This is a genomic window from Streptomyces sp. Sge12 (genome assembly GCF_002080455.1).
Taxonomy (GTDB): domain Bacteria; phylum Actinomycetota; class Actinomycetes; order Streptomycetales; family Streptomycetaceae; genus Streptomyces.
The window spans coordinates 2,284,045-2,341,715 of record NZ_CP020555.1 but is presented as its reverse complement, the minus strand read 5'-3'; the positions used below and the strand labels follow the sequence as shown (position 1 = coordinate 2,341,715).

Sequence of the window (57,671 nt, the reverse complement as noted above, 5' to 3'; positions counted from 1 at the left end):
ACTCGGGCCCCGGTTGGGCCCCTGACCAGGCCGTGGGAGCTTGTGCCGGATCGGGCAGCGGCCCGGCTGCGGGTACAGACCGTGACGCGGTCGCCGCTCCGGCGAGCGGCACTGGCTGGGGCATGGGCCGGGCCATGGGGGCCGGCACCGGCTCGGTCGGCAGCCCGTCCGCGGGTAGTGGCCGTGCCGGGGCGGCCGGACCGACGCGGGGCATGGTCCCGGGTACGGGTCCGAACCCGGCAGCGGGCATCGGCCCGGCTGGGTACACCCGCATCGGTGCGGACCCGGGCCCGGCCATCGGCGCCGACCGCGGCGTCGGCTGGGACTCGGGCCCCGTCGGGGGCCCCGGGTGGGATTCGGGCCCGGGTACGGGCCGCGGTTGGGTCGCTGACCAGGCCGTGGGGGCCGGCGCCGGCTCGGGCGGCAGCCCGGCCGTGGGTACCGGCCGTGACGCGGCCGCCGGTCCGGCTTCGGGTGCCGGTGCGACCAGTGGCACGGAGTGGGGCGCAGGCCCGGGCGCTGCCGACTGCCCGGCTCCGGCGGCGAGCACCGGCACAGGGGCCGGTCCGGCCGCCGGCGCGGCTTGGGGCGCAGGCCTCGGCGCTGCCATCGGTCCGGGACCGGGCACCGGCACGGACCGGGGGGCGGGCCCGGGCGCCGACATCGGCGCGGGCGGCGCGGGCGGGGGTGTCGGCATCGGGATCGGGGAGCAGGTGGCGCGGTTGGCTGCTGGGGCCGGGCGGGGGTTGCTCGTCGTGCTCGATGCCCCCGAGGAGATGCCGCCGGAGCTCGCCCACCGGCTCGGGCCCTGGACCGCCGCCACCGCCGAGTGGCTGCGCGGCACCGGCGCCCGGCTCGTCGTCGCCGCCCGGCCCGAGTACTGGGAACGGGCCGGGGCCCTCTACCCGCCCGGGGCACTGCACACTCCGGCCCGCCCCGCCCGGCGGCTGCCGCCCGCCCTCCCGCTCGCGGACCTCACCGCCGCCGAGGCCGAGACCGCCCGGGCCCGCCTCGGGATCCCCGCCGACGCCGTTCGGGAGGCCGACGCCCGGCATCCGCTCACCCTGCACCTGCTCGCCGGGATCCGCGCCGCCGAGGTCACCGCCGGCCGCCCCGGGCGCGACGAGGTCTTCGCCGCGCACCTGGACCTGCTGTGCCTGCGCGCCGCCGTCCGCATCGCCGCGGCCTGCGCCGACGCCGGGGGCGCCCGGGTGCACGGCCCCGGGGTCCGCCGGCTCGCGGCGCGCGTGGCCGGGCGGGTGCACGAGGCCGCGCGGCGCGCCCTGGGGCCCGGGCAGGGGCAGCTGGACCGGGCCGCCTTCGAGGAACTCTTCCCGTGGCGCACCGGCTGGGCCTCCGCCGTGCTCACCGAGGGCCTGCTGGTGCCAGCCGGGCCCGGCTACCGCTTCGCCCACGAGGAGCTGTCCGACTGGATCCAGGCCGGCCACCTCGACGTCCCCACCGCCCTCGGCCTCCTCGTCCACGGCCCCGCCGTGCCCGGCCTGCCCGTGCCCCGGCACCGGATCGGGCCCGTCCTGGAGGCCCTGCGCCGGCTCGCCCCCGACCCGCTGCGCAGGGAGCTCATCGCGCTCGTCGACCGCCTCAACCGCTTCGCCGAGGAAGAGGAACAGGAAGAGGAACAGGAAGAGGAACCCGAGCGGGCCACCCCCGACCGCGTCTGGTGGGCCGCCCGGCTGCTGCGTGAGACCCTGCTCCGGGCCCCCGACGCCCGCCCCCACCTCCCCGTCCTGCACGCCCTCGCCGAGCACGTGGCCCGCGCCGGCCCGGGGGAGTTCGGCGGCTGGTTCTGGAACCGGCTGCGGCTGCCCGAGTCCGACCGCCTCGACCTGCTGCGCCGGCTGCTGCCCGCCGACCCCGCCGAGGCGGTCCCCGGCGACCGCTACCTCGACGCCGCGGCCCGCCGCCTCGCCCGGGACCCGCAGCGCGCACAGCCACTGCTCTGCGCCTGGTTCACCGACGGCCGCCGGCTGCGCGGCCGCCCCGGGGCCACCGTCGCCACCGCCGCCCAGGCCCTGCTGCACACCCACCGCGGCCTCGCCCCGGACGACCTCACCGAGGCGCTCGTCACCGCCGCGCACCCGCGCGCCGACGAGCTGCTGGCCGTACTCGCCGAGGAGGAACCCTCCGCCCTGTGCCGGGCCGTCGACCGCTGGGCGCACGACGAGCGCCCCGAACGCCGGGTCGCGGCCGCCGCCTACGGGCTCGCCACCGCCCCGCACGTCCGCACCCCCGCCGACCGCGAGCTGCTGCGCCGCGCCGCCGGGGCCCTGCTCGCCCGCCCCGCCGACGCCACCCTGCACGGCAGCGCCCTCGCGATCCTGCTGCGCGACCCGCACGTGCGCGGCCGCTACCTGCCCGACGCCCTCGCCTGTTTCCGCGATCCCGAGCTCGGCCCCCGGCTGCCCGCGGAGGCGCTGGTCGCGGCCCTGCCCGTGCTGCCCGACCCGGACGAGGTGTTCGCCGCCCTGCGGGCCCGGGCCGACGGGGAGGTGGTGCGCGCCCTGGCCGCGCTGACCACGCCGGGGCTGGCCCGGCGCGCCGGTGACCTCGTACGGGAGCACCTCGCGCGCAACCCCGGGGACGCGCCGCACGCCGCCTTCTTCGTGGACCGGCGGCTCGACCAGGGACCGGCCGCCGCCTCGGTGGTGCGGCCCCTGGTCCTGGACCTGCTGCTCGGCGCCCCGGCCGTGGTCCGTGCCGAGCTGGCCCTCGTACTGGCCGCGCCCGGCGGGGAGGCCTCGCACCCGCTGCGCGGGGACCTGGCCGACACCCTGCTGCGCGAGGAGGCCGATCCGCAGGTGCTCGACGTGTTCCTCGGGGCCGTCGCGGCCGGGGCCTCCGCCCGCCCGGAGGACCGTACGCGGGAGCTGCTGCGGCGCACCGGACGGCAGCTGCTGCGGGCTCCGGGCGGGCCGGCTGTCTTCGAGCGGCGGACGGTCGAGCTGGCCCGGGCCGAACCTGCCTTCGGGGCGCTGGTGGCCCGCTGGCTGGTGACGGCGGAGGCGGAGGCGGCGGCCCTGCTGGGGCCGAGCGCCCGGCGGACGGTGGAGACCCTCAGCAGGGCGGCCGCGGATGTGACGTGACGACAGACACGGTGGCCGATCCAGTCAGATGCCGATGCGGGGCACCGGGCACGGGCATGGCAGTCTTAGACCTGCAATCGGCAATCAGTTCAAGGACCAACCGGGTTCGGGCGAGGAGCGGTCACAGTGCAGCGCTGGCGTGGCTTGGAGGACATCCCCCAGGACTGGGGACGCAGCGTCGTCACCATCGGCTCCTACGACGGCGTGCACCGGGGACATCAGCTGATCATCGGACGGGCGGTGGCCACCGCGCGTGAGCTCGGCGTTCCCTCCGTGGTGGTCACCTTCGACCCGCACCCGAGCGAGGTGGTGCGCCCCGGCAGCCACCCGCCGATCCTGGCCCCGTACGACCGCCGTGCCGAGCTGATGGCCGGGCTGGGTGTGGACGCGCTGCTGATCCTGCCGTTCACGGCGGAGTTCTCCCAGCTGTCCCCGGCCGACTTCATCGTGAAGGTCCTCGTCGACAAGCTGCACGCGCGGGCCGTCATCGAGGGCCCGAACTTCCGCTTCGGCCACCGGGCCGCCGGGAACGTCGACTTCCTGCGCGAGCTGGGCTCCACCTACGACTACGAGGTCGACGTCGTGGACCTGGTCGAGCGGGGCGAGGCGGGCGGCGGGGTGCCGTTCTCCTCGACGCTGGCGCGCAGGCTGGTCGCCGAGGGCGACATGGACGGCGCGGCCGAGATCCTGGGGCGTCCGCACCGGGTCGAGGGCGTGGTGGTGCGCGGTGCGCAGCGCGGGCGGGAACTCGGCTACCCGACGGCGAACGTCGAGACGCAGCCGCACACCGCGATCCCGGCCGACGGGGTCTACGCGGGCTGGCTGACGGCGGACGGCGAGCGGATGCCCGCGGCGATCTCGGTGGGGACGAACGTGCAGTTCGACGCCACCGAGCGGACCGTGGAGGCGTACGCGATCGACCGCGTGGGGCTGGACCTGTACGGGATGCACGTGGCCGTCGACTTCCTCGCCTACGTGCGGGGGATGGCGAAGTTCGAGTCGCTCGACGGGCTGCTGGAAGCGATCGCGGACGATGTGAAGCGGGCGCGGGTGCTGACGGACACGTACGACGCGAGGCGCTGACGAACGACGCGGAAGGGCCCGTACCACCTTCGGGGTGGTACGGGCCCTTTCTGCTTCCGCCGGTCGCCGTCAGCCGAGGCGCGGGTCCCGCGGCGGCTGCTGGGGGTGCGGCGGCTGCTGCTGCGGGGCCGGGGGCTGCTGCCAGGGCTGGCCGGGCTGCGGGTACGGCTGGCCGTAGGGCTGAGGGGGCTGCTGGTACGGGGGCTGCCCCTGGGGCTGGCCGTACGGCTGGGGCTGCTGCGGCGGCTGCGGCTGCTGAGGGGGCTGTTGGTACGCCTGCTGCGGAGCCTGGGGCTGCTGCGGCGCACCCCAGTGACCCTGCGGGGCCTGCTGCTGCGCCCGCAGGAAGTCCTCGGCGACCAGCGCCGAGAGGTTGAAGTACGCCTCGCGCGTCTTGGGCCGCATCATGTCGAGGTCGACCTCGGCGCCGGCCGCGAGGTGTTCGTCGAAGGGCACCACGACCACACCGCGGCAGCGGGTCTCGAAGTGCTGCACGATGTCCTCGATCTTGATCATCTTGCTGGTCTCGCGGACCCCGGAGATGACGGTGAGGGAGCGCGAGACGAGGTCTGCGTACCCGTGCGCGGAGAGCCAGTCGAGGGTGGTGCTGGCGCTGCTGGCACCGTCCACGGACGGGGTCGAGATGATGATCAGCTGATCGGCGAGGTCCAGGACGCCGCGCATGGCGGAGTAGAGGAGGCCGGTGCCCGAGTCGGTGAGGATGATCGGGTACTGGCGGCCCAGCGTCTCGATGACGCGGCGGTAGTCCTCGTCGTTGAAGGTCGTGGAGACGGCCGGGTCCACGTCGTTGGCGATGATCTCCAGACCGGAGGGCGCCTGCGAGGTGAACCGGCGGATGTCCATGTACGAGTGCAGGTACGGGATCGCCTGCACCAGGTCCCGGATCGTGGCGCCGGTCTCGCGGCGGACGCGGCGGCCGAGGGTACCGGCGTCGGGGTTCGCGTCGATGGCCAGGATCTTGTCCTGGCGCTCGGTGGCGAGGGTGGCGCCGAGGGCGGTGGTGGTCGTGGTCTTGCCGACGCCGCCCTTGAGGCTGATGACGGCGATGCGGTAGCAGGACATGACCGGGGTGCGGATCAGCTCCAGCTTGCGCTGGCGCTCCGCCTCGGCCGCCTTGCCGCCGAAGCGGAACCGGCCGCCGACGCCGTTGTTGTTGTTCTTCGGCTTCTGCTTGTTGCGCAGCAGGCGGTCGGAGGACAGCTCGACGGCGGCGGTGTAGCCGAGGGGCGCCCCGCCGCCGGTCTGGCCGGCCGAGTAGCGCGGGTCGTGCGGCTGGGACTGGTGCTGCGGATGCGGTTGCGGCTGGTGTTGCGAGGGCTGCTGACCGGGCCCGGCGGACCACTGCCCGGCGGTGCGGGGGTCGTAGTGCTGCGGCTGAGGCTGCTGCGGCTGCTGGGGCTGCGGAGGTACGGGAGCCGGAGGCGGGAACGAGTACTCGTCCGGGGTCCCGAACGCGGGCGGCGGCGACGGCAGTTCGCCCGCGGGTCCCCCGAACGGGTTCTCCGCGAAGGGCGCCGGCGGCGCGTCGGCAGGGCCGACCGGGGCAGGGGCCGGAGCCGCCGCCTGCTCGGCGGGCGGCAGTACGGGCGTGCCCTCGGCGGGAGTGTCCTGCGGTCCGGCCCAGGGCGCGGGCGGCACCTCGGTCACCGGGTCGGCGACCGGCAGCAGCGCCGGGTACGGCGTGACCGCGTCGACGGGCGGCAGTGCCGGGAAGGGCGTCACGGGCGGGGCGTCGACCGGCGCCGGGGTGCTGTCCTCGACCGGAGCCGCGGGCGCTCCGACGGGCGCCTCGTCGAACGGGACCGGGACCGGGGCCTCGAGCACAGGGGGCGCATCCTCGACCGGAGCCGGGGCTTCGATCGGAGCGGGAGCGGGAGCGGGAGCCGGGGCCGGAGGCGTGAAGGCCGGCAGAGCGGACTCCACCGGAGCCGGGGCCGCAGGCGGCACCTCGGCCTGCGCGGGAACCGGCGTCGCGTACGGCAGTTCCGGAGCCGGGGCCTCGACCGGAGCCGAAGGCGCGGTCTCGAACGGGGCGGGAGCCGGAGGCGTGAAGGGAGGCAGGGCGGACTCCACCGGAGCCGCCGGTGCGACCGGAGCCGGGGCCGCAGGCGGCACCTCGGCCTGCGCGGGGACCGGCGTCGCGTACGGAAGTTCCGGAGCCGGGGCCTCGACGGGAGCCGGAGCCGGTACCGGCGCCGGGTGCTCGGGTGCCGCGTCGGAAGGAGCCGCGGGGGCGGGCGGGAACGGGGCCGGCAGGCCCGCGCCGTCGGACGGCGTCCGCGGTGCGGGCGGAGCGATCCGCATCGTCGAGGGCGATTCCAGCTCCGACGGGCGGTGGGGTTCGAAGCCGCTGCCCTCGGGGAGCCCCGGTACCTGCGCGGCCGGGGTCCCGCCCTGCATGTACCAGGCCGGCGGGGTGTAGTCGATGGTGAACTCGCCCGTGACTTCGGACTCCGCGTCGGACTGGTCGTCCGTCGGGACGTCCCACGTCCCGCCGCGCCTCTCGTTCCGATCGCCGTTCACTGGTCCTCCTGGTCTGTCGAACACTGGTCCGGCGCCCACCTCGCCGCGCCCGGACCCAGCCTAATCGCGCCCCGACATCGCTGTCCGCCCCCCTCGGGGGACGCCCGCTCAGTCGATGCGCCGGGCCCCGCCGAGCAGACCCGTCTCCGCTTCCGTCCCCTGCGTCATCACGAACTGCCGGTCCCGCGGCGTGCACCACAGGGTCACCCCGTCGCCCAGCGTCGGCAGCGAATCCACCGCCTGCCGGGGCAGCCGCATCAGGCGGCCGATCTGCTCCGCCTCGTCCGGGGACACCCGCTGCACGCCCACCAGGGAGGACTGCTGCAACAGCCGCGGTGCCGTCGGGCTCAGGTACGGCAGCAGGGTCAGTACCGACTGCCACGGCCCGGCCACCACGCGCCCGCGCGGCGGCCGCATCCCGCAGTCGCGGATCACCAGCACCGGGCTGCCCGCCGACGCGCCCTGCGGCGGTATCCGGCCCACCTCGTGCAGGGTCACGCACTGCTGTCCGCCGCCGGCGGCCTGGGCCAGCCCGGACCACACCTGGCCGCGTCCGGTCTCCACCGCCACGCGCGCACCCGTGGCCGCCGCGCGCAGCGCCAGTACCTGCGCCGTCCACAGGCCGCCGATCAGCGTCACCTCGTACGGCGTCGGCCGGTTGATGCCGAGCACCGCCGACCGGCCCTCGGCGTCCACGCCGATGACGACCCCGTCGTCCCCGACGGGCAGCGCCAGCAGGTCCAGGTCCGCGGCGGGCACCACGTGCCGTTCCCGACGCGGGCCGACCAGCCCGAAACCGCCCCTCATCGAGCCCCTCCCAGCGGCAGCGAAGCCAGCAGCCCCGGCACCTGTTCACGGTCGAGCCGCACCAGTCCGGTCTTCACGCCGCGCGCCGTCCTCTCCAACTCCCGGCGCGCCGCGACGAGTTCCTCATCGCTGCGTCCTGTCACCCGTACGTGTCCGGTCAGGGTGACGCCCTGTCGCTCCGCCGGGGCCATCGTCAGGCTGAAGTTCGTCGCCAGCGCGGGCAGCGAGGTCAGCAGTGCCACGAACTGCGGCAGCGCGGCCGCGCCGGCGCCGCCCAGCTGCGGCCAGCGGCCTATCCAGTACGTCGTGTGCCGCCGGTCGTCGCAGCGCCAGGTCCGCGAGGTCTCCTCGGTGCGCCGCCCGGTGCTGGTCGACCGCCCGGCCTGGGTGATCGCCATCGGGTTGGCGCACGAGGACGTGGCGAGGGCCGCCGTCAGCTCCTGCTCGGTCAGCACGGTGGCCGTGAACCCGGCGCCGGCCAGCCGGCTCGCCAACTGGTCCGCGGCGCGCACCAGGCACCGCTGGGCTCCGGGCAGCCCGCCGCCGCGCGCGGTGACGGCCTCCGGGCACAGCTCCGGGTCGAGCTTGAGCGCGATCCACGTCAGGCGGACCGCCGGGGTGCCCGTCCGGGCCTGCAACGGCGCGTAGTTGCGCGTCGCCATCGACTGGGCGGGCAGGTGCGGGGCGGGCGCGGGCTGGGTGTGCTGCACGAGCTGTGCGGACTCCAGCCGGATGCCGTCCACTTCGAGGATGTCCCGTACGACGGCGAGCGGCAGCGGCCGCGCCGCCCGGTCGGGCCGCAGCGCGGTGGCGTCCGTGTCCACCTGGACGACCGCGGTCAGGAAGGTCCCGTCGCCGATCATCCCGACGGGCCGCCGGTCGCGGTCGCTGAAGGTGAGGGTGCGCAGCGCCGGGTCGGCCTCGACCAGCGGGGCGAGGCCCGGTTCGGTGCCCGCGGGCACGGCGAAGGCCGCGGCCCGGCGGCGGCGCGTACGCAGCGCGAGCGCGCCGCCGATCCATTCGGGCAGGGAGCGCTGGTGGCGGCGTACGACCGCGAGCACCACCAGGACGAGCGCCAGTACACCGGTGGGCACCAGCAGCAGCGGTTCGACCACCCAGGCCACCAGCAGCGCGGCTGCCGCGACTTGAAGCAGTACGAGCTGTTGCAGTCGGAACGGACCGAAGCGGCCGGGGCTCGACTTCGGATGCGGCGTCACCCCGCCGCGCGCCGGTGCGGGCGCGCCGGTCTGCTGCTCCGTCGCGGTGGCCATCACTCGCGCACTTCCCCTTTCCGGGGCCGGACCCCATGAGTTCCGGTGCTGCGCGACGACTGCCGCACGGCCCCGGAACCTCCCCAATCCACCCCAACAAGCCCTGATTAACCCGGTGCGGAAGGGGCTGAGCGGCAGCCTCACCCTACCCGGCCCCTGCATACCGTCGGTCAAGAGGCATAGTAGGTGCCCGGTCGGACAATCGAGGCCCGGGGACCGTACTCACCGGCCGGGCCGTGCGGGGAGAAGCAGGCGGTCATGGCATCACGACGTGATGAGCTCAACGCGTACACCTTTGCGAAGCGGCGCACGGTGGCCGCGTTCCTCCAGCCATCCGCCACGGGCACCGAGGAGGGCGCGCCGCGCCCGCTGCGCGCGGTCCTGCCGGGGGTGATCGTGGGCGCGCTGGTGCTCGCCGGGTTCGGCGCCTGGGGCATGTTCAAGCCGACGGCCCCCAAGGGCTGGTCGGAGCCGGGTACCAGGGTCATCGTCGGCAAGGACTCGACGACCCGCTACGTGGTCCTGAAGACCAAGGTGAACGGCAAGGAGCAGACCCGGTTGCACCCGGTGCTGAACCTCGCCTCCGCCCGACTCCTCCTGGATCCCTCCAAGTTCAAGGTGATCCAGGTCGAGGACAAGGTCCTGGACGCGGGCAAGCCGCCGCGCGGCCCCATCATCGGCATCCCGTACGCACCGGACCGGCTGCCCTCGAAGGACGACGCGGGCAAGGCCAAGCGCTGGGCCGTATGCCAGCAGCCGGGCGGCAACGGCCGTGGCGTGCAGACCGCCACCTTCGTCCTCGCCGACCGCGAGGCGGCCATGACGGACGACGCCCGCAGGCTCACCGACACCCAGTCGCTGTACGTGCAGAGCACCGGCGCGGGCCAGGAGCGCTACCTGATCGACGCGGCCGGGACGAAGTACAAGTTCCCGGAGGGCACCCCGGCCGCCGGGACGATGACCAACGCGCTGGTCGGCACCGGTGCCACCCCTCAGCAGGTCACCCCGGAATGGCTGGGCACCCTCAACGCCGGCGACGACCTGTCGTTCCCGCAGCTGCCCGGCCGGCCCGGCTCCGACGCCGGGGTCAAGGGCCTCGGCACCGCCGACAACAAGGTCGGCATGGTGCTCAAGGCGCAGACCGGCTCCGGCGCGCAGCACTACGTGGTGCTGCCCGGGAAGGTCGCGCCGGTCTCCGACTTCGTGGCCTGGCTGCTGATCTCGGCGCCCGCGACGGACGGCCTGAACATGCACGGCAAGCCCCGCGAGGTCGACCTCCAGTCCATCAACCCGGACGCCGCCCCGTTCGCGGGCGAGGTGAGGTGGCCGCAGAAGAAGACCGACCGGATCAACCAGACGACACCGGCCGCCGGCGGCGGGACCGGCGGGGCCAACAACCGCGACACCGTGTGCGGCGTCCTGCGCTCGGTCGACGGCCAGGGCAACCAGACCCTGAGCACCTGGGCCGGTACCGGCTTCCCCATCGACATCACCGCCAGTGGCACCAGCGCGTACGTCACCCCCGGCTCGGGCCTGCTCTACACCCAGGTCCAGGGCAAGCAGACGACGGCGGGCGGCTCCCTGTTCCTGGTCACCGACACCGGCCTGCGGTACGCCGTCCAGGCCAACGGCGACAGCGACTCCGAGCAGTCGAAGATCGGCGCGCCCGACCAGTCGAAGACCGGTACGGACGCCCGCCCCGAGGCCAGCCAGGCACAGGTCCGGCTCGGCTACGGGAACGTCAGCCCGGCCATGGTGCCCATCGCCTGGTCGGAGTTCCTCTCCAAGGGGCCGCGGCTGGACACCAACTCCGCGCGCCAGCCGCAGGGTTCGTGAGGAGGCCGCCGATGAACCGCATCCACGCGCCCCGGCGGCCGCTCCTGGCCGCCGCCTTCGCCCTCACCTTCACCCTCGCCTCCGCCGGGGCGGGAGCGGGGGCGGCCTCGGCCGCCGAGGCCGCCCCCGCGCCGCAGGCCCCGTACGCGCAGGCCCCGTACGGGCTGCGGCTCGACGGGGCGGGGGAGTGCACCTTCCCGATGAAGAAGCAGATCGCCGACCGCCCCTGGGCGCTCCAGCGGCTCCTGCTCGACGAGCTCTGGGCCCAGACCAAGGGCAAGGACAAGAACGGCGCCGCCGTCCGCGTCGCGGTCATCGACACCGGCGTGGACCGGGCGAACCCGCAGCTCAGTGCCGCCCTCGACACCGGTGCCGGCAAGGACTTCGTCGATCCCAAGGGGGGCGACGGCATGACCGACACCGTCGGCCACGGCACCAAGGTCGCCGGGCTGATCGCGGCGCGCCCGCAGGAGGGCACCGGCTTCGTCGGCCTGGCACCGGACGCGACGATCATCCCGATCCGGCAGAACGACGGCCAGGGCAAGGGCAACGCACTGTCGCTGGCCCAGGCCATCGACCACGCGGTGGGCAAGGGCGCCCAGGTGATCAACATCTCCCAGGACACCGACGCACAGCTGTCCGCCGACTCCGAGCTCGGCAAGGCGGTCCAGAAGGCCATTGCCGCCAACATCGTCGTGGTGGCCTCGGCGGGCAACGACGGTACGAGCGGCGAGAAGCGCAGGACCTACCCGGCGGCCTTCCCCGGAGTGCTCGCGGTGGGCGCCTCGGACCGCAACAACGAGCGGGCCGTGTTCTCCCAGCCCGGCGACTTCATCGGGGTGGCGGCGCCCGGCGTCGACATGGTCTCCACCGTCCCCGGCTTCGGCCAGTGCATCGACAACGGCACCAGCTTCTCCGCCCCGTACGTCGCCGGCGTCGCCGCCCTGCTGCGCGCCAAGCACCCGGACTGGTCCGGGCAGCAGATCGTCTGGCAGATCCAGAACACCGCCGAGCGCGCGGTCAACGGCCGTGACGACTACGTCGGTTGGGGCGTCATCGACCCGGTCCGCGCGCTCTCCCACGACCAGCAGGCCCCGAAGGCGCCGGTCCCGGACCCCGGCCCGCCCCCGGCGGCCGCCCCCGAGGCGGCGGCGCTGCGGCTCACCGAGACGGCCCAGGAGCGGGAGGAGAGGTTCGGCACGTACGCTCTCGGCATCGGCGCCGTCCTGATCGCCGTCATCGCGGGTACCGCGACGGTCGTGCGGGACTCCCGCAGTCGCCGACGCCGTTTGCAGTGAACGGTCACAGTTCATCAACGGAAGCGCCCGACCGGTGTTGGGGGCGGGCGATGAACTGGCTAGAGTGACACCAGGCTTCACGAGTGTGATCGGGGGATCGCGTGAAGCGGAGGGGGATCGCCCGAGGTGCGTGGCTCGTATCCGCGCCCGGCAAAGTCCGCCGCTCCGCCACGCAATCCGCCGGTTCTGCCGGCGAATTGAGAAGTGAGGAGCTTCGATGAGCACGAACACCTTCGGACTTGCAGACGATCCGGTCGTCCAGGCGAAGAACAAGATCGAGGAGACGGCCAACGCCGTCACCAGGCAGGCCCGCGAGCTGGCCGACATCCTCGCCACGGCGAGCGCCGGCTGGACCGGTGTGGGCGCCTCGGGCTTCACCTCCGCCCAGAGCACCCTCAACGAGAGCCACGACGAGATCCGCAGGCTGCTCGGCGTCCTGCACAACGCGGTGGCTCAGACCAAGAACCTCAGCAACGCGCAGGACGACGAGGTCCGCGCGGCGTTCAAGAACGCCGTCCAGGGGACGCCCTCCGGCGGTGGCACCGGCCCCCGCTCGGGCCTCGAGTCCGTCTGACAACGCGTCGCTTTCCAGTAGGCCGCAGCGAGAAGGAGAAGAACATGTCGGTTAACGACGGGACCCGGGTCCGGTATGAGACCGTCCAGCAGATGGCGGACCGCATCCGCATCGTCTCCGGGAACATCCTCAAGGACCTGGACGCGATGGGCGCGGCCCTGAAGGTCGTCACGGACACCTGGGACGGTGAGGCGCACCGCGAGTACGTCAACCTCCAGACCAAGTACAAGGGCAAGGCCGACCAGATGCACACGGATCTGGAGAAGATCGCCAAGCTCATCGAGCAGGGCAAGGGCGACTACCGCGCCACCGACGTGAAGGCCTCGCGCCTGTTCACCGAGGCCTACTGAGCCCGGTCCCACGTCGATCCGTACGCGCCGAAGGGGCGCGCCCGCACCGGGCGCGCCCCTTCGGCGTGTTCTGCCGGCCCCTCAGGCCTCGTGGCGGTCCAGGTCGAACTCGCCGTCCCTGGCACCGAGTACGAAGGCCTCCCACTCGGCGGCCGTGTAGCGCAGCACCGTGTCCCGGTCGAGCGAGGAACGCATCGCCACCGCCCCCTCGGGCAGCCGCGCGATCTCGACCCGCTCCTCCTCCGGGCTGGTCCCGGGCGGCCCTTCCCACTCCACACCGCTGATGTCGAGCGCGTACAGCTCGTCCTTCTCCTGCTGGGTGCCCATGGGTGGCCCTTCCTTCGGTGGCGCGGTCTTCACCGCCGATTATCCGGGCTGCGCCGCCGACCGGGACGGGTTTCCACCCGATCCGCCCTGCGGCCCGCCCCTCGGCCGGCCCGGCAACCGGCCCGGTGACCGGCCGCCGGGCGCGGACTCACATGCCGCCCGGCATCCGGCCGAGCTGGACCAGCGAGGTCCCCCGCCTGCGCGAGGAGAAGAAGGCCCGGCCCGGCGGCATCGGACGCGGCCGCACCGTGCCGATCAGGTCGCCCTCGGACGGGTCGCCGGACAGCACCAGACCCTGCGCGCCCAGCTCCTTGAACCGCTGCATGAAGGGCTCGTACAGCGCGCGCGAGGCACCCGCCGAGTTGCGCGCGATGATGAAGCGGACGCCCGTGTCCCGGGCGAAGGGCAGGTACTCCACCAGCGGGCCCAGCGGATTGCCCTGGCTCGTGGAGACCAGGTCGTAGTCGTCGATGATGATGAACACGTCCGGGCCCGTCCACCAGCTGCGGTCCCGCAGCTGCTGCGGGGTCACGTCCGTGGGCGGCTGCCGGCGCGAGAACACCCCGCCCAGCGCCTCCATGTGCATCTGCAGGGAGCTCATCATCGGCGCGTACTCCAGCAGGTGCTCCTCCGGCAGCGCCCCGAGCAGGCCGCGCCGGTAGTCGCCCACGACCAGGCGCGCCTGGTCCGGGGTGTAGCGCTCCGAGATCTGCTTGGCGATGAGCCGCAGCAGGTTCGTCTTGCCCGCCTCGCTCTCGCCGAAGACGAGGAGGAAGGGGTCGGACTCGAAGTCGATGAACACCGGCTCCAGGTCGCTCTCGTCGATGCCGATCGCGATCCCGCGCTGCGGGTACTCCCCGCCCTTGGGCAGCTGGTCGGCGTGGAGCAGCCGCGGCAGCAGCCGGACGCCCGGCGCCGCCTGCCCCGCCCAGTTCTGCTTCACCGCGTCCACGAAGGCCGTCGTGGCCTCCGAGAGGTCACCCGCCTCGTGCGATCCGTCGATCCGCGGCAGCGCGCTCAGGAAGTGCAGCTTCTCCGGCACCTGGCCGCGGCCCGGCATGCCCGTGGGGACGTTCGCCGCGACCTTGCGGTCGAACTCGGAGTCCATGGTGTCGCCGAGCCGCAGCTCCAGCCGGCTGAGCATCTGGTCCTTGAGCGCGGCCCGCACCTCCATGTAGCGCGCCGCGGTGATCACCACGTGGATGCCGTAGCCCAGGCCGCGGGAGGCGATGTCGGTGACGATCTGCTCCAGGCCCTCGTACTCGCCCCGGAAGGTGCCCCAGCCGTCGACGATCAGGAACACGTCGCCCCACGGCTCGTGCGGCAGGTCACCCGCCGCCCGCCGGCGCCGGTAGGTGTTGATCGAGTCGATGTTGTTCGAGCGGAAGAACTCCTCGCGGCGGTTGAGGATGCCCCCCACCTCCGCGACCGTGCGCCGCACCCGCTCCGGGTCCAGACGCGAGGCGATTCCGCCCACGTGCGGCAGCTCGGCGACCGCCGACAGGCTGCCACCGCCGAAGTCCAGACCGTAGAACTGCACCTCGCGCGGGGTGTGCGTGAGCGCGAACGAGGAGATCAGCGTCCGCATCAGCGTCGACTTGCCCGACTGCGGGCCGCCGACCACCATCATGTGGCCCGCCGCACCCGAGAAGTCCCGGTACAGCACCTCGCGCCGCTGCTCGAAGGGCTTGTCGATGAGGCCGAGCGGCACGATGAGCCCGCCGGGCCGCGTGTACCCCTCCGCGTGCAGGCCGCGCTCGGCACTCGGCGCCAGCGTCGGCAGCAACTGGTCCAGCGGCGGGGCCTGGTCGAGCGGCGGCAGCCACACCTGGTGCGCGGGCACCCCCTGTCCCTCCAGCCGGCTCACGATCACGTCCAGCACGGTGTCCGCGAGGGCGTCGTCCTCGCGGGGCGACTGCGCCGCCAGGTACGCCGGGTCCGGGGCCGCGTACACCACCGGCACCGGGGCCGCCGTGAACAGCGCGGGCCGCCGCTCCACCGGGAACTGCCCCACCGACAGGTCCGGCCCGCCCGAGCGGTAGGTGCCCGAGACGTACGCCGCCTTGAAGCGGGTCATCTCGTCCGTACCGAACTTCAGGTAGCCCGAACCGGGCACCGACGGCAGGTGGTAGGCGTCCGGCACACCGATCGCGGTCCGCGACTCCGCGGCCGAGAAGGTCCGCAGACCGATCCGGTACGACAGGTACGTGTCCAGCCCGCGCAGCTTGCCCTCCTCCAGGCGCTGCGAGGCCAGCAGCAGGTGCACACCCAGCGAACGGCCGATGCGGCCGATCTGGATGAACATGTCGATGAAGTCCGGCTTCGCCGTGAGCAGCTCGCTGAACTCGTCGATGACCAGTACCAGCGAGGCCAGCGGCTCCAGCGGGGCACCGGCCGCGCGGGCCTTCTCGTAGTCGTGGATGTTCGCGTAGTTGCCCGCCGAACGCAGCAGCTCCTGACGCCGCTGCAGCTCACCGCGGATCGAGTCGCCCATGCGGTCCACGAGCGTGAGGTCGTCCGCCAGGTTGGTGATCACCGCCGCCACGTGCGGCATCTGCCCCATGCCCGTGAAGGTCGCACCGCCCTTGAAGTCGGCGAGCACGAAGTTCAGGGTCTCCGAGGTGTGCGTGACGGCCAGACCCAGCACCAGCGTGCGCAGCAGCTCCGACTTGCCGGAACCGGTCGCACCCACGCACAGGCCGTGCGGACCCATGCCCTCCTGCGCGGCCTCCTTCAGGTCCAGCATGACCGGGGCGCCGTCCTCGCCGACACCGATCGGCACGCGCAGCCGCTCACCGGCCGACCGCGGCCGCCAGGTCCGCGCGACATCGACCGCGGCCGCGTCGCCCAGGTTCAGCAGGTCGGTGAAGTCCAGGTTGGCGAGCAGCGGCTCGTCGTCGTCCCCGCCGCCCGTGCGCATCGGCGCCAGCTGCCGGGCGAGGGCCTCCGCCGCGGGCAGCGACAGGGTGTCCGGCACGCCCTCGTACGCGACCCCGGCGCCCGACTCCAGCCGCAGCCGGCCCGGCCGCACCACGACCGACAGTCCGCCGCGCGGCTCGTCCAGCTCACCGGCGACCACCTCGACGATGGTGACGCCCTGCAACCCCTCGGCCGCCGCGAACACCGAGTCCGGCGGCACCATCCCGCCGTCGAGCACGACCACCAGGTGCGGCTGGTCCAGCACCGGCGAAACGTCCCGGCTGAACCGCGGCCGCCCCTCCAGCCGGGGCGCCAGCAGCCCCTCCAGCTCGGCGAGGTCGTCCCCGAACAGCCGCTTCGTGCCGGCCCCGTCGACCTGACCCGGCACCTGCGTGTGCGGCAGCCACTTCGTCCAGTCCCACGAGGGCACCGCACCCGGCGCGGCCACCACGGCCACCATCAGGTCCTCGGGGGAGTGCAACGTCGCCAGCTGCGCCACCATCGCCCGGGCGGTACTGCGCGCGGACTCCGGCTCCCCGGACACCGTCACGTGGTAGAAGGCGCGGATCGACAGCGCCATCGGCAGCCCGTCCAGCGAGGAATGCACCTTCAGGAAGCGCTGCATCGCGCCCGCGGTCAACGGCTCCAGCTCGTCCACCGGCGCGGTCTCCGGCGCCACCAGCGCGGTCGCCAGGCGCTGCGCGCCCAGCCCGAGCCGGGCCTGCCCGAAGTCCTGGTCGCCGACCCGCCGCTCCCACAGCCGCGAGCCCTCCGCCACCACCGACCACAACTGCTCGGGGGACGGGTGCAGATACAGCTGCGCATCGCGCTGCGCCCGGGCGGTCCTGCGTACCTGACGGCGCGTCTGCGCAAGATATTTGAGGTAGTCCCGGCGCACATCGGCCATTTGCCCCTGCGTACCGCGCCGGTGGCGCACGAGCTGCGCGATGACCATGGCCACCGTCGACACCAGCATCAGCACACCCATGATGCGCATGAACGGAGCCGCGCCCGGCATGAAGAAGAAGACGACGGAGGAGCCCATGCCGAGCATCGGCAGGAGCTGCATCAGCATGCCCTCCTGCTGCCCGCGCGGAAGTTCGGGCGGAGCTTCCAGCCGCAGCTCCTCCGCGGGAACCTCGGGCGGCAGGGACCGCGGCGGGCGTTTGACGACGATCTGGCTCACCGGAGCATCAATCCCTCGAAAACGGACGGGACGTCGCAACCGGCGCCCCCAAGTCCCGGGCGCGAAGGGGGTCTCCCCCACGCGACGGTGATCCTACTTGCCGACAGTCGGTCATAAGCCCGGTAGGGTGGCGCGCGCAGCATGCGCATCCGCGAATCGCCCGCCGGTGCGGGCACCAACCAGGGGGGTCACACAGGTGAGTACGGCCGCAACGACGGGTTTCTGCAGGGTCACCGTCGTGGCCCCCGACAGTCGCATCGACGTCGCCCTCCCCGAGGACATCGCCGTCGCCGACGTCTACCCCGAGCTGCTGCGCCTCACCGGCCAGACCCAGCCCGTCGGCGCCCCCACCGGCTTCCACCTCGTACGCCGCTCCGGCACCGTCCTCGACGGCGCCCGCACCCTCGCCGCCCAGCAGGTCCTCGACGGCGAGGTGCTGAGCCTGCGCCCCTTCGCCGAGTCCCTGCCGCCCGCCGTGTTCGACGACGTGTCCGACGCGGTCGCCTCCGCCGTGGTCCGCGACCGGCACCGCTGGAGCGACGACATGCTGCGCGGCGCGGGCCTGGCCGGCGCCGCCCTGCTGCTCGTCATGCTGGGCTTCGTCCTCTGGTACGCCGACCCGCTGCGCCACGACATGCACGGCCTGCCCGGGATCATCGCGGGCGCCGTCGGCGTGCTGCTCACCGCCGTCGCCGGGGTGCGCGCCCGGGTCTACCGCGACCGCCTCTCCGCCGTCGCGCTCGGCCTCAGCGCCCTCCCGCACCTGATGATCGCCGGCTCCGGGATCGTCGCCCCGGCCGTCGGCCAGGGCCCCGGCCGCCTCCAGTTCCTGCTCGGCTGCGTCTGCGCCCTGGTCGCCTCCGTGGCCCTGGTCGCGCTCACCCCCAGCGGCGACGCCCCCTTCGTCGCGGCCACCTTCGTCGCGGCCACCGGAACCATCGCCACCTTCGCGGCCATCGCCACCGAGGCCTCCGCCACCTACACCGCCGCCGCCTGCGCCCCCGTCGCCATCGGCCTCGTCGCCTTCCTCCCCGGCCTCTCCGCCCGCTTCGCCCGCCTGCCCATCGGCTACGCCGCCCCGCAGAGCGCCACCGAGGATTACGAGACCCCGGACCGCTACGAGACCGAGCCGTACGGTGACCAGCCCGGCTCCGACCAGCACGAGCCGGGCGGCACCCCGCTCGACGCCGAGGCCATCGCCGCCCAGGCCCGCCGCGGCCACGAGATGCTCCTCGGACTGGTCGGCGGCTGCGCCGCCGTCGCCGTCGGAGCCGCCGCCGTCCTCGGCTTCTCCGACAACACCTGGGGCCGCCTGCTGGCCCTGGCCACCGGCCTCGCCATGCTGCTGCGCGCCCGCCTCTTCCGCTACACCTCCCAGGTGGTCTGCGCCCTGGCCGCGGGCCTCGCCGCCATCGCACTGCTGATCCTCGGCATGGCCCTGCACCCGCCGACCGACCTGCTCGAAGCCCTCCTGCTGGAGCACGACCGCAGCGGCCTGGACCTCCGTACGATCTGGCTGACCGCCGCCGTCGCGGCCGGCGCGGCCCTCCTCGCGGGAATTGCGCTTGTCATCCCCCGCAAGGGCCTGTCACCCTTCTGGGGAAGGCTGCTCGACCTCACCGAGGCGGCGGTCCTGCTCAGCCTCGTGCCCCTTACCCTGGCTGTGCTGGACGTTTACTCCCGGGCCCGCGCTCTCACCAGCTGAGACGTCGCGTCCCGGCAGCCTGGTACGCTGTGTGACGGCCGTTTGTGTACGCGTCCCCCGGATCCTCTCCGAAGGGTCTGTGGACTGCGCTCAGCGGACCCCGCCTCCCGAGTAACGGAAGCTCCCCAGAGACTCAGACCTGGGGCACTCGGTGGCAACGAAGACCTAAAACGAGGAGTACGCGTGCCGCTCGACGCCGCTACGAAGAAGCAGATCATCACCGAGTTCGGTGCCAAGGAGGGCGACACCGGCTCCCCCGAGGTCCAGGTTGCGATGCTCTCCCGCCGCATCTCGGACCTGACCGAGCACCTCAAGACGCACAAGCACGACCACCACTCCCGTCGTGGTCTGCTGATCCTGGTCGGCCAGCGTCGCCGCCTGCTGCAGTACCTGGCCAAGAAGGACATCCAGCGCTTCCGTACGCTGGTCGAGCGCCTCGGCATCCGCCGCGGTGCGGCCGGCGCCAAGTAACACGCCGTGAAGGGAGCGGTTCCCACATCAGGGGGCCGCTCCCTTTGCTGTACGTGCGCACCGGACCGGACCCTTTGTAGTCTGGAACGGACGCACGTGTACGTCTGAGGAAGACGTGCACAACTGAAGAGGAGGAGCGCCCTCCCACGCCGCCGGTCCTCGGTAGTGGCACCCGGAATGCCCCCAGGGGGCACCGAACCGGATGCTTCGATCGAAGACCGGCCCGCACGCCAGGAGCGCTTCTCCGCAACCGTCCACCGCCACACGGGCGGCGGACGGAGACGACGAAAATGGAGAAAACGCTAGTGGAGAACGAGACCCACTACGCCGAGGCCGTCATTGACAACGGTTCCTTCGGCACCCGCACCATCCGCTTCGAGACGGGCCGTCTGGCCCGCCAGGCCGCCGGCTCCGCCGTTGCCTACCTGGACGACGACACGATGGTGCTGTCCGCCACCACCGCGTCGAAGAAGCCCAAGGACCAGCTCGACTTCTTCCCCCTGACGGTGGACGTCGAGGAGCGGCAGTACGCGGCCGGCAAAATCCCCGGCTCCTTCTTCCGCCGTGAGGGCCGCCCCTCCGAGGACGCGATCCTCACCTGCCGCCTGATCGACCGCCCGCTGCGCCCGTCCTTCAAGAAGGGCCTGCGCAACGAGATCCAGGTCGTCGCCACGATCATGGCGCTCAACCCCGACCACCTGTACGACGTCGTCGCGATCAACGCCGCGTCCGCGTCCACGCAGCTGGCCGGCCTGCCCTTCTCCGGCCCGATCGGCGGCGTCCGCGTCGCGCTGATCCGCGGCCAGTGGGTGGCCTTCCCGACGCACACCGAGCTCGAGGACGCCGTCTTCGACATGGTCGTCGCGGGCCGCGTCCTGGAGGACGGCGACGTCGCGATCATGATGGTCGAGGCCGAGGCCACCGAGAAGACCATCGCCCTGGTCAAGGGCGGCGCCGAGGCCCCGACCGAGGAGATCGTCGCCTCCGGTCTGGACGCCGCGAAGCCGTTCATCAAGGTCCTCTGCAAGGCCCAGGCCGACCTGGCCGCCAAGGCCGCGAAGCCCGAGGGCGAGTTCCCGGTCTTCCTGGACTACCAGGACGACGTGTACGAGGCCCTCGCGGCCGCCGTCAAGGGTGACCTCTCCCAGGCGCTGACCATCGCGGGCAAGCAGGACCGCGAGGCCGAGCTGGACCGCGTCAAGGAGATCGCCGCCGAGAAGCTCCTCCCGGCCTTCGAGGGCCGCGAGAAGGAGATCTCCGCCGCCTACCGCAGCCTGACCAAGGCTCTGGTCCGCGAGCGCGTCATCAAGGACAAGGTCCGCATCGACGGCCGCGGGCTCACGGACATCCGTACCCTCGCCGCCGAGGTCGAGGCCATCCCGCGCGTGCACGGCTCGGCGCTGTTCGAGCGTGGCGAGACCCAGATCCTGGGCGTCACCACCCTCAACATGCTCCGCATGGAGCAGCAGCTGGACACCCTCTCCCCGGTGACCCGCAAGCGCTACATGCACAACTACAACTTCCCGCCGTACTCCGTCGGCGAGACCGGCCGCGTCGGTTCGCCGAAGCGCCGCGAGATCGGCCACGGCGCGCTCGCCGAGCGCGCGATCGTGCCGGTCCTCCCGACCCGCGAGGAGTTCCCCTACGCGATCCGCCAGGTGTCCGAGGCCCTCGGCTCCAACGGTTCGACGTCCATGGGCTCGGTCTGCGCCTCCACCATGTCGCTGCTGAACGCCGGTGTGCCCCTCAAGGCCCCCGTCGCCGGTATCGCCATGGGCCTGATCTCCCAGGAGATCGACGGCAAGACCCACTACGTCGCCCTCACCGACATCCTCGGTGCGGAGGACGCCTTCGGCGACATGGACTTCAAGGTCGCCGGCACCAAGGAGTTCGTCACCGCGCTCCAGCTGGACACCAAGCTCGACGGCATCCCGGCCTCCGTCCTGGCCGCCGCCCTCAAGCAGGCCCGCGACGCCCGCCTCCACATCCTCGACGTGATGATGGAAGCGATCGACACGCCGGACGCCATGTCCCCGTTCGCCCCGCGGATCATCACCGTCAAGATCCCGGTGGACAAGATCGGTGAGGTCATCGGGCCCAAGGGCAAGATGATCAACCAGATCCAGGAGGACACCGGCGCCGAGATCACGATCGAGGACGACGGCACCATCTACATCGGTGCCTCCGACGGCCCGGCCGCCGAGGCCGCCCGCGCCACGATCAACTCGATCGCCAACCCGACCATGCCGGAGGTCGGCGAGCGCTACCTGGGTACGGTCGTCAAGACCACCACCTTCGGTGCCTTCGTCTCCCTGATGCCCGGCAAGGACGGCCTGCTGCACATCTCGCAGATCCGCAAGCTCGCCGGTGGCAAGCGCGTGGAGAACGTCGAGGACGTGCTCGCGGTCGGTACCAAGGTCCAGGTGGAGATCGCCGAGATCGACCAGCGCGGCAAGCTCTCCCTGATCCCCGTGATCGACGGCGAGGCTGCCGGCGACGACGCTGACAAGGACGACTCCGACAAGTGATGTCGCGTAGTTCCCGTGTGACGGCCCGCCCCTCTTCGGAGGGGCGGGCCGTCGCCCGTACCCAAACCCTCCTCAAGGGCCGCAGCGGCATCGGCACCGTCCGGCGTACGGTCCTGCCCGGCGGACTGCGCGTCGTCACCGAGACGCTGCCCTCCGTCCGCTCCGCCACCTTCGGCATCTGGGCGCACGTCGGCTCCCGTGACGAGACGCCCACGCTGAACGGCGCCACGCACTACCTGGAGCACCTCCTCTTCAAGGGCACGCACCAGCGCAGCGCCCTCGACATCTCCTCCGCGATCGACGCGGTCGGCGGCGAGATGAACGCCTTCACGGCGAAGGAGTACACCTGCTACTACGCCCGGGTGCTCGACACCGACCTGCCGCTGGCCATCGACGTGGTCTGCGACATGCTCACCGGCTCGCTGATCCGTGAGGAGGACGTCGACGCCGAGCGCGGAGTCATCCTCGAAGAGATCGCGATGACCGAGGACGATCCGGGCGACATGGTGCACGACCTGTTCGCGCAGACCATGTACGGGGACACCCCCCTCGGCCGCCCGGTCCTCGGCAGCGTCGACACGATCAACGCCCTCGGCGCCGACCGGATCCGCCGCTTCTACAAGAAGCACTACGATCCGACCCACCTGGTCGTCGCCGCCGCCGGCAACGTCGACCACAACAAGGTCGTACGCCAGGTCCGCGCCGCCTTCGAGAAGGCCGGCGCGCTGACCCGCACCGACGCCGAACCGATCGGCCCGCGCAGCGGCACCAAGCGCATCCGCACCGCCGGCCGCGTCGACCTGGTCGGCCGCAAGACCGAGCAGGCCCACGTGGTCCTCGGCATGCCGGGGCTCGCCCGTACCGACGAGCGCCGCTGGGCGCTCGGCGTACTGAACACCGCCCTCGGCGGCGGCATGTCCTCGCGCCTCTTCCAGGAGGTCCGGGAGAAGCGCGGCCTCGCCTACAGCGTGTACTCGTACACCTCGGGCTTCGCCGACACCGGCCTCTTCGGCGTGTACGCGGGCTGCCGGCCCAACCAGGTGCACGACGTGCTGCGGATCTGCCGCGACGAGCTCGACAAGGTCGCGGCCGAAGGCCTGGCCGACGACGAGATCAAGCGGGCCGTCGGCCAGCTCTCCGGATCCACCGTCCTCGGACTGGAGGACACCGGCGCGATCATGAACCGCATCGGCAAGAGCGAGCTGTGCTGGGGCGACCAGATGTCGGTCGACGACATGCTGGCCCGGATCGCCGCCGTGACCCCGGACGACGTCCGCTCGGTCGCACAGGATGTACTGGCCCAGAGGCCCTCGCTCGCGGTGATCGGCCCGCTGAAGGAGAAGCAGGCGGCCCGTCTCGACGAAGCGGTCGCCTAGTTCCGTACGTGAGTAAGGAAGCAATATGAGCAAGCTGCGCGTGGCAGTCCTCGGAGCCAAGGGCCGGATCGGCGCCGAGGCGGTCAAGGCCGTCGAGGCCGCCGAGGACATGGAACTGGTCGCGGCGCTCGGCCGCGGCGACAAGCTGGAGACGCTGGCCGACGCCGGCGCCCAGGTCGCGGTCGAGCTGACCACCCCGGCATCGGTGATGGGGAACCTGGACTTCCTCATCCGCCACGGCATCCACGGCGTGGTCGGTACCACCGGCTGGACCGAGGACCGCCTCGCCCAGCTGAACACCTGGCTCTCCGGCTCGCCGGAGACCGGTGTGCTCATCGCCCCGAACTTCTCCATCGGCGCGGTCCTCACCATGAAGTTCGCCGCCCAGGCCGCCCGCTACTTCGAGTCCGTCGAGGTCGTCGAGCTGCACCACCCGAACAAGGTCGACGCCCCCTCCGGCACGGCGACCCGTACGGCGCAGCTCATCGCGGCCGCCCGCGCCGAGGCCGGCCTCGGCGCCCAGCCCGACGCCACCGCCACCGCCCTCGACGGGGCGCGCGGCGCCGACGTCGACGGAGTCCCGGTGCACGCGGTCCGCCTGCGCGGCCTGCTGGCCCACCAGGAGGTGCTCCTCGGCGGCGAGGGCGAGACCCTGACCATCCGTCACGATTCCCTGCACCACAGCAGCTTCATGCCGGGCATCCTGCTCGGCACGCGCCGAGTGACGCAGACCCCGGGCCTCACCTTCGGCCTGGAACACTTCCTCGACCTGGGCTGACCGGACTGATTTCACGATGCGCGCGAAGATCACGTACTTCCTCACGGCCGCCGTCCTGGTGGTCTACTTCGTCCTGGCCGGCAGCCGGGGCCTGATGCTGATCCGGCACGGAACCCTGCTCACGGTCACCTTCGGGGTGGCCGTGCTGATCCTGCCGGTCATCGGCATCTGGTTCCTCTGGCAGAACACCCGGTTCGTGACGCGGGCCAACCACCTCGCGACCGAGCTGGAGGCCGAGGGCGGACTGCCCGTCGACGAGCTGGAACGGGACAAGTACGGGCGGATCCTGCGGGACTCCGCCGACGAGGTCTTCGCGCGCCGCAAGGCCGAGACCGAGGACGCGCCGGGGGACTGGCGCAGCTGGTTCCGGCTCGCCGTCGCCTACCGCGACGCCCGGGACACCCCGCGGGCGCGCAAGGCCATGCAGCGGGCGATCGCCCTGTACGACAAGAAGCCCGTACAGGTCTGATCCTGTACGGGCTTCCGGCGGGGCCCCGGTCGGGGTCCCGGGCGGTCGGGCGGGTCAGGCGGCCACGGGCCGGTACTCGTCGGCCCAGGCCCCCACCGTGTCGGCGGCCCGGTCGAAGGCCTCGGTCCGCGACAGGAAATCGGCGTTGTGGTCGGTCAGCAGCACCGGCGGCTCCGCCCCGCCCGGCGCGGACATCGTCAGCGCCTGGCCCTGTACGGTCCTCGGCAGTCCGAGCCAGCGCACCGGCTGCTGCACCGTACGGAGCTCGCCGACCTCGCTCCACGGGAGGGTCCGGGTCACGAAGAACCCCACCCGGCGCAGCCCCGCGGGGCTCACCCACACGCCCACGCGCAGGGTCTGCACCGCCGAACCGACGACCGCGAGGGCGGCGACCAGGCAGACCACCGTCCCGCCCCAGCTGCCCGCGAAGGCGATGATCATCGTGGCCAGCAGCATGAACGCCGACAGCAGGAGCAGCAGCGCGCCGATCCCCACGCGCCAGGGCCCGGGCCGGTAGGGCCGGCGCCAGCGGTCCTGGTCGGCATGGGCCAGGATCTCGTCGCCGTCGACGTCGTCATCCACATCGGACACGCCGTCGGCCGTCAGAAAGGGCAGGGGCACGGCTGGACCTCACTCACATGCACGTTCGGTTGGGCTGTGCCCGTGAGGCTACCGCCCCTGGGACGCCTCCGACTGCTGCGACTTCTCCGGCACCTTGGCCGGCTGCAGCGCGGGCATACCGAAGAGCAGTGAGCCGGCGAGCCCCGCAACCACGGTCAGTCCGACCAGGGTACGGGCGGCCAACTGGGTCCGGCCCAGGCGCTCGCGCGGCGGCGGAGTGACGTTGCTTCGGAAACGGTCGGCCTCGGAGACGAAAGCGAACGGAACGGGTTCGCGCCGGAGGAACATCAGAGCGAATCTCCTCGGGGTCGATGGGTGTGTGTTCTACCGGGTAGGACGAACGAGCCCCTCAATCGGTGCCGGATTTCCGGACATTAGGAAAAATTCATGGCTGTGCGTCAGCTGTGGAAGACCTCTCGCGGGGGCTGCGCACCGCGTGCGTCGGCGAGGGGCGCGCGAGCGGCGCCGTAGAGTGGGCGCGCCCCAGGACGCACGTTTGGAAGGACCCCCGGTGAGCGAAACCGCCGCTTCAGATCTGAAACCCAGCTTCCGCAGCGAGGTGACGGTGGAGCTGGTGAAGCACTCAGCCGCCGACTCCGACGTGCTGTGGGCCGCCCGGGTCTCCACGGCCGGCGAGCAGTCGCTGGAGGAGCTGCAGAAGGACCCGGAGCGTTCCAAGGGCCTCATCAACTATCTGATGCGCGACCGCCACGGCAGCCCCTTCGAGCACAACTCGATGACCTTCTTCATCAGCGCTCCGATCTTCGTCTTCCGCGAGTTCATGCGGCACCGCGTGGGCTGGTCGTACAACGAGGAATCGGGCCGCTACAGGGAGCTCGAGCCGGTCTTCTACGTCCCGGACGCCGAGCGCAAGCTGGTCCAGGAGGGCCGCCCGGGCAAGTACATCTTCGTCGAGGGCACGCAGGCGCAGCAGGAGCTGACCGCGCGCGTCATGGAGGACTCCTACGTGCAGGCCTACGAGGCCTACCGGGAGATGCTCGCGGCGGGCGTGGCCCGGGAGGTTGCCCGTTCGGTCCTGCCGGTCGGTCTTTTCTCCTCGATGTACGCCACCTGCAACGCGCGCTCGCTGATGCACTTCCTCGGTCTGCGGACGCAGCACGAGCTCGCGGCCGTCCCGTCCTTCCCGCAGCGGGAGATCGAGATGGTCGGCGAGAAGATGGAGCAGCACTGGGCGAAGCTCATGCCGCTGACGTACGCGGCCTTCAACGGCAACGGTCGCGTTGCCCCGTAAGGGCCGGTACACCTGCGGCGTACAGATGTACGGCGTTAAGTCCTAAGTGTCCGTATTGCGACGTTTCGTAAACTTCATCTAGGCTGATCAAACGGACCCGGCACTGCTTGAACCCCCGAGCAGGCAGTGCCGGCGTCCAACACCCCGTTGACGTCCCCCGAGGGGACACCGCGAGCATGGCAGCGAGTAGCGTGTTACCCATGGCTCCGATCTCGACTCCGCAGACCCCCTTCGGGCGGGTCCTCACCGCCATGATCACGCCGTTCACGGCGGATGGCGCACTCGACCTCGACGGCGCGCAGCAGCTCGCCGTCCACCTGGTGGACGCAGGCAACGACGGCCTGATCATCAACGGCACCACCGGTGAGTCGCCGACCACCACCGACGCGGAGAAAAACGACCTCGTACGAGCCGTGCTCGAAGCCGTCGGAGACCGCGCCCACGTGGTCGCCGGCATCGGTACGAATGACACCCGCCACACCCTCGAGCTGGCCCGCGAGGCCGAGCGCACCGGCGCCCACGGCCTGCTCGCCGTCACCCCGTACTACAGCAAGCCGTCGCAGGAGGGCCTCTTCCGGCACTTCACGGCGATCGCCGACGCCACCGGGCTGCCGGTCATGCTCTACGACATCCCCGGCCGCAGTGGTGTCCCGATCGACACCGAAACCCTGGTCCGGCTGGCCGAGCACCCCCGTATCGTTGCCAACAAGGACGCCAAGGGCGACCTCGGCCGCGCCAGCTGGGCCATCGCGCAGAGCGGCCTGGCCTGGTACTCGGGCGACGACATGCTGAACCTGCCGCTCCTGTCGGTCGGCGCGGTCGGCTTCGTCTCGGTGGTCGGCCACGTGGTCACCCCCGAACTGCGCGCCATGCTGGAGGCCCACCTGGGCGGAGACGTCCAGAAGGCGACCGAGATCCACCAGAAGCTGCTCCCGGTCTTCACCGGTATGTTCCGCACTCAGGGTGTGATGACCACCAAGGGTGCGCTGAACCTGCAGGGCCTGCCCGCGGGCCCGCTGCGGCTCCCGCTGGTCGAGCTGTCCGCCGAAGAGACCGCCCAGCTCAAGATCGACCTTGCCGCCGGCGGGGTACAGCTCTGACAACAGACTTCACAAATCAATAAGCACGACCAAACGAATACAGAACAGACAACAGCAAGTGCACGAATGACATGCGCGCCACGTGCCTTCCGGGGTACGTGGCGTGCGTGGTGAGGAGACACTTTTGAGCCATCCGCATCCGGAACTCGGTCCGCCGCCGAAGCTGCCCAAGGGCGGCCTCAGAGTCACCCCTCTGGGTGGTCTCGGCGAGATCGGCCGCAACATGACCGTCTTCGAGTACGACGGCCGTCTGCTGATCGTCGACTGCGGCGTCCTCTTCCCCGAGGAGGAGCAGCCGGGCATCGACCTGATCCTGCCGGACTTCTCGTCCATCCGGGACCGCCTCGACGACATCGACGGCATCGTCCTCACGCACGGCCACGAGGACCACATCGGCGCCGTCCCCTACCTCCTCCGGGAGAAGGCGGACATCCCGCTGATCGGCTCCAAGCTGACGCTGGCCCTCATCGAGGCGAAGCTCCAGGAGCACCGCATCCGCCCCTACACCCTTGAGGTGAAGGAGGGCGAGCGCGAGGCCCTGGGCCCCTTCGACTGCGAGTTCATCGCGGTCAACCACTCCATCCCGGACGCCCTGGCCGTGGCGATCCGTACCGGCGCCGGCCTGGTCGTGGCCACCGGCGACTTCAAGATGGACCAGCTCCCGCTGGACAACCGCCTCACCGACCTGCACGCATTCGCGCGGCTGAGCGAGGAGGGCATCGACCTCCTCCTCTCCGACTCCACGAACGCCGAGGTCCCGGGCTTCGTCCCGCCCGAGCGCGACATCTCCAACGCCATCCGCGGGGTCTTCGCGAGTGCCCAGAAGCGGATCATCGTGGCGTCGTTCGCCAGCCACGTGCACCGCATCCAGCAGATCCTCGACGCCGCCCACGAGTTCGACCGCAGGGTCGCCTTCGTCGGCCGCTCGATGGTCCGCAACATGGGCATCGCCCGTGATCTGGGCTACCTGAAGGTCCCGGCCGGTCTGATCGTCGACGTCAAGACGCTCGACGACCTGCCGGACGACGAGGTCGTGCTGGTCTGCACGGGTTCCCAGGGCGAGCCGATGGCGGCCCTGTCCCGCATGGCCAACCGCGACCACCAGATCCGGATCGTCCCGGGCGACACCGTGATCCTCGCGTCGTCCCTGATCCCGGGCAACGAGAACGCGGTCTACCGCGTGATCAACGGCCTGACGCGCTGGGGCGCCAACGTCGTGCACAAGGGCAATGCCAAGGTGCACGTCTCGGGCCACGCCTCGGCCGGCGAGCTGCTGTACTTCTACAACATCTGCAAGCCGCGGAACCTCATGCCGGTCCACGGCGAATGGCGCCACCTGCGTGCCAACGCCGAGCTCGGTGCCATGACGGGCGTCCCGAAGGACCGCATCGTCATCGCCGAGGACGGCGTGGTCGTCGACCTGATCGACGGCAAGGCCCGGATCTCCGGCAAGGTCCAGGCCGGCTACGTGTACGTGGACGGCCTCTCGGTCGGCGACGTCACCGAGGCCTCGCTCAAGGACCGCCGGATCCTCGGTGACGAGGGCATCATCTCGGTCTACGTCGTCGTGGACAGCACCACCGGCAAGGTGGTCAGCGGCCCGAACATCCAGGCCCGCGGTTCCGGCATCGAGGACTCGGCCTTCTCCTCGGTCATCGCGAAGATCGAGGAGTCCATCGCCCGCGCAGCGGCCGACGGCGTCGCCGAGCCGCACCAGATCCAGCAGCTCATCCGCCGCACGATGGGCAAGTGGGTCTCGGACGGCTACCGCCGCCGTCCGATGATCCTCCCGGTTGTCGTCGAGGTCTGACCCTCGCCGTAGCGACCGCACGGGAGCGGGGCAACCGGATTTGCATCCGGGGGCCCCGCTCCAGTACGTTTACGTCTCCACCTCGCACGACACCCGGGCACACACGTGTGTCCGGACGCGTCATGCGGGCGGGCGGGAATCACGACCCAGGGAGACCTGATAAAGTCTGATCCGCCCGAAAGGGAAAGGCCTCTCCAACGGCCACCAATTCAAATCCGAGCCGGAATCGGCGCGGAAATGGTCTGGTAAGGTTGGAACCGCTGGAAAGGGAAACGCGAAAGCGAAAACCTGGAAAGCACCGAGGAAGTCGGACACGAAAGCGTCTGATAGAGTCGGAAACGCAAGAACAGAACGAAAGCCCGGAGGAAAGCCCGCGAGGGTGAGTACAAAGGAAGCGTCCGTTCCTTGAGAACTCAACAGCGTGCCAAAAATCAACGCCAGAAGTTTATACCCCGTCCACTTCGGTGGATGAGGTTCCTTTGAAAAAGACCTGTCGGGCCTTCGGGCACTGGCAGGCGACAAACACAGCGAGGACGTTGTGGCGCGTCGGTCTTATTCCGACATGACGTGCCCGCTCTAAGTGATGTGTGCACCCGATTACGGGTAAACATTCATGGAGAGTTTGATCCTGGCTCAGGACGAACGCTGGCGGCGTGCTTAACACATGCAAGTCGAACGATGAAGCCCTTCGGGGTGGATTAGTGGCGAACGGGTGAGTAACACGTGGGCAATCTGCCCTTCACTCTGGGACAAGCCCTGGAAACGGGGTCTAATACCGGATACCACTCCTGCCTGCATGGGCGGGGGTTGAAAGCTCCGGCGGTGAAGGATGAGCCCGCGGCCTATCAGCTTGTTGGTGGGGTAATGGCCCACCAAGGCGACGACGGGTAGCCGGCCTGAGAGGGCGACCGGCCACACTGGGACTGAGACACGGCCCAGACTCCTACGGGAGGCAGCAGTGGGGAATATTGCACAATGGGCGAAAGCCTGATGCAGCGACGCCGCGTGAGGGATGACGGCCTTCGGGTTGTAAACCTCTTTCAGCAGGGAAGAAGCGAAAGTGACGGTACCTGCAGAAGAAGCGCCGGCTAACTACGTGCCAGCAGCCGCGGTAATACGTAGGGCGCAAGCGTTGTCCGGAATTATTGGGCGTAAAGAGCTCGTAGGCGGCTTGTCACGTCGGATGTGAAAGCCCGAGGCTTAACCTCGGGTCTGCATTCGATACGGGCTAGCTAGAGTGTGGTAGGGGAGATCGGAATTCCTGGTGTAGCGGTGAAATGCGCAGATATCAGGAGGAACACCGGTGGCGAAGGCGGATCTCTGGGCCATTACTGACGCTGAGGAGCGAAAGCGTGGGGAGCGAACAGGATTAGATACCCTGGTAGTCCACGCCGTAAACGTTGGGAACTAGGTGTTGGCGACATTCCACGTCGTCGGTGCCGCAGCTAACGCATTAAGTTCCCCGCCTGGGGAGTACGGCCGCAAGGCTAAAACTCAAAGGAATTGACGGGGGCCCGCACAAGCGGCGGAGCATGTGGCTTAATTCGACGCAACGCGAAGAACCTTACCAAGGCTTGACATATACCGGAAAGCATTAGAGATAGTGCCCCCCTTGTGGTCGGTATACAGGTGGTGCATGGCTGTCGTCAGCTCGTGTCGTGAGATGTTGGGTTAAGTCCCGCAACGAGCGCAACCCTTGTCCTGTGTTGCCAGCATGCCCTTCGGGGTGATGGGGACTCACAGGAGACCGCCGGGGTCAACTCGGAGGAAGGTGGGGACGACGTCAAGTCATCATGCCCCTTATGTCTTGGGCTGCACACGTGCTACAATGGCCGGTACAATGAGCTGCGATACCGTGAGGTGGAGCGAATCTCAAAAAGCCGGTCTCAGTTCGGATTGGGGTCTGCAACTCGACCCCATGAAGTCGGAGTCGCTAGTAATCGCAGATCAGCATTGCTGCGGTGAATACGTTCCCGGGCCTTGTACACACCGCCCGTCACGTCACGAAAGTCGGTAACACCCGAAGCCGGTGGCCCAACCCGTAAGGGAGGGAGCTGTCGAAGGTGGGACTGGCGATTGGGACGAAGTCGTAACAAGGTAGCCGTACCGGAAGGTGCGGCTGGATCACCTCCTTTCTAAGGAGCACAGTACCGATTGCAGACAAATGTTCTGCACGGTCAGCTCATGGGTGGAACGTTGATTAGTTGGCACGGTTTCTCGCGGATGGATCACAAGTACTGCTTCGGCGTGGAAAGTGACTCACTGATGAGGGATCGTGCTTGGCACGTTGTTGGGTCCTGAAGGTACGGCCGTAAGGTCATGTCTTCAGTGCCGGCCCCAGTGAACTTGATCCGTATGGGTCAGGGTGATGGGTGGCTGGTCGTTGTTTGAGAACTACACAGTGGACGCGAGCATCTGTGGCCAAGTTTTTAAGGGCGCACGGTGGATGCCTTGGCACCAGGAACCGATGAAGGACGTGAGAGGCCGCGATAGGCCCCGGGGAGCTGCCAACTGAGCTTTGATCCGGGGGTGTCCGAATGGGGAAACCCGGCAGTCGTCATGGGCTGTCACCCACTGCTGAACACATAGGCAGTGTGGAGGGAACGAGGGGAAGTGAAACATCTCAGTACCCTCAGGAAGAGAAAACAACCGTGATTCCGGGAGTAGTGGCGAGCGAAACCGGATGAGGCCAAACCGTATGCGTGTGATACCCGGCAGGGGTTGCGCATGCGGGGTTGTGGGAATGAGCTTGATCGGTCTGCCGGCCGGTCGGCGAGTCAGAAACCGTTGATGTAGTCGAAGGACATGCGAAAGGTCCGGCGTAGAGGGTAAGACCCCCGTAGACGAAACATCAGCGGCTTGCTTGCTCATCTCCCAAGTAGCACGGGGCCCGAGAAATCCCGTGTGAATCTGGCGGGACCACCCGCTAAGCCTAAATATTCCCTGGTGACCGATAGCGGATAGTACCGTGAGGGAATGGTGAAAAGTACCGCGGGAGCGGAGTGAAATAGTACCTGAAACCGTGTGCCTACAAGCCGTGGGAGCGTCGCTCATTGGGTTTACCCAATGGGTCGTGACTGCGTGCCTTTTGAAGAATGAGCCTGCGAGTTAGCGGTGTGTAGCGAGGTTAACCCGTGTGGGGAAGCCGTAGCGAAAGCGAGTCCGAATAGGGCGATTGAGTTGCACGCTCTAGACCCGAAGCGGAGTGATCTAGCCATGGGCAGGTTGAAGCGGAGGTAAGACTTCGTGGAGGACCGAACCCACCAGGGTTGAAAACCTGGGGGATGACCTGTGGTTAGGGGTGAAAGGCCAATCAAACTCCGTGATAGCTGGTTCTCCCCGAAATGCATTTAGGTGCAGCGTCGTGTGTTTCTTGCCGGAGGTAGAGCACTGGATAGGCGATGGGCCCTACCGGGTTACTGACCTTAGCCAAACTCCGAATGCCGGTAAGTGAGAGCACGGCAGTGAGACTGTGGGGGATAAGCTCCATGGTCGAGAGGGAAACAGCCCAGAGCATCGACTAAGGCCCCTAAGCGTACGCTAAGTGGGAAAGGATGTGGAGTCGCAGAGACAACCAGGAGGTTGGCTTAGAAGCAGCCACCCTTGAAAGAGTGCGTAATAGCTCACTGGTCAAGTGATTCCGCGCCGACAATGTAGCGGGGCTCAAGCGTACCGCCGAAGTCGTGTCATTGCAGCAATAGGGCCAACGCCCGCTGTGATGGGTAGGGGAGCGTCGTGTGCCGGGTGAAGCAGCAGCGGAAGCTAGTTGTGGACGGTTCACGAGTGAGAATGCAGGCATGAGTAGCGATACACACGTGAGAAACGTGTGCGCCGATTGACTAAGGGTTCCTGGGTCAAGCTGATCTGCCCAGGGTAAGTCGGGACCTAAGGCGAGGCCGACAGGCGTAGTCGATGGACAACCGGTTGATATTCCGGTACCCGCTTTGAAACGCCCAATATCGAATCAGGCGATGCTAAGTCCGTGAAGCCGTTCCGGACCCTTCGGGGAAAGGAAAGTGGTGGAGCCGACGAACCAGACTTGTAGTAGGTAAGCGATGGGGTGACGCAGGAAGGTAGTCCAGCCCGGGCGGTGGTAGTCCCGGGGTAAGGGTGTAGGCCGAGGGGTAGGCAAATCCGTCCCTCATTAAGGCTGAGACCTGATGCCGAGCCGATTGTGGTGAAGTGGATGATCCTATGCTGTCGAGAAAAGCCTCTAGCGAGTTTCATGGCGGCCCGTACCCTAAACCGACTCAGGTGGTCAGGTAGAGAATACCGAGGCGTTCGGGTGAACTATGGTTAAGGAACTCGGCAAAATGCCCCCGTAACTTCGGGAGAAGGGGGGCCATCACTGGTGATCGGATTTACTCCGTGAGCTGGGGGTGGCCGCAGAGACCAGCGAGAAGCGACTGTTTACTAAAAACACAGGTCCGTGCGAAGCCGTAAGGCGATGTATACGGACTGACGCCTGCCCGGTGCTGGAACGTTAAGGGGACCGGTTAGTGACCTTTCGGGGTTGCGAAGCTGAGAACTTAAGCGCCAGTAAACGGCGGTGGTAACTATAACCATCCTAAGGTAGCGAAATTCCTTGTCGGGTAAGTTCCGACCTGCACGAATGGCGTAACGACTTCTCGACTGTCTCAACCATAGGCCCGGTGAAATTGCACTACGAGTAAAGATGCTCGTTTCGCGCAGCAGGACGGAAAGACCCCGGGACCTTTACTACAGTTTGATATTGGTGTTCGGTTCGGCTTGTGTAGGATAGGTGGGAGACTTTGAAGCAGCCACGCCAGTGGTTGTGGAGTCGCCGTTGAAATACCACTCTGGTCGTGCTGGATGTCTAACCTCGGTCCGTGATCCGGATCAGGGACAGTGTCTGATGGGTAGTTTAACTGGGGCGGTTGCCTCCCAAAGGGTAACGGAGGCGCCCAAAGGTTCCCTCAGCCTGGTTGGCAATCAGGTGTTGAGTGTAAGTGCACAAGGGAGCTTGACTGTGAGACCGACGGGTCGAGCAGGGACGAAAGTCGGGACTAGTGATCCGGCGGTGGCTTGTGGAAGCGCCGTCGCTCAACGGATAAAAGGTACCCCGGGGATAACAGGCTGATCTTCCCCAAGAGTCCATATCGACGGGATGGTTTGGCACCTCGATGTCGGCTCGTCGCATCCTGGGGCTGGAGTCGGTCCCAAGGGTTGGGCTGTTCGCCCATTAAAGCGGTACGCGAGCTGGGTTTAGAACGTCGTGAGACAGTTCGGTCCCTATCCGCTGTGCGCGTAGGAATATTGAGAAGGGCTGTCCCTAGTACGAGAGGACCGGGACGGACGAACCTCTGGTGTGCCAGTTGTCCTGCCAAGGGCACGGCTGGTTGGCTACGTTCGGGAGGGATAACCGCTGAAAGCATCTAAGCGGGAAGCCTGCTTCAAGATGAGTATTCCCACCTCCTTGAGAGGGTAAGGCTCCCAGTAGACGACTGGGTTGATAGGCCAGATGTGGAAGCCCGGTAACGGGTGAAGCTGACTGGTACTAATAGGCCGAGGGCTTGTCCTCAGTTGCTCGCGTCCACTGTGTTAGTTCTGAAATAACGAACAGCTGTGTTCATGCCAGCGTTCAAATTTCATAGTGTTTCGGTGGTCATAGCGTTAGGGAAACGCCCGGTTACATTCCGAACCCGGAAGCTAAGCCTTTCAGCGCCGATGGTACTGCAGGGGGGACCCTGTGGGAGAGTAGGACGCCGCCGAACAACCCGCCCTTTTAGCTCAGTCGGTAGAGCGTCTCCATGGTAAGGAGAAGGTCAACGGTTCGATTCCGTTAAAGGGCTCCGAATAAGAAGGCCCCCGCCAATAGGCGGGGGCCTTTTTTGTTTTCGCCCCGAGGCCGGGCACGGGCACAGTCGCCGGGCGCGCCGGCGCGTACCTGCCTAAAGTGGATGTGAAGGGAAGATAAGGAAGGTACGTTCGGCGGCTTCGAGGCTCCAGGTGTCCCCTGCCCCCACCGGCCGTCCGGTTGGCCCAGGAGGCGTGATGACCGTACCCCCCGACGCGGCGCCGCAGCACACGAAGCACGCGCAGAGCGACCCCGAGGACCTCTTCAAGCAGGTCGGAGCCACATGGCATTGGGCCCTCGGCTTCGCCCTCGCCACCCTGATCCCCGGCATTCTGGTGCTGGTCTGGCCCGACGAGACGCTTCACATCCTGGCCGTCATCATCGGCCTCCAACTCTTGGTGGCGGGGGTCTTCCGCTTCGTCACGGCCTTCTCGCACAGCGGCGACGGCGGCAGCAAACTGGCGGGGGTCCTGATCGCCATGCTGGCGTTCCTGGCCGGCGTCCTGGTCCTGCGGCATCCGATGCAGACGATCGGAGCACTGACCTTGATCGTCGGAGTGTTCTGGCTGCTGACCGGAGTGCTCACCGCATTCACCGCGATCGCGGACCACTCACTCGTACACCGGGGCATGCGCTTCGCCCTCGGCGCCCTCGGCGCCGTCGCCGGAATCGTCGTGCTCTGCTTCCCCGTGGACTCCGCCGTCGCCCTGACCCGGCTGCTGGGGCTCTGGCTCGTGCTGCTGGGCGTCTTCGAGCTGGTGATGGCCTTCGCGCTGCGTTCCGCCACACGCCGGACCTCCTGAGTCCGGCCCCGGACCGGGCCCGGCCGGACCGATCCGGCCGGTCCGGCCGGTCCGGCCCGGACAGTCGCCGGCCCGTCAGTCGCCCGTGCGCTGCTCCGGGACGCGGAAGGCCAAGATGGCCATGTCGTCCGAGGCGGGTTCGGCGGCGAACCGTTCCACCGCGCGCAGAACGCGGGAGGCCACGGCGCCCGCGGTGAGGCCCGTACAGGTGGTGAGGACCTCGGCGAGGCCGTCGTCGCCGAGCATGCGGGTGCCCTCGCGGCGTTCGGTCACGCCGTCCGTGACGCACAGCAGGACATCGCCGGGGTCGAGGGTGAGGGTCTGCTCGTAGAGGTCCAGGTCCTCGATCACGCCCAGCAGCGGCTGCGGGTCGGCGGCCGCGTCGACCCGGCCGTCCGGGCGCAGGCGCAGCGGCAGCGGGTGGCCCGCGCAGACGACCTTCATCAGGGCGCCGCCGTCGGGCTGCGGGTGCAGCTCGCCGTAGAGGAGGGTGAGGAAGCGGCTGCGGGCGCCCTCGTCGAGGATGGCCGCGTTGAGCCGCTCCAGTACGGCCGGCCCGCCGAGCCCCTCGCGGGCCAGCAGGCGCAGTGCGTGCCGGGCGAGGCCGGTGACGGCGGCCGCCTCGGGGCCCGTACCGCAGACGTCGCCGATGGCGAAGCCGTACGCGCCGTCGCGGATCGGGAAGACGTCGTAGAAGTCGCCGCCGACCTCGTTGCCCTCGCCGGCCGCACGGTAGATGACCTCCACCTCCATGCCGGGGATCGCGGGCGAGCCGGGCGGCAGCAGGCTGCGCTGGAGCGAGCGGCTGATCGCGGTGCGCTCGGAGTAGAGACGGGCGTTGTCGAGGGCGAGGGCGGCCCGGCGGGAGAGGTCCTCGGCGAGTTCGAGGATCTCCTGGCGGAAGTGCTCCTCCCGCGGCTTGCCGAGGGTGAGCATGCCGATCACGCGGTTGCGGGCGAGGAGGGGCAGGACCACGGTCTCGCCGCCGACCGCGAGGGTCGCCTCGGCCCACGGGAGGGCGCCGGCCTCGCGGACCGGCTCCGGCGGGCTGACCCGGGAGAGCAGTTCCTTGAGGCCGTCGATGCGCTCCTCGTCCTCGTGGAGGACGTAGGAGAGGTAGGGGTCGGAGGACTGGTCGGCGATCGTGTAGACGGCGCACCAGGTGGCCAGGGTCGGGACGGTCATCTGGGCCATCAGCGCCAGGGTCTGGTCCCGGTCGAGGGTGCCGGCCAGCAGGTCGGAGGCCTCGACGAGGAAGGAGAGGGAGCCGCGGCGCAGTCGTTCCAGTTCGCCGAGGCGGGCGGACTCGACGGCGAGGGCGATGCGGTCGGCGGCGAACTGGAGGTGCAGGGCCTCTTCGTTGGAGTAGCGGCCGGGGGTTTCCGCGGCGACGCCGAGGGAGCCGGTGAGGCGGCCCTCCACCTTGAGCGGGACGGTGACGGCGGAGCGCATGCCGGTGGCCTCCAGGAGCGGAACGGCTCCCGGTGAGGCGATGAGGTCGTCGTGGACGGCGGGCATGCGGGCGGAGCCGTAGCGATTGGTGCCGGCCTCGACGGGGACGCGGGCGAAGCGCTGGCGGGTGGAGGGCAGGCCGGTGGTGGCGCGTACCTCCAGCTCGGTCTCGTCGTCGGTGGCGAGCAGCAGGAAGGCGGCGTCGGCGTCGAGCAGGTCGCGGGCGCGCTCGACGGTGCGCTGGAGGAGCCCGTCGAGGTCGTCGGGGGCGGGGGAGCCGATGAAGACCTCGAAGGGGTCCGTGGGGCGCGGATCGGTGAAGTGGCCGCTGTCGGAGGTGGGCACCCGTACCGGGGTCTGGAGCAGGGCGCGCTCGTCGTCGTGGACGAGGAGGCAGACGATCGACGGTTCGCCGTGGGCGTCGCGGACCCGTAGGTGGGAGGCGAAGACGGGGATGACGCGGCCGTCGGCGCCGCGGACGCCGTAGCTGCCCTCCCAGCGGGACAGGCGCAGGGCCTCGGCGATGCCCGTGCCGGTGCCGGGGGTCTGCGGCCAGGCGGCGAGCTCGGCGAGCGGGCGGCCCAGGGCCTTCTCGGCGGGGTGCCCGAAGATGTGCTCGGCGTCCTCGTTCCAGGCGGAGATGGCGTCGTCCGAGTCGATCTGGAGGACGGCGACGCGGACCCGGCTGTCGGCCAGGGGCAGCAGCTGGTCGGGGACGACGGGGCCCGCGGAGCGGGTACCGACCGGCCGGTCTGGCAGGTCGAGGCGGAACCACACGTGCTTGTGCGTGGCCGTGTACTCGACGCCCCAGCGGGTGGCGAGGGCGGCGCAGAGCATCAGGCCGCGACCGTTCTCGCGGTCGGGGTCGGCGTAGGGGCGCTCTCCGGGGTGCTGGAGCGGGAGCTCGCGCTCCGGGTACCGGTCGGCGACCTCGACCCGTACGCCGCCGTCGGCGCGCAGGCACAGGACCTCGGCCCGGGTTCCGGCGTGGACGACGGCATTGGTGACGAGCTCGCTGGTCAGGACCACCGCGTCGTCGACGATGTCCGCGAAACCCCAGCCGTGCAGGGTGTCGCGGACGAACCCGCGGGCGGCGGCGACCGAGCGCCCGAGGGGATCGAAGCTGGCAGCCGCCCGTGCCGTGATCACGAATCTCCTTCGACGCGGTTGGACATCGGGTGCCAGGTTACTTACCTTCGCGGACGGCATGGTGCCGTCGTCCGGGATTCCACCCGCAGGGTACGGCGGGTGTGCGATGGTGCCGAAGTGTTATGGCCGGGTTCGGCCAGGGTGAAACACTGGGCAGGCTTGCAGAGCCGGCTTGTGATGAGTCAGGTGTCCGGTGGAAAAGCGGTCGACCCTTTCGGGAGGGACACGGTGGAGTCTGGCGCAGCGGTGCGGCGTACGGGAACGCGGCCGAAGGGCGGACGTTCCCGGCGCAGTGGCACGACGGAGGTCGATACCGCCGCTCTGAACCGGCTGCTCACGGCCCTGGTGTCGATGCGGGACGGGAATTTCCGCAAGAGGCTGACGGTGTCCGGCGAGGGCGTGATGGCGGAGATCGCCGCCGTCTACAACGAGGTCGCCGACCGAAATCTCCACCTGACCGGGGAGCTGTCCCGGGTGCGGCGGATGGTGGGTCGTGAGGGAAAGCTCAGCGAACGGCTGGAAACGGGTGCCTGTGAGGGTTCCTGGGCGGCCGCGATCGATGCCTCGAACCAGTTGGTGGACGATCTGGCCCGGCCGGTGTCCGAAGTGGGCCGGGTGCTGTCGGCGGTGGCCGAGGGCGATCTCGACCAGCGGATGGATCTGCGGACGCAGGCGGCCGAGGGGGCCGGGCATCCGCTGCGCGGGGAGTTCCTGAAGGTCGGGCGTACGGTCAACAACCTGGTCGACCAGCTGTCCGCGTTCACCGACGAGGTGACGCGGGTGGCGCTGGAGGTGGGTACCGAGGGCAAGCTCGGCGGTCAGGCCCAGGTGCGCGGGATGTCGGGATCCTGGAAGGATCTGACCGACTCCGTCAACACGATGGCGTACCGGCTCACCGCTCAGGTGCGTGATATCGCTCTCGTCACGACGGCGGTCGCCAAGGGCGATCTGTCGCGCAAGGTCACGGTGCACGTGGCCGGCGAGATGCTCCAGCTGAAGAACACCGTGAACACGATGGTGGACCAGCTGTCGTCCTTCTCCTCGGAGGTGACCCGCGTCGCCCGTGAGGTTGGTACGGAGGGTGAGCTGGGCGGCCAGGCGAAGGTGCCCGGGGTCGCGGGTGTGTGGAAGGACCTGACCGACTCGGTCAACACCATGGCCGGGAACCTGACGGCCCAGGTGCGCGGGATCGCGCAGGTGACGACGGCGGTCGCGAACGGTGACCTGTCGCAGAAGGTACGGGTCAGCGCGCGCGGCGAGGTGGCGCAGCTGGCCGAAACGATCAATCAGATGACCGAGACGCTGCGGACCTTCGCGGACGAGGTCACGCGGGTGGCGAGCGAGGTCGGGGCCAAGGGCCTGCTCGGCGGCCAGGCGCAGGTGCCGGGTGCGGCGGGGACGTGGAAGGACCTCACCGATTCGGTGAACACGGTCTTCCGCAACCTCACCACGCAGGTGCGGGACATCGCGCAGGTGACGACGGCGGTGGCCAACGGCGACCTGTCGCAGAAGGTCACGGTCGACGTGGCCGGCGAGATGCTGGAGCTGAAGAACACCGTCAACACGATGGTGGACCAGCTGTCGTCCTTCGGTGCTGAAGTGACGCGTGTGGCCCGTGAGGTCGGCGTCGAGGGTGAGCTGGGCGGCCAGGCACAGGTTCCGGGTGCCGCCGGGACGTGGAAGGACCTCACCGACTCGGTGAACACCGCCTTCCGCAACCTCACCGGGCAGGTCCGCAACATCGCGCAGGTGACGACGGCGGTGGCCAACGGCGACCTGTCCCAGAAGGTCACCGTGGACGTCTCCGGCGAGATGCTCCAGCTGAAGAACACCGTCAACACGATGGTGGACCAGCTGTCGTCCTTCGCCGACCAGGTCACGCGGATGGCGCGGGACGTGGGTACGGAGGGCCGCCTCGGCGGCCAGGCCCGGGTGGAGGGGGTGTCCGGCACCTGGAAGGAGCTCACCGACTCCGTCAACTTCATGGCCGGGAACCTGACGTCGCAGGTGCGCCAGATCGCCCAGGTGACGACGGCAGTGGCCCGGGGCGACCTGTCCCAGAAGATCGACGTGGACGCCCGGGGCGAGATCCTGGAGCTGAAGAACACCATCAACACGATGGTCGACCAGCTCTCGGCCTTCGCCGAGCAGGTGACCCGGGTGGCCCGGGACGTGGGTACGGAGGGCCGCCTCGGCGGCCAGGCGCAGGTGCCCGGGGTGGCCGGCGTATGGCGCGACCTGACGGACTCCGTGAACGGCATGGCCGGGAACCTGACCTCGCAGGTGCGCAACATCGCGCAGGTCGCGACGGCGGTGGCCCGCGGTGACCTCTCGCAGAAGATCGACGTGGACGCCCGGGGCGAGATCCTGGAGCTGAAGAACACCCTCAACACCATGGTCGACCAGCTCTCGAACTTCGCGGAGCAGGTGACGCGGGTGGCGCGCGAGGTGGGCACCGAGGGCATCCTCGGCGGCCAGGCGGAGGTGAAGGGGGTCTCCGGTACCTGGAAGGACCTCACCCAGTCCGTCAACTTCATGGCGAACAACCTGACGTCCCAGGTGCGCAACATCGCCGAGGTGACCACGGCGGTGGCCATGGGCGACCTCTCCAAGAAGATCACCGTCGATGCCAAGGGCGAGATCCTCGAACTGGTCACCACCGTGAACACGATGGTCGACCAGCTGTCCTCGTTCGCCGAGCAGGTGACGCGGGTGGCCCGTGAGGTGGGCTCCGAGGGCATCCTCGGCGGTCAGGCCCGGGTGCGCGGGGTGACGGGCATCTGGAAGGACCTGACCGACAACGTCAACCTGATGGCCAACAACCTGACCTCCCAGGTGCGCAACATCTCCCAGGTCTCGGCGGCGGTCGCCAACGGCGACCTGACCAAGAAGGTCACCGTGGAGGCGCGCGGCGAGGTCGCGCAGCTCGCCGACACCGTCAACACGATGGTGAAGACCCTGTCGTCCTTCGCGGACGAGGTGACGCGCGTGGCCCGAGAGGTGGGCACGGAGGGCCGCCTGGGCGGTCAGGCGCACGTGCCGGGCGTCTCGGGGACGTGGAAGGACCTCACCGACTCGGTGAACTTCATGGCCTCCAACCTCACCGGTCAGGTGCGGCAGATCGCCATGGTCACGACCGCCATCGCCAAGGGCGACATGACCAAGAAGATCGACATCGATGCCCGGGGCGAGATCCTGGAGCTCAAGACCACCATCAACACGATGGTCGACCAGCTGTCGTCCTTCGCCGACCAGGTGACCCGGGTGGCCCGCGAGGTGGGCACCGAGGGCATCCTGGGCGGCCAGGCGCGCGTCCGGGACGTCGACGGCACCTGGCGGGACCTGACCGAGTCCGTGAACGAGATGGCCGGGAACCTCACCCGGCAGGTGCGCGCGATCGCGGCCGTGGCCACCGCGGTGACCCGCGGCGATCTCAACCTGAAGATCGACGTGGACGCGGCGGGCGAGATCCAGGTCCTCCAGGACAACATCAACACCATGATCGCGAACCTGCGCGACACCACCTTGGCCAACAAGGAGCAGGACTGGCTCAAGGGCAACCTCGCCCGCATCTCCGCGCTGATGCAGGGCCGCCGGGAGCTCGACGACGTCGCCTCGCTGATCATGAGCGAGCTGACGCCGGTGGTCTCCGCGCAGCACGGTGCCTTCTTCCTGGCGCTGCCGGCCGGCGGCACCACCGAGATCGGGACGGAGGGGGGCGCGGACGGCTCGTACGAGCTGCGGATGCGCGGGAGTTACGCGTACGCGGGCGGCCAGATGCCCATCTCCTTCCGGCCGGGGGAGGGGCTGATCGGGGCGGTCGCCGAGGAGAAGCGGATGATCCTCGTCGAGAACACCCCGCCGGGCTACCTGAAGATCTCCTCGGGTCTGGGCGAGGCGCCGCCGGCGCACGTGATCGTGCTGCCGGTGCTCTTCGAGGGGAAGGTGCTCGGCGTCATCGAGCTGGCCTCCTTCACGCCCTTCACGCAGATCCAGAAGGACTTCCTCAGCCAGATCGCCGAGATGATCGGTACGAGCGTCAACACCATCAGCGTCAACTCCAAGACGGAGATGCTGCTGAAGCAGTCGCAGGAGATGACCGAGCAGCTGCGCGAGCGCTCCGACGAGCTGGAGAACCGGCAGAAGGCGCTCCAGGCCGCCAACGCGGAGCTGGAGGAGAAGGCCGAGCTGCTGGCCCAGCAGAACCGCGACATCGAGGTGAAGAACACCGAGATCGAGGAGGCCCGGCAGGTCCTGGAGGAGCGCGCCGAGCAGCTCGCGGTCTCGATGCGCTACAAGTCCGAGTTCCTGGCGAACATGTCGCACGAGCTGCGGACCCCGCTCAACTCGCTGCTGATCCTGGCCAAGCTCCTCGCCGACAATGCGGACGGCAACCTGTCGCCGAAGCAGGTGGAGTTCGCCGAGACCATCCACGGCGCGGGTTCGGACCTGTTGCAGCTGATCAACGACATCCTCGACCTGTCGAAGGTCGAGGCCGGGAAGATGGACGTCTCGCCGACCCGGATCGCCCTGGTCCAGCTCGTGGACTACGTCGAGGCGACCTTCCGGCCGCTGACGGCGGAGAAGGGCCTGGACTTCTCGGTGCGGGTCTCCCCGGAGCTGCCCGCCACCTTGCACACCGACGAGCAGCGGCTGCTCCAGGTGCTGCGCAACCTGCTGTCGAACGCGGTGAAGTTCACCGACAGCGGGGCCGTGGAGCTGGTGATCAGGCCGGCCGGCGCGGATGTGCCGACGGCGATCCGCGAGCAGCTGCTGGAGGCCGGTTCGCTGCGGGAGGCGGACGCGGACCTGATCGCCTTCTCGGTCACCGACACCGGGATCGGGATCGCCGCGAGCAAGATGCTGGTGATCTTCGAGGCGTTCAAGCAGGCGGACGGGACGACCAGCCGCAAGTACGGCGGCACCGGGCTGGGCCTGTCCATCAGCCGGGAGATCGCCCGGCTGCTGGGCGGGGAGATCCACGCGGCGAGCGAGCCGGGCCGCGGGTCCACCTTCACGCTGTACCTGCCGCTGCACCCGAGCGAGCTGCCCCCGCAGGGGTACGCGCCGCCGACCCCCGGCGGTGCCCGCGGCGAGCTGTACCGCAGGTCGCTGGACGGAGGGCGGCCCGGGCTGCCCGGGAACCAAGGCGGGCAGTCCGCTTCCGTACCGGCGGTGCAGGCACAGCCGGCGCGGCCGGCGCTGTCGGCCGCCGAGCCGGCCGCGCAGGGGCAGGGCGGCGGAGCCACACTGTTCCGGCGGCGCCGCAAGACCCCGAGCGATCTGGAGCCGCGTACGGCGGTGCCGGGGCAGCCGAACGTGGTGGGGGCCGAGGACGGCTGGGGCAGTGCGGACGAGGAGCTTCCGGTGGTGCCCCGGACGTACGACTTCCACGGCGAGAAGGTGCTGATCGTCGACGACGACGTACGCAACGTCTTCGCGCTCACCAGCGTGCTGGAACAGCACGGGCTGGCCGTGCTGTACGCGGAGAACGGCCGGGAGGGCATCGAAGTCCTGGAGCAGCACGACGATGTGACGGTCGTACTGATGGACATCATGATGCCCGAGATGGACGGGTACGCGACCACCTCGGCGATCCGGCGGATGCCGCAGTTCGCCGGGCTGCCGATCATCGCGCTGACGGCGAAGGCGATGAAGGGGGACCGGGAGAAGGCGATCGACTCCGGGGCTTCCGACTACGTCACCAAGCCGGTCGATCCCGACTACCTGCTGTCGGTGATGGAGCAGTGGATGCGCGGCAAGTGATCGCGGGGAGAGCGGAAGGACGCCGGTAGCTGACTCACTGTGCCCGCAGGGGTATGGAAGAGCGGTGAACGGGGAACCTTCTGCTCTCCCACCACGTTTCTGCTTCGTGCACAGTGACATCTTGGTGACAGGGTGTGGCGATCTCGGGACTGGGGCTACGATGACCGGCACAAGGACGGACGGCGCAAGGATGCCGTCCTCTGGGGCGGGGCCCGGCGCACAGGCCGGAGCCCGGAGCCGGGGAGGCCCCATGCCGGGGCGAGGAGGACAGGGCATGGTGCAGAAGGCCAAGATCCTCCTGGTCGACGACCGGCCGGAGAATCTGCTGGCGCTGGAGGCCATCCTCTCCGCGCTCGATCAGACACTGGTCCGGGCGTCGTCGGGGGAGGAAGCGCTCAAGGCGCTGCTGACGGACGATTTCGCGGTCATCCTGCTGGATGTCCAGATGCCGGGCATGGACGGATTCGAAACCGCCGCGCACATCAAGCGGCGGGAACGGACCCGGGACATCCCGATCATCTTCCTCACCGCGATCAACCACGGTCCGCACCACACCTTCCGCGGTTACGCGGCGGGTGCGGTCGACTACATCTCCAAGCCCTTCGACCCGTGGGTGCTGCGGGCCAAGGTCTCGGTCTTCGTGGAGCTGTACACGAAGAACTGCCAACTGCGCGAGCAGGCGGCCCTGCTGCGGCTCCAGCTGGAGGGCGGCAACAGCTCCAACGGCGTGGACGCGAGCAAGGAGACGGCCGGCCTGCTGGCCGAGCTCTCCGCGCGGCTCGCGGCCGTCGAGGAGCAGGCCGAGGCGCTCACCAAGCAGCTCGGCGAGGACTCCGCCGACGCCGGCGTGGTGGCGACGGCGGCACACCTGGAGCGCAAACTCACCGGCCTGCGGCGGGCACTCGACGCCCTGGAGCCAGGGACGGCCGGAGGGCCCACGGCCCTGCCCGCGCAGAACTGACCGTACGCGCGTCGGTACTGGCGGTGCGTCAAAGCGCCTACGGAGCCGACGACACGAACGGGTGAAGGGGTGGGCACGCGTGTCCACCGGCGTGCGCACCGGTAACCTCGGCCCCATGGCCTCACGTACGTCCGGTAAGGGTTCCCAGAGCACGGCGGGCACCGCGAAGGGCCGCACCGGCCGTACGGCGGCCCCGGCGAAGAAGGCCGCGCCCGCGCGGAAGCCTGCGGCGAAGAAGGCCGCGGCAGCCAGGCGGGCCCCGGCCAAGAAGGCGGCGGCCAAGCCCGCGCCGTCCCCGACCGGGGGCGTGGTGCGGCTGGTGCGCGCTCTCTGGCTCGGCTGCGCCCACGCGGTCGGCGCCGTCTTCCGCGGGATCGGCCAGGGCGCCAGGAACCTGGACCCCGCCCACCGCAAGGACGGCCTCGCGCTCCTGCTGCTCGCCCTCGCGCTGATCGTCGCCGCCGGTACCTGGTCGAATCTGAGCGGACCGGTCGGGGATCTGGTCACGATGCTGATCACCGGCCTCTTCGGACGGCTGGACCTGCTCGTACCGATCCTGCTCGGCGTCATGGCGGTGCGTTTCATCCGCCATCCCGAGCAGACCGATGCCAACGGCCGCATCGGGATCGGGCTCTCCGCCCTCGTCATCGGGGTCCTGGGCCTGGTCCACATCGCCTGCGGGGCGCCGGGCCGGGACGAGGGCACCACCGCGATGCAGAACGCGGGCGGGCTCATCGGCTGGGGCGCCTCCAAGCCGCTGATCTTCACCATGGGTGCGCCGCTGGCCGTGCCCATGCTGGTGCTGCTCACGATCTTCGGGCTGCTCGTGGTCACCGCCACCCCGGTCAACGCGATTCCGCAGCGGCTGCGCAGGCTCGGCATCCGGCTGGGGATCATCGCCCCGAACGAGTACGACGAGGGCTACGGGGAGGCCGAGGGCGCCGCGGCGGAGCGGCACGACCCGGAGCAGTGGCGGGCCCGCACCGGAGCCGGCCCGGGCCCGGGCGACCCGGCGGACGAGGCCGAGGAGGCGGCGCTCGCCCGGCGCCGCCGGCCGCGCAGGGCCGCGGCCCGGCCGGGCATGGAGCGGGAGATGGACGCCGTCGACGTGGCCGCGGCGGCCGCCGCCGCGCTGGACGGGGCGGTCTACGGCGGTATGCCGCCGTCCCCGCTCGTCGCCGACCTCACGCAGGGGATCGGCGTCGAGCGGGAGGGTGCGGAGCCCACCGCTCCCGTGCCGACGGCCCGCGCCGGGCGTCCCGTGGCGGACGCCCCGCCCGAGGCCGCCGCAGGGGCCGCCCCCGAGGACCTCGCGGAGCAGCCGCACGCCACCACCGCAGCGGCCTCCGGGACGCTCTCGGTGCCCGACCTGACCAAGGCCCCGCCGCAGGCCCAGGCGCTGCCGCCGCGCGCCGAGCAGCTCCAGCTGCGCGGGGACATCACCTACGCGCTGCCCTCGCTCGACCTGCTGGAGAAGGGCGGGCCCGGCAAGACCCGCAGCGCCGCCAATGACGCGGTGGTCGCCTCGCTGCGCAACGTCTTCACCGAGTTCAAGGTCGACGCGGACGTCACCGGCTTCACCCGGGGCCCGACCGTCACCCGGTACGAGGTCACCCTGGGTGCCGCGGTCAAGGTCGAGCGGATCACCGCCCTGACCAAGAACATCGCCTACGCCGTGGCCTCGCCGGACGTCCGGATCATCAGCCCGATCCCGGGCAAGTCCGCGGTCGGCATCGAGATCCCGAACACCGACCGGGAGATGGTCAACCTCGGCGACGTGCTGCGCCTGGCGGACGCGGCCGAGGACGACCACCCGATGCTGGTCGCGCTCGGCAAGGACGTCGAGGGCGGCTACGTCATGGCCAACCTCGCCAAGATGCCGCACGTGCTGGTCGCCGGCGCCACCGGTTCCGGAAAGTCCTCCTGCATCAACTGCCTGATCACCTCCGTGATGGTCCGGGCCACCCCCGAGGACGTCCGGATGGTGCTCGTGGACCCCAAGCGCGTCGAGCTGACGGCGTACGAGGGCATCCCGCACCTGATCACGCCGATCATCACCAACCCCAAGCGGGCCGCCGAGGCGCTCCAGTGGGTCGTGCGCGAGATGGACCTGCGCTACGACGACCTGGCCGCCTTCGGCTACCGGCACATCGACGACTTCAACCAGGCCATCCGGGACGGCAAGATCAAACTGCCGCCGGGCAGCGAGCGGGAGCTCAGCCCGTACCCGTACCTGCTGGTGATCGTCGACGAGCTGGCGGACCTGATGATGGTCGCCCCGCGCGACGTCGAGGACTCGATCGTCCGCATCACCCAGCTGGCCCGCGCGGCCGGCATCCACCTGGTGCTCGCCACCCAGCGGCCCTCGGTGGACGTGGTCACCGGCCTGATCAAGGCGAACGTGCCCTCGCGCCTGGCCTTCGCCACCTCCTCGCTCGCCGACAGCCGGGTCATCCTCGACCAGCCGGGCGCCGAGAAGCTGATCGGCAAGGGCGACGGGCTGTTCCTGCCGATGGGCGCCAACAAGCCGGTCCGGCTCCAGGGCGCCTTCGTCACCGAGGACGAGATCGCCGGGATCGTCCAGCACTGCAAGGACCAGATGGCGCCCGTCTTCCGGGACGACGTCACCGTCGGGCAGAAGCAGAAGAAGGAGATCGACGAGGACATCGGCGACGACCTGGACCTGCTGTGCCAGGCGGCCGAGCTCGTGGTGTCGACGCAGTTCGGGTCCACCTCGATGCTCCAGCGCAAGCTGCGGGTGGGCTTCGCCAAGGCCGGGCGGCTCATGGACCTCATGGAGTCGCGGGGAATCGTCGGCCCGAGCGAGGGTTCGAAGGCGCGCGACGTACTGCTGAAGGCCGATGACCTGGACGGAGTGCTGGCCGTCATCCGCGGTGAGGCCCATCCGTAATGAAATCGCGGGCAACCGTTTCCCTTGGGCCCGCGTCAAGTTGAAGAGAGGTGGCGGTACCGCGCGCACGCTCGCGCACAGCGCCGGGCCCGCCGCACCGGGGAGGACCTCCCTTCGCCATTCGGATGGCGTAGGAAGTGCACCCTCCGGTTGCTCCACCCTTTCGTCACCCCCCTAGACTGGACATCCAGCAGGTGGCTACACGCTCGAAAGGCGCCCACGTGTCCATCGGCAACTCCAACTCCCCCGAAGAAGAGCGGCCTTCGACCGACGACCGGTCCGAGGACCGCATCGTCGAACGTCCCGTCGAAGGCCCGTCCATCGGGACGGCCCTCAAGAAGGCCCGGATCGCCGCCGGGCTCACCGTCGACGAGGTCAGTTCCACCACCCGCGTGCGCATCCCGATCGTGCACGCGATCGAAGAGGACGACTTCACGCGGTGCGGCGGCGACGTCTACGCCCGCGGTCACATCCGTACGCTCGCCCGCGCCGTGGGCCTCGATCCGGCACCGCTGGTCGAGAGCTACGACGCGGCCCACGGCGGCCGGCCGGCACCCACGCCCGCCGCGCCGATGTTCGAAGCCGAACGGATCCGTCCCGAACGGCAGCGGCCCAACTGGACCGCGGCCATGGTCGCCGCCATCGTCGCCGTGATCGGCTTCGTCGGCTTCACCGCCTTCGGCGGTGGCGACGAGAAGGACAAGCGCCCGGTGGCGGAAGGTTCCGCCTCTCCCAAGCCCGCACCCAAGCAGAGTGGCGGCAAGCCGGCCGGGCAGCCCCCGCAGACCCCGCAGGCGCCCAAGCCGGAGCCCTCGGACAGTGCGATCGCCGCCGCGCCCAAGGACCTCGTCACCGTGGTCCTGACGGCCGACACGGGCGAGAGCTGGATCTCCGCGAAGGACTCCACCGGCCGGCTGCTCTACGACGGCACCCTCCTGCAGGGTGAGTCCAAGACCTTCACCGACAAGGAGTCCGTCGACCTCGTGCTCGGCGACGCCGGCGCCGTGAAGCTCTTCGTGAACGGCAAGGAGATCAAGGACGACTTCCAGCCGGGTCAGGTGGAGCGTCTGAAATACACGAAGGGCGACCCTCTCCAGGACCAGCCCCAGGCGGGCTGAAGCGGGACCGCCCTAGGGCGGAAGGCTTGATCCGGATCCCCGGGGTGCTGCGCCGCACCCCGGGGATCTTGCTGTACGGGGACTTGCGGCAGGGGCCGACGCCGGGACGAAGTAGTCTTGAGTCCATGCCCGAACGCCGTACCGTCGCCCTTGTCACTCTTGGCTGCGCCCGTAACGAGGTGGACTCGGAGGAGCTCGCAGGCCGCTTGGCGGCGGATGGCTGGGAGCTCGTCGAGGACGCCGCCGATGCGGACGTAGCCGTCGTCAACACCTGCGGCTTCGTCGAAGCCGCCAAGAAGGACTCCGTAGACGCCCTCCTGGAAGCCAACGATCTCAAGGATCACGGCAAGACCCAGGCCGTCGTCGCAGTCGGCTGTATGGCCGAGCGCTACGGCAAGGAACTCGCCGAAGCGCTCCCCGAGGCCGACGGAGTCCTCGGTTTCGACGACTACGCCGACATCTCCGACCGCCTCCAGACCATCCTCAACGGCGGCATCCACGCCTCCCACACCCCGCGCGACCGCCGCAAGCTGCTGCCGATCAGCCCGGCCGAGCGCCAGGCCGCCGACGTCTCCCTCCCGGGCCACGCCCAGGAGCCGGTCGCCGAGGCCCCCGCCGACCTGCCGGACGGGCTCGCGCCCGCCTCGGGTCCGCGCGCGCCCCTGCGCCGCCGCCTGGACAAGAGCCCCGTCGCCTCGGTCAAGCTGGCCTCCGGCTGCGACCGGCGCTGCTCCTTCTGCGCCATCCCGTCCTTCCGCGGCTCCTTCATCTCCCGCCGCCCCAGCGATGTGCTGGGCGAGACCCGCTGGCTGGCCGAGCAGGGCGTCAAGGAGATCATGCTGGTCTCCGAGAACAACACCTCGTACGGCAAGGACCTCGGCGACATCCGGCTGCTGGAGACCCTGCTGCCCGAGCTGGCCGAGGTGGACGGCATCGAGCGCGTCCGCGTCAGCTACCTCCAGCCCGCCGAGATGCGGCCCGGGCTGATCGACGTACTCACCTCGACCCCCAAGGTCGTGCCGTACTTCGACCTGTCCTTCCAGCACTCGGCCCCCGACGTGCTGCGCTCGATGCGCCGCTTCGGCGACACCGACCGCTTCCTGGAGCTGCTGGACACCATCCGCTCCAAGGCCCCGACGGCCGGCGTCCGCTCCAACTTCATCGTCGGCTTCCCCGGCGAGAAGGAATCGGACTTCGCCGAGCTGGAGCGTTTCCTCACCCATGCGCGCCTCGACGCCATCGGCGTCTTCGGGTACTCGGACGAGGACGGCACCGAGGCCGTCACCTACGAGAACAAGCTGGACGAGGACACCATCGCCGAGCGGCTGGCCCACATGCAGCGGCTCGCCGAGGAGCTCACCTCGCAGCGCGCCGAGGAGCGCATCGGAGAGACCCTGGAAGTCCTCGTCGAGACCGTGGAAGCGGTCGACGAGGACGGCGAGGGCGCCTACGGGCGCGCCGCCCACCAGGCGCCCGAAACGGACGGCCAGGTGGTCTTCACGGACAGCACGGGCCTGGTCCCGGGGCGTATCGTCACGGCAAAGGTGGTCGGCACCCTGGGTGTGGACCTGGTGGCCGAGCCGCTCGGCATGGATCTTGAGGAGGCGGCCGGATGACCGGAGTCCCGGCATCTGCGGCGGGCGGGACCGGCCGCCGGCCCGTACCCGGCGCGAAGCTGGGGGCCGCGGCGGTCGATCAGGCCAGCCTGTGGAACATCGCCAACATCCTGACGATGATCCGGCTCGTGCTGGTGCCGGGCTTCGTGTTCCTGCTGCTCGCCGAGGGCGGCTACGACCCGGCCTGGCGGGCCTGGGCCTGGGCGGCGTTCGCCGTCGCCATGATCACGGACATCTTCGACGGGCACCTGGCCCGGACGTACAACCTGGTCACGGACTTCGGCAAGATCGCCGACCCCATCGCCGACAAGGCGATCATGGGGTCGGCGCTGATCTGTCTCTCCTGGCTCGGCGACCTCCCCTGGTGGGTGACCGGGGTGATCCTCGGCCGGGAGCTCGGGATCACGCTGCTGCGCTTCTGGGTCATCCGCTACGGAGTGATTCCGGCCAGCCGCGGCGGCAAGCTCAAGACCCTGGCCCAGGGCACGGCCGTGGGCATGTACGTGCTGGCACTGACCGGGGCGCTCGCGACCATGCGCTTCTGGGTGATGGCGATCGCCGTCGTGCTGACCGTCGTCACCGGTTTGGACTACATCCGGCAGGCGGTCGTGCTGCGCCGCCAGGGTCTCGCCGCGGAGCGGGCTGCGGAGCGAGCCGCGAGGTGACCGACGCGGCGGGGGATTTTCCGGGGGCGGAAGCCGGTTCCGGAGCGGTGGATGCGACCGGAGTGGCTGCGGAAGCGCTGCGCCTGCTCACCGAGAGTGACCAGACTCTCGCCGTGGCCGAATCGCTGACCGGCGGCATGGTGGCCGCCGACCTCACGGCCGTCCCCGGCGCCTCCCGATCCTTCCGCGGCTCGGTGACGGCGTACGCGACGGAGATCAAGCACCTGGTCCTCGGGGTGGACGCGGGGCTACTGGCGGCCGAAGGCGCGGTGAACGCGCAGGTGGCGGCCGAGATGGCGGCCGGCGTGCGGCGGGTGATGGGCGCTTCGTGGGGAATCGCGACCACCGGGGTGGCCGGTCCGGAGCCGCAGGACGGCCGGCCGGTGGGCACCGTTTTCGTCGCGCTGGACGGTCCGGGGGGCAGGAAAACGGTCCGTCTGAGGTTGAACGGCTCCCGTGCGGAAATTCGTAGGGAGAGTGCACGCACAGTGCTCGGGCTTCTCGTGGACCAACTCCGTGAGAATGCGCGGAGGCAGGATACGGAACAGAACGGGGGGATTTGATGTTTGCAGCCCTGAGTGAACACGACATCGCTCCCCGCACGGCCGCGGCGCGAGGCGGTACGGTGGGGCGTGAAGGATGCGGCTACACGGTCAGAGGAGGGAGCCACCGATGATTCTGCTCCGTCGCCTGCTGGGTGACGTGCTGCGTCGGCAGCGCCAGCGCCAGGGCCGTACTCTGCGCGAAGTCTCCTCGTCGGCCCGAGTTTCTCTCGGCTATCTCTCCGAGGTGGAGCGGGGGCAGAAGGAGGCATCCTCCGAGCTGCTCTCCGCGATCTGCGACGCGTTGGACGTACGGATGTCCGAGCTGATGCGCGAAGTCAGTGACGAACTGTCGCTGGCCGAGCTGGCACAGTCGGCCGCGGCAAGCGAACCGGTGAGTGTGCCGGTCCGCCCGATGCTCAATTCGGTCTCCATGGCTTCGGTCGCGGGTGGACCGGAGCGGGTGACCATCAAGGCGCCTGCGGAAGCGGTGAATGTCGTAGCCGCGTGAGCGAGCACGTGCGTGTGTGAAGTTTGAGCGTGGCCGGAGCCCCGGCTGGTGCCCTGTGCACCGGCCGGGGCTCCCGGCCGTTCTGGGTGCGGGCGCGCGGGGGGTGCGGGAGGATGGGCCCGTCCGGGTTCCGGCCCCTGGGAGGTGGCCGTGCGGCGGTTGCTGCGCATACCTGCGGTGCCGGCCCTCGCACTGGCGGTGGGGGTGCTGTGGTGGTGGGCCGTGCTGCGCCTCGTGCTGGCACCTGCCGAGTCCGGGGCCGTGGAGGGCGCGGTGGCGGTGGGCGGCTGGGGGTTGGGGCTGCTGCCGGTGCACTGTGTGCCGGGCCCGGTGCGGAAGGCGCGGCGGAGGGCGCTGGGGGCGGCCGACGGGGGCGACGCGGACGAGGGGGACCGCCGGGGCAGTGGAACCCGCCGGGGCAGCGGGAGCGGCTGCGACGACGGGAGCGGCCGTGACGACGGGGCTACCAGGGCATGGACACCCCACCGTTCGGGCGAAGGATCTGACCGGTCATGAAGGACGAGGCGTCCGAGACCAGGTAGAGCACCGCCCGGGCGATGTCCTCGGGCTCGCCGACCCGGCGCAGCGGGGACATCCGGACCATCGCCGCCTCGGTCTGCTCCTGGACCTCGGGGCTGTGGCGGCCGGTCATCGGCGTGCGGATCCAGCCCGGGGCGACGGCGTTGACCCGTATGCCGTGCGGGCCGGCCTCGGTGGCGAGGGTCTTGGTCAGCTGGACCACGGCGGCCTTGGCGGCGCTGTAGCAGAGCAGACCGGGCTGGGCGGCGTCCACGGCCCCCGAGGCCATGGTGACGATCGAGCCCGGGCGGCCTGCCGCGATCATGGAACGGGCGGCCTCCTGGCAGGTGCGCAGGACCCCCTTGAAGTTGATGTCCAGGACCCGGTCGAGGTCCTCGTCGGCCGTTTCCAGGACGCTGCTCGTGTGCATGACCCCGGCGATGGCGGCCGTGATGTCGAGCGGGCCCGCCGCGGTGACGGCCGCCCGGAGTGCGGCCCGGTCGGTGACGTCGAGGGGGTGGACGGTGGCGGCGCCGCCGGCCTTGGTGACGAGGGCGGCCGTCTCGGCGAGGCCCTGCTCGTCGCGGTCCGCGCAGTGCACGTGGGCGCCCGCCTCGGCGAGGAGGACGGCGGTGGCCCGGCCGATGCCGCTGGCGGCGCCGGTGATCAGGGCGGTGCGGCCGGTGAGTCCGTACGGGGCTGTGGGTGTGGGCATGCCGGGACCGTACGACCGGATCTGACGGAGCGTCAATCGTCGTGCGCCGTTGCGTCCGGTCCCGCCTGGTCCCGTCCGGTCGGGTCCTGTGGCGTCCTGTCGCCTGGACGGGCTCTACGGCGTCGGGCCCGACTGGCAGCGGGGGCACCAGTAGGTGGGGCGGTCGTCCTGGGGGGCCTCGCGCACGGGTGTGCCGCAGCGCAGGCAGGGGCGGTGCGCGCGGCCGTAGACGAAGAGGTTCTGGCCGGGGTGGCGGCTGCCGGTCGTGTTGCGGGGGCCGGGCCGCTCGCCGGTGTTCGCGGACAGCAGGCGGTGGGCGGCGGAGGCCAGCCGGGGGAGGGTCGACTCGGGCAGGGCGCCGACCGGGGTCCAGGGGGTGACCTGGGCCAGGAAGCAGAGCTCGGCCTTGTAGATGTTGCCGATCCCGGCGAGGTTGCGCTGATCGAGCAGGGCCTCGCCGAGGGGGCGCTCGGGGGCGGCGAGGAGGTTGGCGGCGGCGCGGGCGGGATCCCAGTCCGGGCCGAGGAGGTCGGGGCCGAGGTGGCCCACGGCGCGGTCCTCCTCGGCGGTGCGGATCAGCTCCAGGACGGGGAGGCGGTAGCCGACGGCGGTGTGGTCGGCCGTGCCGAGGATGGCCCGGATCTCGTGGTCCGGCCCGCCGCGCCACCTCTGGCCGGTGGCGAAGATGTGCCAGGCGCCGTCCATCCGGAGGTGGCTGTGCAGGGTGAGGCCGCCCTCGAAGCGGGCGAGGAGGTGTTTGCCGCGCGGGGTGACGTCGAGGGTGAGGCGGCCGGTGAGGTCGGCGGTGGCGAAGCGCGGGACGCGCAGGTCGCTCCGGGTGAGGGTGCGGCCTGCCAGGGCGGTGTGGAGCCGGGTCGCCGCGCGCCGGATGCTGTCACCTTCGGGCATGGCCTCATTGTGCGCTCCCGGCCCCGCCCCGGCTCCGTCCCGCTCCGGCGGGGCGAGGAGGCGGTCCAGGGCGGGGCCCGGACGCGTGCCGGTGTCCGGCTGCGGCGCACTCCCCGGCTGCCTCACCGGGGACTGTGCGGGGAGGTACTCCGCACGGCGCCGGCGCCTCGGGCCCGCCCCGGCTGCGGCTCTTGGCCCCGGGGGCGGGCGCTGACCCGCTGGCCGGCCGCGGGCCGGGCCCGGCTCCGCCTGTGGGCTGCGCGCGGGCGAACACGCGGGGCCGTTTGCAACGGTCAGGAGCGCATACGCAAACCCCTCGGGGTGGCATGGAAGCCGGCCGCCTCCAGCGCCGGACCCAGCGGGGAGGTCAGGGCCGCCGCGGCATTGATCCGTTCCACGGTGAGGGCCGGGAGCGTGCCCGCCCGGGAGGCGGCGGCCAGCGCGGCCGTGGCCGCCGTGAGACGGGGGTCCTCGGGGTCGGGCCAGGCCAGCAGGGTCTTTCCGCCGCGCTCCAGGTACAGGGTGAGTTCCCCGTCGACCAGGACGACCAGGGAGCCCGCCTTGCGGCCCGGCTTGTGGGTGGCCCCGGCCGGGGGCTCCGGCCAGGGCAGGGCCGCGCCGTAGGCGTTCGCCGGGTCGGCGGCGGCCAGGACCACCGCCGCCAGCGGGGGCGGGGTCCGCTCGGCGGCCCGCAGCCGGTCCACCGCCCCGTCCATCGCGAACTGGGCCGCACCCAGCCCCTCGACCACATAGCCCCGGCGGGCCTGCCCGCTGTCCTCGAAGGCCGACAGGACGCGGTAGACCGCGCTGAAGCCGCCCTCCACCCCCTCCGCGGCGACCGCCCCGCGCGTCACCACGCCGTGCCGGTCCAGCAGGGTGCGGGCCAGGGCGTGGGCCCGGTGGGTCGGGTCGGGTGCCGCGGCAGGAAGCAGGGACCAGCGCCCTGAGACCGTGGGCGGGCCGGTACGGGACACGGTCGCGCCGATCGTGCCGTAGCGGCCGCGGGGGACGGTGCGGCGGGCCCGGTGGGCCGTCGAGCCCGCCGTGCGGCCCGAGCCGAGCAGCGAGCGCAGCGGGCCCAGGGTGTCGTTGGTGAGCCGGCCCGACCAGGCCAGGTCCCACACCACCTCGGAGAGCGCGACGTCGGACACCTCGGGGAAGTCCCCGCGGATCGACTGCGCGATCTGCCGGAAGAACAGGCCGTACCCGCCCGCGAGCGATGCCAGGACGGCCTGGTGGAGGGGGCTCTGCTCCAGCGGGTGCGGCGGGGGCAGGAGCAGCGGCGCCGCCTCCGCCAGGTAGAGAGAGACCCAGCCGTCCTTGCCCGGGAGGGCTCCGGCCCCCGCCCAGACCACCTCGCCCGCGGTGGTCAGCTCGTCCAGGAGACCGGGGGAGTAGCCGCTCACCCGGGACGGGAGGATCAGGCGCTCCAGCGCCGAGGCCGGCACCGGGGCGCCCTGGAGCTGCTCGATGGCCCGGGCCAGGCCGTCGAGGCCGCGCAGGGCTCCGCCCAGGTGCTGCCACTGGGGGAGGAAGGTGGCCAGCGAGGTCGGCGGGACCGGTTCCAGCTCCTGGCGCAGGGCTGCGAGCGAGCGCCGGCGGAGCCTGCGCAGCACCGTCGCGTCGCACCACTCCTGGCCGATGCCCGCCGGGTGGAACTCGCCCTGCACCACCCGCCCGGCCGCGGCCAGCCGGTGCAGGGCACCCTCCGTCACCGCCGCGCCCAGCCCGAATCGGGTGGCGACCGCCGCCGTGGTGAAGGGCCCGTGGGTGCGGGCGTACCGGGCGAGCAGGTCCCCGAGCGGGTCCTTGACCGGCTCGGTGAACGCCTCCGGGACGCCGACGGGCAGCGCCGTGCCCAGCGCGTCCCGCAGCCGGCCCGCGTCCTCGATCGCCGCCCAGTGGTCCGTACCGCCGATCCTGACCGGGATGACGCGACGGGCCGCGGCGAGCTCCTGCGCCCAGGCGGGATCCGCCCCGCGCTCGGTCAACTGGTCCCGCGTCAGCGGGCCCAGCAGGCGCAGCAGGTCGGCCACCGACTCGGGGTCCTTGGCCCGCCGGTCCTCGGTGAGCCACTGGAGCTCCCGCTCCAGCTCCTCCAGCACCTGCGCGTCGAGGAGTTCGCGCAGCTCCGCCTGGCCGAGCAGCTCGGCGAGCAGCCGGGAGTCCAGCGACAGCGCGGCCGCCCTGCGCTCGGCCAGCGGCGAGTCGCCCTCGTAGAGGAATTGGGCCACATACCCGAAGAGGAGGGAACGGGCGAAGGGGGAGGGCTCCGGTGTGGTGACCTCCACCATCCGCACGCGGCGCGCCTCGATGTCACCCATCAGCTCGGTCAGGCCGGGCACGTCGAAGACGTCCTGGAGGCACTCGCGTACGGCTTCCAGCACGATCGGGAAGGAGCCGAACTCCGAGGCCACCTGGAGCAGCTGGGAGGCGCGCTGGCGCTGCTGCCACAGCGGGGTGCGCCGGCCGGGGCTCCGGCGCGGCAGCAGCAGGGCGCGCGCCGCGCACTCACGGAAGCGGGAGGCGAACAGCGCGGAGCCGCCCACCTGGTCGGTGACGATCTGGTTGATGTCACCGTGGTCGAAGGCCACATCGGCGGCGCCCAGCGGGGCCTTCTCGTCGTCGAACTCGAAGGCGTGCGGAGCGGCCGGGTCGTGGTCCAGCAGGTCCATGGACAGCAGGTCCAGATCGGGCAGGCGGAGCACGATCCCGTCGTCGGCGTGCATCACCTGCGCGTCCATGCCGTACTTCTCGGCGAGGCGGGCCCCCAGCGCCAGCGCCCACGGGGCGTGCACCTGCGCGCC

General features: G+C 70.5%; 35 protein-coding genes, 1 tRNA gene and 3 rRNA genes (2 of these 39 only partly in view). 28 read left to right on the top strand and 11 right to left on the bottom strand.

Going from position 1 to position 57,671, the window contains the following annotated elements:
• Together B6R96_RS10035 and B6R96_RS10030 are read left to right on the top strand one after the other, a co-directional pair.
• Positions 1-3,104 carry the 3' portion of a hypothetical protein gene (locus B6R96_RS10035; RefSeq protein WP_081522292.1) on the top strand. 1,240 nt of this gene lie to the left of the window's left edge, so the window shows 3,104 of its 4,344 coding nt (coding positions 1,241-4,344); its start codon lies off the left edge, out of view; it ends in the stop codon at positions 3,102-3,104.
• A gap of 126 nt (positions 3,105-3,230) precedes the next feature.
• Positions 3,231-4,187, top strand: coding sequence for a bifunctional riboflavin kinase/FAD synthetase (locus B6R96_RS10030; protein WP_078938427.1), 957 nt, complete (start codon positions 3,231-3,233; stop codon positions 4,185-4,187).
• Positions 4,188-4,256: 69 nt separating this feature from the next.
• Here B6R96_RS10030 and B6R96_RS10025 read toward each other — a convergent pair whose 3' ends face one another.
• The 3 genes from B6R96_RS10025 to eccE all read right to left on the bottom strand — a co-directional run bounded on the left by B6R96_RS10025 (position 4,257) and on the right by eccE (position 8,809).
• Positions 4,257-6,731: an SCO5717 family growth-regulating ATPase gene (locus B6R96_RS10025; protein ID WP_081522291.1), complete on the bottom strand. Its 2,475-nt coding sequence runs from the start codon at positions 6,729-6,731 to the stop codon at positions 4,257-4,259.
• A gap of 108 nt (positions 6,732-6,839) precedes the next feature.
• Positions 6,840-7,538, bottom strand: coding sequence for a hypothetical protein (locus tag B6R96_RS10020; protein ID WP_030386327.1), 699 nt, complete (start codon positions 7,536-7,538; stop codon positions 6,840-6,842).
• Entirely contained in the window at positions 7,535-8,809 is a 1,275-nt protein-coding gene (gene eccE, locus B6R96_RS10015; protein ID WP_079406302.1) for a type VII secretion protein EccE, read from the bottom strand. Before eccE ends, B6R96_RS10020 begins: the two co-directional genes overlap by 4 nt.
• 258 nt (positions 8,810-9,067) lie before the next feature.
• Between eccE and eccB the strand changes: the two genes are divergently transcribed.
• From eccB to B6R96_RS09995, 4 genes are all read left to right on the top strand, one after another.
• Entirely contained in the window at positions 9,068-10,645 is a 1,578-nt protein-coding gene (eccB, locus tag B6R96_RS10010) for a type VII secretion protein EccB (protein ID WP_030386325.1), read from the top strand.
• An 11-nt stretch (positions 10,646-10,656) separates the two neighbouring features.
• A complete protein-coding gene (gene mycP / locus B6R96_RS10005; protein ID WP_081522290.1) occupies positions 10,657-11,943 on the top strand; it encodes a type VII secretion-associated serine protease mycosin in 1,287 nt (428 codons plus the stop codon).
• 217 nt (positions 11,944-12,160) lie between these two features.
• Positions 12,161-12,517, top strand: a complete 357-nt coding sequence (locus B6R96_RS10000; protein WP_030386323.1) for a hypothetical protein — start codon at positions 12,161-12,163, stop codon at positions 12,515-12,517.
• Positions 12,518-12,561: 44 nt separating this feature from the next.
• Entirely contained in the window at positions 12,562-12,867 is a 306-nt protein-coding gene (locus B6R96_RS09995) for a WXG100 family type VII secretion target (protein WP_030386322.1), read from the top strand.
• Positions 12,868-12,948: 81 nt separating this feature from the next.
• On the opposite strand, the gene B6R96_RS09990 is transcribed toward B6R96_RS09995, so the two are convergent.
• Positions 12,949-13,194 carry a DUF397 domain-containing protein gene (locus B6R96_RS09990; RefSeq protein ID WP_030386321.1) on the bottom strand — a complete coding sequence of 82 codons (246 nt, stop codon included), beginning with the start codon at positions 13,192-13,194 and terminating at the stop codon, positions 12,949-12,951.
• Between the two features lie 148 nt (positions 13,195-13,342).
• Entirely contained in the window at positions 13,343-17,299 is a 3,957-nt protein-coding gene (gene eccCa, locus B6R96_RS09985; protein WP_081522289.1) for a type VII secretion protein EccCa, read from the bottom strand.
• Between the two features lie 196 nt (positions 17,300-17,495).
• On the opposite strand from eccCa, the gene eccD reads away from it, so the two are divergent.
• From eccD to B6R96_RS09955, 6 genes are all read left to right on the top strand, one after another.
• A complete protein-coding gene (gene eccD, locus B6R96_RS09980) occupies positions 17,496-19,004 on the top strand; it encodes a type VII secretion integral membrane protein EccD (protein WP_030386319.1) in 1,509 nt (502 codons plus the stop codon).
• A 183-nt stretch (positions 19,005-19,187) separates the two neighbouring features.
• A complete protein-coding gene (rpsO, locus tag B6R96_RS09975) occupies positions 19,188-19,475 on the top strand; it encodes a 30S ribosomal protein S15 (protein WP_030011220.1) in 288 nt (95 codons plus the stop codon).
• A gap of 305 nt (positions 19,476-19,780) precedes the next feature.
• Positions 19,781-22,003, top strand: coding sequence for a polyribonucleotide nucleotidyltransferase (locus B6R96_RS09970; protein WP_030386318.1), 2,223 nt, complete (start codon positions 19,781-19,783; stop codon positions 22,001-22,003).
• Positions 22,000-23,379, top strand: coding sequence for a M16 family metallopeptidase (locus tag B6R96_RS09965; RefSeq protein ID WP_030386317.1), 1,380 nt, complete (start codon positions 22,000-22,002; stop codon positions 23,377-23,379). The genes B6R96_RS09970 and B6R96_RS09965 overlap by 4 nt, the downstream gene beginning before the upstream one ends.
• A 25-nt stretch (positions 23,380-23,404) precedes the next feature.
• Positions 23,405-24,157, top strand: coding sequence for a 4-hydroxy-tetrahydrodipicolinate reductase (dapB, locus tag B6R96_RS09960; RefSeq protein ID WP_030386316.1), 753 nt, complete (start codon positions 23,405-23,407; stop codon positions 24,155-24,157).
• Between the two features lie 16 nt (positions 24,158-24,173).
• Entirely contained in the window at positions 24,174-24,626 is a 453-nt protein-coding gene (locus B6R96_RS09955) for a tetratricopeptide repeat protein (protein WP_030386315.1), read from the top strand.
• 54 nt (positions 24,627-24,680) lie between these two features.
• Here the strand turns inward: B6R96_RS09955 and B6R96_RS09950 are convergent, their stop codons facing one another.
• Both B6R96_RS09950 and B6R96_RS09945 read right to left on the bottom strand, forming a co-directional pair.
• On the bottom strand, positions 24,681-25,247 hold the full coding sequence (locus tag B6R96_RS09950) for a PH domain-containing protein (protein WP_053705191.1): 567 nt from the start codon (positions 25,245-25,247) through the stop codon (positions 24,681-24,683).
• A 48-nt stretch (positions 25,248-25,295) separates the two neighbouring features.
• Positions 25,296-25,535 carry a hypothetical protein gene (locus B6R96_RS09945; protein WP_030386313.1) on the bottom strand — a complete coding sequence of 80 codons (240 nt, stop codon included), beginning with the start codon at positions 25,533-25,535 and terminating at the stop codon, positions 25,296-25,298.
• A 223-nt stretch (positions 25,536-25,758) separates the two neighbouring features.
• Between B6R96_RS09945 and thyX the strand changes: the two genes are divergently transcribed.
• The 8 genes from thyX (at position 25,759) to B6R96_RS09900 (ending at position 36,030) form a co-directional block, all read left to right on the top strand.
• Complete coding sequence (gene thyX / locus B6R96_RS09940; protein WP_081522288.1) at positions 25,759-26,499, top strand: FAD-dependent thymidylate synthase; 741 nt, start codon at positions 25,759-25,761, stop codon at positions 26,497-26,499.
• A 200-nt stretch (positions 26,500-26,699) separates the two neighbouring features.
• Positions 26,700-27,599: a 4-hydroxy-tetrahydrodipicolinate synthase gene (gene dapA / locus B6R96_RS09935; RefSeq protein WP_030386311.1), complete on the top strand. Its 900-nt coding sequence runs from the start codon at positions 26,700-26,702 to the stop codon at positions 27,597-27,599.
• A gap of 124 nt (positions 27,600-27,723) precedes the next feature.
• A complete protein-coding gene (locus tag B6R96_RS09930; RefSeq protein WP_030386310.1) occupies positions 27,724-29,409 on the top strand; it encodes a ribonuclease J in 1,686 nt (561 codons plus the stop codon).
• 610 nt (positions 29,410-30,019) lie between these two features.
• Positions 30,020-31,544: ribosomal RNA gene (locus B6R96_RS09920) — 16S ribosomal RNA — on the top strand.
• A gap of 284 nt (positions 31,545-31,828) precedes the next feature.
• A 23S ribosomal RNA gene (locus tag B6R96_RS09915) occupies positions 31,829-34,951 on the top strand.
• Positions 34,952-35,027: 76 nt separating this feature from the next.
• Positions 35,028-35,144 (top strand): 5S ribosomal RNA (gene rrf / locus B6R96_RS09910).
• The 16S, 23S and 5S rRNA genes sit together here with 1 tRNA gene alongside, the layout of an rRNA operon.
• 5 nt (positions 35,145-35,149) lie before the next feature.
• Positions 35,150-35,222 (top strand) — tRNA-Thr (locus B6R96_RS09905).
• 202 nt (positions 35,223-35,424) lie between these two features.
• Positions 35,425-36,030: an HdeD family acid-resistance protein gene (locus tag B6R96_RS09900; RefSeq protein WP_081522287.1), complete on the top strand. Its 606-nt coding sequence runs from the start codon at positions 35,425-35,427 to the stop codon at positions 36,028-36,030.
• A 75-nt stretch (positions 36,031-36,105) separates the two neighbouring features.
• On the opposite strand, the gene B6R96_RS09895 is transcribed toward B6R96_RS09900, so the two are convergent.
• Positions 36,106-38,691: a SpoIIE family protein phosphatase gene (locus B6R96_RS09895; protein ID WP_053173318.1), complete on the bottom strand. Its 2,586-nt coding sequence runs from the start codon at positions 38,689-38,691 to the stop codon at positions 36,106-36,108.
• A gap of 168 nt (positions 38,692-38,859) precedes the next feature.
• Here B6R96_RS09895 and B6R96_RS09885 point away from each other — a divergent pair, with 168 nt between their 5' ends.
• The 8 genes from B6R96_RS09885 to B6R96_RS09850 all read left to right on the top strand — a co-directional run bounded on the left by B6R96_RS09885 (position 38,860) and on the right by B6R96_RS09850 (position 52,721).
• On the top strand, positions 38,860-44,397 hold the full coding sequence (locus tag B6R96_RS09885; RefSeq protein ID WP_203351612.1) for a HAMP domain-containing protein: 5,538 nt from the start codon (positions 38,860-38,862) through the stop codon (positions 44,395-44,397).
• 274 nt (positions 44,398-44,671) lie between these two features.
• Positions 44,672-45,358, top strand: a complete 687-nt coding sequence (locus B6R96_RS09880) for a response regulator (protein WP_030389362.1) — start codon at positions 44,672-44,674, stop codon at positions 45,356-45,358.
• Between the two features lie 115 nt (positions 45,359-45,473).
• On the top strand, positions 45,474-48,269 hold the full coding sequence (locus B6R96_RS09875) for an FtsK/SpoIIIE family DNA translocase (RefSeq protein WP_051779730.1): 2,796 nt from the start codon (positions 45,474-45,476) through the stop codon (positions 48,267-48,269).
• 221 nt (positions 48,270-48,490) lie between these two features.
• On the top strand, positions 48,491-49,387 hold the full coding sequence (locus B6R96_RS09870) for a helix-turn-helix domain-containing protein (RefSeq protein ID WP_053173314.1): 897 nt from the start codon (positions 48,491-48,493) through the stop codon (positions 49,385-49,387).
• 125 nt (positions 49,388-49,512) lie between these two features.
• Complete coding sequence (rimO, locus tag B6R96_RS09865) at positions 49,513-51,003, top strand: 30S ribosomal protein S12 methylthiotransferase RimO (protein ID WP_053703764.1); 1,491 nt, start codon at positions 49,513-49,515, stop codon at positions 51,001-51,003.
• Positions 51,000-51,668 (top strand): CDP-diacylglycerol--glycerol-3-phosphate 3-phosphatidyltransferase, encoded by a 669-nt coding sequence (gene pgsA / locus B6R96_RS09860; protein ID WP_030389366.1) that lies wholly within the window; start codon positions 51,000-51,002, stop codon positions 51,666-51,668. Before rimO ends, pgsA begins: the two co-directional genes overlap by 4 nt.
• Positions 51,669-51,715: 47 nt before the next feature.
• Positions 51,716-52,231 carry a CinA family protein gene (locus B6R96_RS09855; RefSeq protein ID WP_053703783.1) on the top strand — a complete coding sequence of 172 codons (516 nt, stop codon included), beginning with the start codon at positions 51,716-51,718 and terminating at the stop codon, positions 52,229-52,231.
• Positions 52,232-52,340: 109 nt separating this feature from the next.
• Entirely contained in the window at positions 52,341-52,721 is a 381-nt protein-coding gene (locus B6R96_RS09850; protein ID WP_030389368.1) for a helix-turn-helix domain-containing protein, read from the top strand.
• A 463-nt stretch (positions 52,722-53,184) separates the two neighbouring features.
• On the opposite strand, the gene B6R96_RS09840 is transcribed toward B6R96_RS09850, so the two are convergent.
• The 3 genes from B6R96_RS09840 to B6R96_RS09830 all read right to left on the bottom strand — a co-directional run.
• Positions 53,185-53,955, bottom strand: coding sequence for an SDR family NAD(P)-dependent oxidoreductase (locus B6R96_RS09840; protein ID WP_107475490.1), 771 nt, complete (start codon positions 53,953-53,955; stop codon positions 53,185-53,187).
• Positions 53,956-54,069: 114 nt separating this feature from the next.
• On the bottom strand, positions 54,070-54,864 hold the full coding sequence (locus tag B6R96_RS09835; RefSeq protein ID WP_081522284.1) for an Fpg/Nei family DNA glycosylase: 795 nt from the start codon (positions 54,862-54,864) through the stop codon (positions 54,070-54,072).
• Positions 54,865-55,157: 293 nt separating this feature from the next.
• On the bottom strand, positions 55,158-57,671 hold the 3' portion of the coding sequence (locus B6R96_RS09830) for an ATP-dependent helicase (RefSeq protein ID WP_081522283.1). The gene runs 2,076 nt beyond the window's last position; the window shows 2,514 of its 4,590 coding nt (coding positions 2,077-4,590); its start codon lies beyond the right edge, outside the window; the stop codon is at positions 55,158-55,160.

Excerpts from the sequence above, each read along its gene's own strand:
- B6R96_RS10020 (WP_030386327.1), bottom strand. The coding sequence starts at position 7,538 with ATGAGGGGCGGTTTCGGGCTGGTCGGCCCGCGTCGGGAACGGCACGTG.
- eccE (WP_079406302.1), bottom strand. The coding sequence starts at position 8,809 with ATGGCCACCGCGACGGAGCAGCAGACCGGCGCGCCCGCACCGGCGCGC.
- eccB (WP_030386325.1), top strand. The coding sequence starts at position 9,068 with ATGGCATCACGACGTGATGAGCTCAACGCGTACACCTTTGCGAAGCGG.
- mycP (WP_081522290.1), top strand. The coding sequence starts at position 10,657 with ATGAACCGCATCCACGCGCCCCGGCGGCCGCTCCTGGCCGCCGCCTTC.
- B6R96_RS10000 (WP_030386323.1), top strand. The coding sequence starts at position 12,161 with ATGAGCACGAACACCTTCGGACTTGCAGACGATCCGGTCGTCCAGGCG.
- B6R96_RS09995 (WP_030386322.1), top strand. The coding sequence starts at position 12,562 with ATGTCGGTTAACGACGGGACCCGGGTCCGGTATGAGACCGTCCAGCAG.
- B6R96_RS09990 (WP_030386321.1), bottom strand. The coding sequence starts at position 13,194 with ATGGGCACCCAGCAGGAGAAGGACGAGCTGTACGCGCTCGACATCAGC.
- dapB (WP_030386316.1), top strand. The coding sequence starts at position 23,405 with ATGAGCAAGCTGCGCGTGGCAGTCCTCGGAGCCAAGGGCCGGATCGGC.
- B6R96_RS09955 (WP_030386315.1), top strand. The coding sequence starts at position 24,174 with ATGCGCGCGAAGATCACGTACTTCCTCACGGCCGCCGTCCTGGTGGTC.
- B6R96_RS09945 (WP_030386313.1), bottom strand. The coding sequence starts at position 25,535 with ATGTTCCTCCGGCGCGAACCCGTTCCGTTCGCTTTCGTCTCCGAGGCC.
- dapA (WP_030386311.1), top strand. The coding sequence starts at position 26,700 with ATGGCTCCGATCTCGACTCCGCAGACCCCCTTCGGGCGGGTCCTCACC.
- B6R96_RS09900 (WP_081522287.1), top strand. The coding sequence starts at position 35,425 with ATGACCGTACCCCCCGACGCGGCGCCGCAGCACACGAAGCACGCGCAG.
- B6R96_RS09895 (WP_053173318.1), bottom strand. The coding sequence starts at position 38,691 with ATGCCGTCCGCGAAGGTAAGTAACCTGGCACCCGATGTCCAACCGCGT.
- B6R96_RS09880 (WP_030389362.1), top strand. The coding sequence starts at position 44,672 with ATGGTGCAGAAGGCCAAGATCCTCCTGGTCGACGACCGGCCGGAGAAT.
- B6R96_RS09875 (WP_051779730.1), top strand. The coding sequence starts at position 45,474 with ATGGCCTCACGTACGTCCGGTAAGGGTTCCCAGAGCACGGCGGGCACC.
- rimO (WP_053703764.1), top strand. The coding sequence starts at position 49,513 with ATGCCCGAACGCCGTACCGTCGCCCTTGTCACTCTTGGCTGCGCCCGT.
- pgsA (WP_030389366.1), top strand. The coding sequence starts at position 51,000 with ATGACCGGAGTCCCGGCATCTGCGGCGGGCGGGACCGGCCGCCGGCCC.
- B6R96_RS09850 (WP_030389368.1), top strand. The coding sequence starts at position 52,341 with ATGATTCTGCTCCGTCGCCTGCTGGGTGACGTGCTGCGTCGGCAGCGC.
- B6R96_RS09840 (WP_107475490.1), bottom strand. The coding sequence starts at position 53,955 with ATGCCCACACCCACAGCCCCGTACGGACTCACCGGCCGCACCGCCCTG.
- B6R96_RS09835 (WP_081522284.1), bottom strand. The coding sequence starts at position 54,864 with ATGCCCGAAGGTGACAGCATCCGGCGCGCGGCGACCCGGCTCCACACC.